A 42,478-nucleotide genomic window follows, 5' to 3' on the forward strand; every position below is an offset into this window, starting at 1 on the left:
TGTCTGCCGGCTTTCCTGCAAAAATGTCCACCGTTTGCCACGAAAGATGTTTCACATGGGCCTTATGCAGCTCAAATAAATAGGATTTAGTAGGAGGCAGAATGTCTTCAATTCCGATCCTGTTTAGATAAGCTTTTATGTCTTCTTTTGTCATAATGTACATGTGGAGTCACCTCTGTTGTTAGTTTCCCCAATTCTCTTTTCGGAACAAATGATCTATTGGGTCTAAGCCTCATTGTAGAAGGGGGGCGTATTGATAACAATGCTATAAATTTTTGATTGTACCGGTACAATCAGCAAGTGGACTGGGTTCAGTGGCATGTAGATTTCCCATAAATCGTTGTCAGAACATAAAAAAACAGACCGTTTCATCAGGTCTGTTTTCCTGTTTAGTTCCAAGCCGACAGATTATAGCAGCGCTCTAAGTTCACGTCGGTATTTGTTTAACTGCACGAATGATGGAATAACACGTTTGGCAGAATGGATGCCGCCTATTCTGATGTTGCGGACCACATGATAGGGAGAGATCAAAAGTGTGTGAAGCAAATGTAAATCATGGGCGCTTAACGGACGATATCGTTGATAGTAGTCGACCGCGCGCAGCATCTTGGTCCCGTTCCAAAGACAATTTCGATGAAGAAGATGGGACAAGTCTTTCATTCTTACGTGCAGGGAGCAATTTTCAAAATCGATTAAATGAATCTTGAGCTGTCTGTCTTTAATCAGATTGGGATAATTGTAATCGCCATGTATAAATGCGGCAGCTTTTTGCTCTGAGTCGATTGCTTCTCGAACTTTGGGCTGCTGTAAATGATTCGACACTTCTTCACAGAGAGCCACAAGATGTGCTGTGCCTTTGTACGGACGGAGGCGTTTTTTGTATCCAGCAATTTCATCACCCAAGCCCTCGTAACGTATTCTGGCTGCCGGAGCTTCGGTGACAGGAAAGCCTACGGCGCTGGAGTGAAATTTGGCTAAGGTGGAAATTCCCTTTTTGAAATCTATTTTTTTTTTGAATTTTGGTCTTCGTCCATCCACCCAATTGGTTAAGGTATACGAAATGCCTTCATGGGTCATATAAGCGGATTGCTGCACTGTCGGATAGACCTTTTGGCTATGGGTAAACCCGCGCTCATCCAAGAAGGACAACACGCGTGTAATAAAACGAATTTCATCTTCCGAAAAGCTGTAGGGCTTTAAGCAATAGGTCATGTGGGCGGTCTCAATCTTGTATATGTCCTTCACTTGACGAGTATGTTGAATTTTGATTCCGTACATCTGCTCGACGTTCGATAAAATCGACATTTTGATCCTCGCTTTCTTTTATGCATGGACCCATTCTTGTAAAATATGAATAATTTGTAAGCGAAGGGGCCACGATTGATCCCAATTGTCCAGGATCTCGCGGTCTCTTGAGCGATTCGGGTGTAGGGAGGCATGCCACGCTTCACGTGGCAGCTTATATAAGGCTGTAACCATTTTTCGTTCAGTTTGGCTTAGTGGTTTGCGTTTTTGGTATCCCTTCAGCAAGGATTGCACAAATTTAGGATTGAATTGGGTCGTATTCATAAGGGCCTTCGCCAGATCTGCATAGACTGAGCCGACCTTAACCCGATCCCAATCAATGATTTTGAGTTCACTATCATCTGAAATCATGACATTGGGGATCGTGATGTCGCTGTGTATCAAAGCGGGGGAACGGTTTTCCTTCTGAAGCAGCTTAACAATGGATGTGTCCTGCAAATCCTTCCATGCCCGCCTAGCTAAACGTTTGCAGTCTTTGCCGTGAGCGTTGTACCAGTTGCCATATTCTTTGTCATGACGGCTGATTTTCGATATTTTTCGTTGAAAAAGACGGTCCTGTTTTTTCCATATCCGCAATTGTTGTAACGTAGGGGATTTCCCCCTTCCAATCTGATGCAAGCCAGTGGACGTGGCATGAAGCGTGGCAAGTGCCCACCCAAGTTTTTCGAAATCTTCAGCATTTTCCAATCCCCGCCCCTTGATCCACTGACTCATATAAAATGGCGTTCCTTGATGTAAAGTCCATAGCTCCCCTGAATGTGTTGGAAGCCACGCGGGCATGTAGCTATACTTCCTCTTTTTCAAAAGCCTGATCATGCTTGCAGCCTGCTCCATCTGTTGGATTGTATTTGAGCGGACCATCCTAGTACGGCTAAAGGGCTTTAATGCATAAGTTCCCTTTTTCGTTTTCACCTGGATTACTGCATTTTTCCGGTATAGTGATGAGACTAAGCTTGATTTTAACGGGAACAGACCGAAACGACTGGTGATTTTGCGAATCTGTGCTTTGGTATATGATTTCGTCATAAGAACCTCACTTGACTTGTGATTAAAGAAAAAGGTAATCCTCTGTTAGTTATCAGTCTATTCATGATGAGGTAATAGGTGCTGTTTTAAAGGGCTATACACGTTCTTCTAGATTCATGTTATATTCATTAACACGATGAAGGGGTGAAATGTCATGATAGCGCTATATATATCGTCTTTTATTCTGTATGCACAATAAACAAGCCTTTGTTTTGGTCAGGACGAACATTGTTTATGGAAGGAAAGTTGCAGTAACATAAGTTAAACCTACTCAACAGATGAAGAAATACATCACATCATGTCTAAGCCATAGGAGGGTCATATGGAAAAAGAAAAAGAAAAACGTCACCCGAAAACGTTTGAGCCTTTTGCATTTATTCTCATGGTGGCTACAAGCGTTCTGGGGGCTATTATTGGCATGCAAATCGTAACCACAGGCTTTATCGCAGGGGAAGCAGGGGATTGAAGATGAATAAGCTTGGGATGATTACGATTGGGCAAGCTCCCCGGACAGATGTGGCTCCTATCGTGGAACGGGCTTTGGAAGGACGTGCAGAACTGGTACAGGCAGGTGCGCTGGACGGTCTTTCTTTTGCTTATATACAAGAGCATTTGTCTCCGTCGCCGGGAGAGTATGTATTGACCTCCCGCCTGACGACTGGCGAGTCGGTGGTTATAGCACGCGAAAAAATCCAGCCGCTGCTTCAGGAGAAAATCACGCGCATGGAAGAACAGGGCATCCGTACGATTTTATTGCTATGTACCGGCGTATTTCCGGGATTGCATACCCGAACTGCCTTTTTAATTGAGCCGGACCATGTGCTTCCTCCTGTGATTAAGGCGATGTCCGGCGGACGACGGGTCGGTCTGATTGGTCCGCTGGAAGAGCAGAAGGACAATCTCAAGCTCAAATTCAGTCCTCACGGAATGAATCCGGGGTTTGCAGCGGCCTCGCCTTACAACGGCAGTGAAGAGGAATTTCGCCAGGCAGCCGGGCATTTCAAGGATCAGGCTGATCTTATCGTGCTGGATTGTATGGGGTATACGGATGTTCACCGGAAACTGGCGGCGCGTTACGCCGGGGTTCCCGTCGTATTGTCCAATGCCCTGATCGGCAAGCTGGTATCAGAAATGGTGTAAGCGTATAAGTTGACTGAAAATAGGAGGTAAGGAATATGAGCCAACAACGTGTTGAAATTAGTAAAAATGTATTGCAAAAATGTTTGGGACTAGCTGCTGGAGAGACGCTTCTGGTCGTAACGGACGATGATAAAAAGGAATTGGGCGAGTCCATTTATGAAGCTGGCAAGGCGCTAGGCGCAGAAGCTGCTATTTTAACGATGAAGGTACGCTCCAAATCAGGGGAGGAGCCTCCGGCACCTGTGGCCGAAGCCATGCTTCGCTCCAATGTTGTTGTATGCGTCACCCGGTATTCGCTGACCCATACCCATGCCCGCAAGCAAGCCGCAGCCGCTGGAGCGCGTCTGGCGACGATGCCTGGCATGACGGACGATATGTTCATGAACGGGGCGATTGCTGCTGATTATCCGAAGGTCAAGGCGCTGACCGAGGAGGTGACCGCATTATTGACAGCTGCCAAGCAGGTGCGGATCGAGAAGGATGGGTACAGCCTGAGCTTTACCATTGAGGGTCGCAACGGCGTGCCCAGCACAGGCATGTATCTGAACCCTGGCGAATCCGGCAACCTTCCTTCCGGTGAAGCGTATATTGCTCCGCTGGAGGGAATGGCGCAAGGGCAGATTGTGGTGGACGGCTCTGTTGCAGGAATCGGTGCCTTGAAGGAGCCGCTGCTGCTGACGGTCGAAAACGGCAGGTTGATAGCCGCAGAAGGGGAAGCAGGGCAGCCCCTGCTGGAAATGCTGGGTGAAGGTGACGGCAGAATGCTGGCAGAATTCGGTATCGGAACAAATGATAAAGCGCGTATTACGGGTGTCGTACTGGAAGATGAGAAGGTGTACGGCACGATTCATGTGGCTTTTGGCAGCAATAATACTTTTGGTGGGACCATCGCTGCGGGTGTACATATTGACAGTGTCGTTCAGCGACCGGATGTGTATCTGGATGACCGCCTGATTATGAAAGCTGGGCAGCTGCTGGAGCGCTAGGTGGATGAGAAACAGCAGGAGCTGTAAAACGGGGAGGAATTCATCATGCTCGGAATGATCAGAGTGCTTACTATGCAAGACGAAGTCGCAATTGGTCTTCACGGCCGGGTCATCGAGCAGCGCTACGGGCTATCTGTCAGCAGTATATGTATCCCTGACCAGCCACAGGGAATCTATGACGATGCAACGAATCGGGAATCGGTGCCTAAAATTGTGGTCGCAGCGCAACAGCTCGTCGAGCAGGGCTGCACGTCTATTGGCATTAGCTGTGCGGCTGATCCGGCGTTGGAGGAAACCCGTAAGGCGGTGAATGTACCTGTGTACGGCGCAGGCTCCTGTGCGGCGCATCTGGCATTGACAGCGGCCAGTCGTATTGGTGTGTTGACTATTTTGGAGGAGACGCCTCCGTTGATCCGCCGCATCCTGGGTGAGTCTTATATCGGCACAGAGCGCCCAGAGGGTGTGCGTACGACGCTGGACCTGAACACTCCGCATGGCAAGGAGGAGGCGATGGCAGCGGCGCTACGGCTTCAGGAGAAGGGAGCAGAGGCCATCGTTCTGGCCTGTACGGGTTTTGTGACGATGAACTTCGCACCGGAGCTGGAGCGCAGGCTGGGCATCCGTGCCATTGATCCGATTGTGGCGCTCGGCGCAGCTGCATCGGTGCACTGGCAGAGGGAGAATGATGAAGTCCAGGCAGGATAAGCCTGACTTATAAAATAATAGGGTATTGAATTAAGCCGCCTTTTCCTGATCGGGCGGTTTATTTGCGTTCCATCCGGTAAAAGGTTTTGTTTTGTAAACTTTTTTGGTACACTATCCTGAAAATTAAGTTAGGCGAGAACTTTGCAAAATCCTATATATATGTGCCGTTACCGCAAAATAAATAGCAAGGTGGTCTGTCCATATGAAAATACCGGGTGTAACCGTTCAGGAGCTTATGACAATGCCCGTATTGAAGGAGGCGAAGGTACTAAGCGGAGAGCAAGGGCTAAATCGGTTTGTCCGTTTTATTGATATTATGGAGGTCCCTGACTTGAAGGGCTGGATCAGGGAAGGCGTATTATTGATGACAACTGCTTATTCCATTCGTCATGAGCCTGAGGTATTGTGTCAAATTATTCAATTATTGCATCAGGGCGGGGCCGCAGCACTTGCGATCAAGCCGACCCGCTTTCTCAAGGAAATTCCCCGCAGTGCGCTGGAGGAAAGCAATGCCTGTGGACTGCCCGTGATTGAGATTCCGGCCGATATTCCATATACGGATATTACACAGCGAGTCATGGATATGGTGTTGAATCAGCAGGCAGAGCTGCTGCGACGCTCGGAAGAAATATATCGGACCTTAACAACGATGGTGCTGGAGAACAGCGGTATACAGGCTGTAAGCGATAATATAGCAGAGCTGCTTAAAGCCCCGGTTGCTTTGATTAATAATGGAGGCCGAGCCATCGTCACTTCACCACAGGAATGGAATTGGATGGAGGCGCAGGATTCCCGTCATTTTCCGATTAATGTCGATAAACGCACGGTTGCCAAGCTGGTCATTGCCCGCAATGAGCTGGATGATATGGAGCAGGTGGGGATTGAGCAGGCACGTCTGGTCATGGCACTGGAATTAATGCGTGAAAAGGCAGTAGAAGATACAGAAAGCCGGCTACGGGGTAACTTTATTGATGAGTTGATGACCCCTCCGGTACCATTGCGACATGAGGTTGAGCGGAGAGGGCGTCAACTGGGATTTAACCCGGCATATGATTGGGAGGTCGCTGTACTGGAAAGTGCTACCGCTCCGCCAGAAGAGATTCTGTCTGGATTGCTGAGTCAGGAATCCATCCGGCGGCGTGTGGTATCTCATATTGAGTTCCGTTCCAATCGGGCGATACTATTTTTACCTACTCTTCATCCGAATGACCACCATGACGGGGCTGGCGCTGATCAGGGACTAACCTGGGCTGAAACGCTAAAGAGCTGGAACAGTGAAAAAGCACTGGGAACGGGCGATTATTATATAGGCATTGGAAGTACCAAAAAGCTGTGGGAGCTGATGCAAAGCTATAATGAGGCACGACGTGCCATCACCGTCTCCCAGCGGCTGTACCCCGATAGACGTGTATGTATATTCGGAGATATCGAAATGCACTATATGCTTGGGGAAGCAATGAACAAAGAGGAATTTGCCGATTTGTTTGAACGTAAGCTGGGCAAACTCCAGCAGTATGATCGGTCTCATGGCAGCGATTTGCTTAAAACGTTATTTTATTATTTGGAAAATAGGGGCAGTCTGATGGATACAGCGAATTATCTTTTTATACATCGTAATTCGGTCAAATACAGATTGGAACGGATTCGTGACATTGCGGATTTTGATCTCAACGATCCACGCGAGCAGTTCATATGCCATACCAGTCTGATTCATTATTATTTGCGAGAACATAAGTAGGCTGAATCGGTTGGTTTATGGGGCAGGGAGGAAAAGACATGGATAAAAAAATATTAATAGCGGACGATGAACCCAGCATTCGCAATGCGTTGGCCTATGCGTTGCAAAGAGAAGGTTTTTTGGTAGAAACCGCTGTTGACGGGGAGGACGCATTGGAAAAAGTCCGTTTGTTTCACCCCGATGTGCTGGTGCTTGATGTGATGATGCCCAAGCTGGGCGGATATGAGGTGTGCCGCCGTTTGGAAAGTCGGAAGGGCATCGGTATTCTGCTGCTGACTGCCAAAAACGATATTGTGGATAAGGTGCTCGGGCTGGAGCTGGGCGCGGACGATTTTATGAGTAAGCCCTTTGATCTGCGAGAGCTGCTCGCCCGCATCAAGGCGCTGGTACGGAGGCTGGAACGGGAAGGAGCGCCCACGCCAGAGGGATCAGAAACGATACTTGGCCCGTTACGAGTGCGCCCGTCCAGCAGAACGGCTGAACTGGAGGAAACAGTGCTGGAGCTGACACCCAAGGAGTTTGATGTGCTGGCGCTTCTGGTGTCACACGCTGGGCGGGTATACACGCGGGACGAGCTGCTGGAGCAGATATGGGGCTACGATTATGCAGGTGGAACACGGACGGTGGACATTCACATCCAGCGCTTGCGCAGGAAGCTTGAGCCACATCAGCCGCTATTGCAGACGGTGTATGGAATAGGCTATAAGGCAGAAAAGATGCTGTGAACGAACGCCCGTTGCTTGACGCTTGCCCATCCCTTCACCACGTCGATTCTTGGTCCAGGCGGACACGAGGCTCATCGTTAACGAGAAAGTCGTACCAGCGGTTGCGAAAACGAACCTGAGGCCCGTCTGCGGGTACGTGCGCCTCCATGCGCAGCGCCTCAGGGATAGGACGCGGATGCTGGCTTTCCACCACAGTTCGATCCTCTTCCAGCACTCTGCTACTATATCTGGAAAAAATCCGGCTCATACCCGGTACAAATTTGGCAAAGTTACGTCCAGCCAGCCCGTAGATGGCGGTCACTTCCTGCTCAATTGGGGTGAAGGTGACGAAATTAATAAACTTGCTGCGTCCCTCCTCAGCGGGAGTCAAAATCCATTGCTGCGGAAAGGTGTATTGCAATAGCCCGCTTCCGTTTTTCACCCGAATATGATCGTGATCTGCTTCGAATTGGATATGGATGTCGGTAGACGATTTTTTACCAATAGTTTTGTTGTGTACAATCGGCAGGTGGGCGACATCCAGCACGCTTTCCACAACTCTTGTCAGATGTGCCTTCCATACAGAATCGTAGGGTGACATCACAAGATTTGGGTCCTCCAGCTCGGGAAAAAGCTCCAGCGGGGGAGGTGTCAAAGTGGATGCACCACTCTCTGTACCCGGCCCGGATGCTGGGCCAATAGCCTGAGGATACACCCACAGCAGCCCGGCTTTTTCAATCGCAGGATAGGCGTAGGTATGAGCAAAATCGGGAATAGCCCGCCCCGGATGAGCAGGGATATCCACGCACTGCCCATTCTCATCGAAGGACCATGCATGATAAGGACATGTGATGTGCCCGTTTTGGCAAAAGCCGAGCGACAAATCGGCTCCCCGATGCGGACAATACGCATGTATGGCATGTACCTGCCGATGTTTATCACGGTACAATACGATATCCTTGCCGAGCAGCCGCTTTTTAAGCGGCTTATCCCGCAGTTCCTTGGACCAGCCGACGGCATACCAGGCGATAGGGAATACCTGCTGGTCACTTTCTCGTACTTCACGAAAGCCAGGTTGGCTGTTCATCTATATCCACACTCCTGTTCTCATTTGCATATATGAACTTACATACATGACCCACGGGTCATTTCTTCTATTATTATAATACACCCCCCTCATCCGAACTGAAACAAGCGTCCTGAAATTGGAAAGGTTTTTTGGCTTCCATCACATATCGTACATCCCCGTGAATATACTTAATAACCAACAAGGCCAAACTGTGCCGTGTATCCACTTGGGGGGTGCCTAACAATGCCGGAACCACGTCAGCCATATTCATTCGTCGTATCCCGCGAAGATTGGTCGCTGCATCGCAAAGGGTACCAGGACCAGCAGCGTCATCAGCAGAAGGTCAAAGATGTGATTAAGCAAAATCTGCCTGATCTGATTACGGAAGAAAATATTATCATGTCAGACGGTAAGCAGATTATTAAAGTGCCGATTCGCAGTCTGGACGAATATCGCTTCATTTATAATTATCAGAAGCAAAAGCATGTAGGCCAAGGGGACGGCGACAGTCAGGTGGGTGATGTCATCGGACGCGATCCTGCTTCCCAGAAGCCCGGTAAAGGCGATAAAGCCGGAGACCAGCCCGGACACGATATCATGGAGACGGAAGTCAGCATGGAAGAACTGGAAGATATGCTGTTCGAGGATATGGAATTACCGCATTTGCAGCAGAAAGACAAGGAACAGATTGAGGTTGAGTCCATCGTATTCAATGATATACGCAAAAAAGGCATGCAGGCCAACATTGACAAGAAGCGAACGATTCTCGAAAATCTGCGCCGTAACGCACGCGAGGGCAACCCGGGCATTCATCATATCAGTCCGGACGATCTCCGTTATAAAACATGGGAGGAAAAAACCATCCCCCAATCCAACGCGGTAATCATTGCGATGATGGATACTTCAGGCTCAATGGGATCTTTTGAAAAATATTGCGCCCGCAGCTTCTTTTTCTGGATGACCCGCTTTTTGCGCCGTCAATATGAAAAGGTGGAGATTGTCTTTCTGGCGCATCATACCGAAGCCAAAGAGGTTACGGAGGAAGAATTTTTCACCCGTGGAGAAAGTGGCGGCACCATCTGCTCTTCGGCCTATCTCAAGGCACTGGAGATTATCGACAAGCGCTATCCTCCTTCCAACTATAATATTTATCCCTTCCATTTCTCGGACGGCGACAATCTGACCTCGGACAACGAGCGGTGCGTAAAGCTAATTGAGGAGCTTATGAAGCGCAGCAACATGTTTGGCTATGGAGAAGTGAATCAATATAACCGCAGCAGCACACTGATGTCGGCCTATAAGAACATCAAAATGGATCAGTTCATGTATTACGTTATCAAGGAAAAGGGCGAGGTATACCAAGCCTTACGCACCTTTTTTCGCAAACGGGAAGGGGGAACGGTGGGATGAGCACCGACCAGAAAGAGCTGGAATACGCCATTGCTGAAATTATGGAGGTTGCCAATGGATTCGGGCTGGACTACTATCCGATGCGGTATGAAATTTGCCCGGCAGATATTGTTTACACGTTTGGAGCCTACGGAATGCCCACTCGGTTTAGCCACTGGAGCTTTGGAAAAACATTTCATAAAATGAAGATGCAGTACGATTTTGGCCTGAGCAAAATCTATGAGCTGGTCATCAACTCCAATCCCTGCTACGCTTTCCTGCTGGAGGGAAATTCTTTGGTTCAGAATAAACTGATTGTCGCCCATGTGCTGGCGCACTGTGATTTTTTCAAGCACAATGCCCGCTTCTCGGCCTCCAACCGCAATATGGTGGAGAGCATGTCCGCTACGGCAGACCGGATTAACGGTTATGAAATGGAATACGGTTCGAAGGCCGTCGAATCCTTTATTGATTCGGTACTGGCGATACAAGAGCATGTTGATCCACAGCTAATCAAACCACAGCATCTGGATAAACAGCGCTATATGGAGCTTAAAGTCCGTGAGCAAAAGGAACCGGGAAAACGGCAGCGCCCGGACGGTCCTTACGATGATCTGTGGTCACTGGACACGGTGAAGACACAGCCGGATTCGACGGAAAGCGGAGGCATCCAGATACGACAGTTCCCGCCTGAACCGGAGAAGGATGTCGTATGGTTTATTCAGGAATTTTCGGAGGTGCTGGAGGACTGGCAGCGGGATATCATGACAATGCTGCGGGACGAAATGCTGTATTTTTGGCCCCAAGTGGAGACCAAAATTATGAATGAAGGCTGGGCCTCCTATTGGCATCAGCGGATTGTCAGGGAATTGGATTTGACCGGAGATGAAACCGTTGAATTCGCACTGCTGAATGCTTCTGTCGTACAGCCTTCCAAGCAAAGCCTGAATCCGTATTATTTGGGGCTTAAAATATTTGAGGATATTGAAAAGCGATGGGATAACCCAACCCGTGAAGAGCAGGAGCGACAAGGACGCAAACCGGGCGAAGGACGCGCTAAAATGTTCGAGGTACGTGAGTTTGACTCAGACACCTCTTTTATACGCAATTACATGACCAAGCAACTGACGGAGGATTTGGATCTGTACGTATTCGAGAAACGGGGACCGGATTGGAAAATCACAGATAAATCGTGGGAAAACATACGGGACCAGCTTGTGTTCTCCCGTGTAAATGGTGGGTCCCCTTATATTGTCGTTGAGGATGGAGATTATCTACACACTGGTGAGTTGAAGCTCAAGCATCAGTTTGAAGGGATTGAGCTGGATTTAAAATATATGGAGCGTACGCTTCCGTATGTGTACCAGCTGTGGGGGCGGACCGTTCATTTGGAAACGATAATTGAAGGCAAGCAGGCTTTATTCTCATACGATGGCAAGAAGCATCATCGCAAGTTTGTATAAGGATGCAGGGGAAAGAATACAATATGAATATCCAAAAAGGTGCAGCCGTAAAACGAGACTGCACCTTTTGTTCTATCCCAGCCATAACAGCCGAACTACAGCCATACTCACAATACCTACAATAACGGTAGCCAGCAGGTTTTTGCTCCATAAGGCAGTCACCAGTGTAGGAAGGATCGCAATAAGCACTTGCCAATTAAAAGTGACGGAGCCTTCCGTTCGGACGAGCAGATGTTCCATGACGAGCGCCGTAAAAATGCAAATAGGGATGTAGGACAGCCATTGGAGCACTGGTTTGGGCAGAGCCAGCTTTTGCAGTACGACGAAGGGAATGATTCTCGGAATGGCTGTAACGACCATGCCGCCGATAATGATGTACATGACGTTGGGATCAATGTTCATTTGTCGGTTAACACTCCAATCGTTGCGGTCATCACAGTAGCTACAATGACGGCGATATGCGATGGCACCCACCAGGACAAAAGGTACATCAGAACAGTCATACACAGCACGAGCAGCAGACGGTGCTTGAGCTTGGAGATCTGGACGCTTTGCAGTTGGGAAATAAGCAGAGCCAGAAACATAGCCGGCAAGGCAAAATCCAGACCAAATGCCTCCGGTCGGGAAATCCAGTTCCCGAGAATGCCTCCTGCCACACAGGAGGCAATCCAGACGAGGTAAGCAGTTATATTGAGCCCATTCATCCAGCGATCACTGATCTGTCCACCTTTGGCAAGTTTATCAGAGGCTACCCCGAAGGATTCGTCCGTCAGAAGAACGCCAATACCTATATTTTTCCATAATGAATATTTTGAGAAATAAGGAGCCAACGATGCGCTTAACAACAGGTGGCGGGCATTCACAATGAATGTCGTTAAAATAATGACAGAGGGGGGACTGGACGCAGCCAGCATGGAACACATAATAAATTGGGAAGCTCCTGCGTACACAAGCGCCGACATCAGGGCAATTTCCATCGTGCTCACACCTGATGAGGCCCCCACAATGCCTGCCGCGAAGCCAATGCACACATAACCGAGCAACGTAGGGATACAATCCTTGACTCCTTGTAAAAAGTGGAATGGATCGCGCTCCGTTTCGCTCAATCCCGAAGCTATAGACATTTCAACCTTCCCTTCATTCTAAATTTCATTATAGTATATAATGGAACCTCAAAATTGATCAATATATTATACAAATTATATGTTATAATACACGATTTCTATAGCTAACGAGTCTACTTTTGTGTCCGCTGTAATTAGCTTTGTCATTGCGGATTGTAATATGAAGTGCAACACCCGCTGGACATAAATAAAAAAGGGCCCAAGGCCTGATTCGTGTAGAATGAAAGTTACCACACAAGGAGAATCAGTCCATGAGCTACTCCATTTTTGACCCGAAGGTTATGTTAGCTGGTTGTTGTGACTGATACGTTTCCTGATATGATAAACAACAAGCAGAATTAGGGGGAATGCAAAAGCATTGGTGATCTCCCAGTTCAACCAGTAGGGAGGAACCTCCTTAACGTAGAAAATAATATTTTTGGCAATCAGGTGTGACAGTCCGTAAATCAGAAACGCTACTGGAAAGATCAAGGGCCGATAGGATTTAAGCTTTAATATCTGAGCTGTCCCCAAGACAAATGCGTGGAAAAAAAGCACTGTTTTGAAATAGGTGCTAATGATCCACGTGGTGGCCATTAACGCCTCAATCCGCTGCAGAAAATTAGCAATGTTGATTCTCTGGGCAAGAATATAGGCCGCGTAAAATTCGTGCTCTGAGAAATATGCCCCGAGCACTGTCAGGGAGAGAAACAAAATGAGGTTAAGTGCAACGGCCCCGATCAATAGGGAGATAAGTATATTGCGGCTTGTATTGCTTTTTTTTTGGACATAGGGAAGCACCATGAAGATCACGCACATTTCTCCAAAGGGAAAAAATACGCCGAACATAATGGTGTGCAGCATGTCAGGAAGCGGTGTGTTCAAAATAGGATAGATACGCTCTATCTGGGCTTCGGGGAACAGGAGAACGATTAGGCAAATCAGAAAAAACGCAAAGAAAGGGAAAAAAATCTGGGCTGCTCTTCCCAGTGTTTCAAGACCCAGCCGCAAGCCATACACCAGCAGAATAATCGCCATGGATCGAATGACCCCTCCGGGTGTTCCCTCGTAAATCTGTGTGCACATGAAATCTTCGATTTCTCTGACATAGATGGAGGTTTCAAGCAGGAAAAAGAATAAATAACTCAATGCTACAGCTCCACCCACCCATTTTCCTAATCCTTGTAATGAAAGTTCGATAATCGTTTTAGTTGGATCAATATTTGATGCAGATACGATCAGCTTTATGCATGCAAGTCCTAGCGGAATACAAATCAAGCCAGCAATCCAAGCGTCTTCGTGGGCTCCCGTTGTCATTATCGTTGGATAAACAAGTGCTGTATCTCCGATAAGTAACAAAAACCCGAGTATCATCATTTGAGTCGTACTGATCCGGTCTTTTTCAAGATTCATGAGACTCCTCCAAATCTGCTGTAAACTGCCCCTTAAGTTTTCTTTTGTCATTTCCTTTAGTATGTGATTTTATAACATAATTATTAATTGACGGTCAAAAAGGAATAGTAAGGGGATAATTATCTACTTCTTCTGTCATACTACTTGTAGTTTGCTCACGGAATGTGGAGGTTGTGACATGAAGGATACAATTACTGGCACATTATCACACCACTTGGAGGACAATTTGGTGCAGTTGGTTCAACTGCTCGGGACAAGCACTGATTTGATCACTAAAAAGCTGGAATTGGATGAGTCTACGCATATCGCTTTGCTTTATATTGATGGTCTTGTTGATACACAGGTTCTGCATAACTCCATATTATTTTCGCTTCAGGAACGTTGTACCCCTGAGCAGATGAGAGATCTTGATGCTAATCAGAAGATTGAGCTTTTGCGAAAACGTATGCTGATTGCGGGGGATCTATCCGTCACGTATGACCTTGGGCAATTTGTTTATGAACTTCTATCCGGTAATATCATGGTGCTGGTTGACGGAACATCCAGCGCCCTGCGGATCGGACTGCCTGGATGGGAGGACCGCAATGTAGGAGAGCCCAGTTCACAATCAGTTGTACGTGGGCCGATGGAAGGATTCACGGAAAATTTGCGGACGAACACGGCATTGCTCCGAAGAAAGATTAAAGACAGCCAATTGTGGCTGGAAACTTTCCAGATCGGTAAGGTGACTCAAACTAGCGTATCCATTATGTATCTCACCTACATCGCAAACCCTGACCTGGTGCAGGAAGTGAAGCGCAGATTGGCCAAAATAGATACGGACAGTATCCTGGAGAGCGGATATATCGAGGAGTTTATTCAAGATACGACTGCTACTCCGTTTCCCACGATTTATAACAGCGACCGGCCGGATACCATCGCAGCGGGAATTCTTGAAGGCAAAGTGGCCATTCTTGTGGATGGAACACCATTCGTGCTGCTAGTACCTTCCTTTTTTGTATCCTTTTTTCAATCCGCCGAAGATTATTATCAGCGGGCCGATATTGCCACCTTGCTGCGGTTTATCCGTTTTCTTTCCTTTTTCATTACGTTGCTTGCCCCTTCTTTTTATGTGGCAGTTACAACTTATCATCAGGAGATGATCCCTACCAATCTGGTTATCAGCCTTGCCGCACAGAGAGAAAATGTTCCTTTTCCCGCATTTGTGGAGGCGATGCTCATGGAATTAACGTATGAGATTCTGCGGGAAGCGGGAGTGAGGATTCCAAAAAATATAGGCCAGGCGATATCCATTGTTGGAACGCTTGTCATAGGCCAGGCGGCGGTTGCAGCGGGTTTTATCTCATCAGCAATGGTTATCATTGTATCCATTACGGCTATATCCAGTTTTGTCATACCAGAGACGGGGATGTCGATCGCTGCAAGAATCATTCGCTTTGTTCTTATCGGACTAGCTGGCTTTATTGGATTATACGGAATACTATTCGGTGTCTTTTTGATCGTGCTGCATTTGGCGAGTCTGCGTTCTTTCGGTATGCCTTATATGAGTCCGATCGGGCCATACCGTTCAAATGATCTGAAGGATTCAATCTTTCGCTTCCCCTGGCCGCTTTTAAAGACAAGGCCAGAAGATAGTATGATTCAAAACCTTGATCGCCAAAGCACAGACAAGCAAAAGGAGTCGGCAGATGAGACCCAACAACCGTAAAACTGTTGCCCGACTACTGCTTGTCCTTTTGGTCCCCATGCTGCTCAGCGGGTGCTGGGAAAGACAGGAGTTAAATGACATGGCCTTTGTGCTGGGAATGGGGCTGGATAAGGCTGAATCTGGCTATAAGGTTACACTGCAGGTGGTTATTCCTTCAGCAATTACCTCGCAGGCGGCAGGAGGGACGGGAGGGGCCGGGGTGCCGGTGATTGTATCTACCTTCACGGTACCCACGATTTATGAAGCCCAGCGCAAATATAATCTCGTGAGTGCAAGAGCCAGCTATTATGGGCATATCCGTATACTGGTAATCGGAGAGGAGCTTGCTCGGGCTGGAATTAAAGAGGTACTTGATATGCTGAAACGGAGCCGCGAGCCGCGTAATGATTTCTACGCCATGGTCGCCAAAGACACCACTGCCGAAGATGTCCTGAAGGTCCTTACCCCGCTAGAGAAATTGCCAGCAAGTAAATTGTATAATTCCCTGGACAAATCCTATAAGACATCGGCCAAAACAGTCGCTGTTACTTTGAACCATTTTATTGAAGATTTACTGTACGAGGGGAAGAATCCGGTGTTGACCGGAGTGAAAATGTCTGGCAGTATCAGTGAGGGCTCTAGGAAGAGCAATGTGGAAGATAGCTCGCCCACAGCTAGATTACGCTACAGTAATATAGCCATATTTCGAAAGGACAAGATGATCGGGTGGTTAAACGATAACGAGACGATTGGCTACAATTATATCACCAATAACGTTGTCAAAACCTCAGGTCCTGTAAAAGGAGACGACGGACGGCCCATCGTCATTGAAGCTCTACAGACAGATACCAAACGTAAAGTCAAGATTATTGACGGCAAACCCCATATTTACATCCATGTAAAGGCCTTGTGTAATGTGGAAGAGGTAATGAGCAAAGATAATCTGGAGGCAGATCGTGTAATTACAGAGCTGGAAAGGAAATCGGAAGAACTAATTATCTTGCGGATGAAAACTGCAGTCGAACAAATTAATGAGTCCTACAATGTGGATATTATGGGCTTTGGACAGTTGATCTACCGTGCCAATCCCCAAGCTTGGGCAAGGCTACAACAGGAAAAAGGAGACAATTACCTAAAATCGCTATCCATCCATTACAAAGCCAGCGTGTCGATTAACCGGATTGGCCTTACAGATAAATCTTTTATTGAAGATATCAAGGAGTGAGCGAAATGGTGTTACTGCTTTTTCTGGCTGTTGCGGCGGCTTGTGTGGTCATCGATGTGCCTTTGCTGACACGAGAATGCAGGCTTCGTGACCTTCTGGTCTGGGGCTTGTTGTGGATCACGGGCATTGGTGCGGTGGTCTGCTCCTTGTACAAGATCAATGTGCCGAGCCCATTGCTTCTGGTCATGATAATTTATAAGCCAGTTAACGACCTGTTTACATCCTTGTTTAATTAGACTGTAAGGGAATCAATTGAATAGAAGCAGCCAAGATAAAGGAGACGGTTATGAACAAACATGGCAACCTATACATTTACTACATGATGCGTGTATAGCAAAACCTAGGGATGCAAAAAATCCATCAGGTAGTGCAGATGGTTTTGTTTCTGGCAGTGTTGTCTACTATAAGAAGACCATTAACGTTACTAAGGAATTAATAGATAAGCGTATATTGCTTGAGTTTGAAGGTGTGTGTGGTACAACGCGTGCGGAAGGGGAGCATCAGGAAGTTAGTGTAAATGAAAATAACCTTTCCCGTAGAAGGGGGTATTAGTCTGTGGTGGTGAACATGGCTTGGAGTTCAGCACGGGCTTGATCGAAGCCGATATGGCAACGAGTAGCGAAGCGTTGGTTGCAGCTCTCAAATGGGGAGACCAGAAACTTCTCCAGATGGGTTTGGGAAAGCTATAGAACGTGAAGAGGTTGTGGTTCTCGCGTTACGACTTGGATTACCTTGGGGTAGGAGGACTTCCACTCCTCGTGCTTTCACGTCCTGTAACAGCTCATTCCAAATGTAGGCCGACTCTGTAGGTGCTACGGTATAGGTCAAGACTTCCTTGGAGCCATCCTGGCGAATGCCCACGGCAATATAGGTGGCATCGACATAGACGCACACGTAACGCGGAGCTAGCGTTCGCTTCGCAAAGCATCCACATGCTCTACCATCCCCTTTGTCATGTTCGACACCGTCTGTGGCGTGTAGTGATGACCGTACATTTTTTCGAGCAGGTCTGAAATCTCAGTCATCGTTACGATCCCTAATCATTTGATTAAAATATTCATCCATTTGAACAGCCGATATATCCCTGCTATTTTGAATCCACCACATATTAAGGGAAGAAATAGCGCTGGCATAAAACTCTGCAATGATTTCAAGAGGGACTGTGAAATTTTTACCTCTTTGATTTAATTCTATGAAATCAAGCATCAGAATTTCCTTAATATGATTTTTTAAAATATTCATTAAAGTATCATCTTTTTTTTGTTTCAAGACAATCATATCTAACATTTTTCGTTTAGAGTTCTTCTCAATAGTTTGAAACGGTTTTTGTATACGTTCTTCTAAGATGTTTTTCCTAAATTCATCTTGAAATTGTAAAAAACCTAAATTTAATAGGTCATATTTGTCCTCGAAATGCTTGTAAAATGTAGTTCGATGTACCATTGCCTTTTCGCATATATCCTTAACGGTAATTGAGTTGAAATCTTTCCTCGGATAACTAAGAAGCTCCTCTAGTGCATTCAAAAGAAACGTATGTGTCCTTCTGACACGGAGATCTTTAATTTCTTCATCATATTTCATCTACACTTCACCCTTTATTGTAGTTTAAATATACAGTAGTAGAAGATTGATTCTTTCATTTATAATGCCGTAAAAGTATACTTCTTTTCAAGCATATGTATATATAAAACCTGAAGGACATCATGATTTCAGCAGATGATATGCAGAGAAGCTTTCGGATGAAATGATTGATATAGAAAATAGCCTTTCTAAAGCAGAGGCAGCTATAAAACTGAAAGCTCATATTACAAAGTTTGAAATTTTACTATTTTGACAATAATGGAGGAACCGACAATGATTAAACAAATGGCAATAGTCACAAGAAGACCTGATATGACGCATGAAGAGTTTATTGATTATGTAAAGCATATTCATGGATATAAAATCACATCCGCCAATCCCTTGGGCATATATGAGTATATACAAAATTATGTATATGATGCTGCATATGGTGCTAAAAGTGATGTGCTAGATGGTGGATATAAAATTGTATATGGAAGAGACTCTGTCACTGAATTGTATTTTGAAGATGCCGAGGCTATGGCCAAAACATTTTCCGATCCGTATGTACACAAAGTAGTGGGTCCTGATGGGCCTAATTTTAGTGATCTCGGGAAATCGTTACCCTTTTTAGTCACCGAAGAGGAGGTGGAGGTGACCAATCCTTCACCTGGTGGCATTAAGATCTTTTATTTTATCAAGAAGAACGATACTTTGAGTAGTGAGGAGTTTAATCGTTTGTGGTTTGAAGCCCATAATGAGATTATGACGAGTCACGAAGGCGTGAGAAGTCAATTGAGAAGATTTATTAACAATGTGCAAGTATCTGCCGGAGAATCGAATTACTTTGGTTCAACAGAAACCATTTCTTATGATGGAGTGGCTACCATGTGGTTCGATACTACAGCGGCGTTTAGAATGTATCAATCTGAACTGGCATTGATTGCTCAAAGAATGGGCGATTTTATCAATCAATCTGCGACATTTTTCTTGTACACAGATCCACTCACCATTTTTAAAAAGGTAGATGGAGAATAATTCGCCCCAACTGTTCGAACGTTTCTTTATTTGGACGGAAGAACATGTGAAGAGATAACTAAAGACATGTGTGTTGTTGTTAAAGGTGTCATTATGGATTGGTGCGTATACGTTGGGGCTAATTTGCCTCAATACGTTCAGTGCAACTCTTCCATAGAGCAGATGATGCGGGAATACTTATCAAGCTACTGAAAAATCGCGCCCTTGAGATGGAAGTGAAATTAAATAAAAAAATAGTCGAGCAAGGAAAAATTTATCCCTGTGCTCGACTATTTTATGGCCTTGCTATTATAGAAGCACATTATGATATTAGCAGGTGCGCCGAATCATTAATTCCGTGGGGAATACTTCTTCGACAGGCGCGATGCGCTGCTCGTCGGACTCAATGGATTCTATCATCAACTTGGAAGCGGCCACGGCCAATTCGTTGATAGGATGCCGGATAGTCGATAAGCTCAGAAGCTCAGAGACGGTCGGCATATCGTCGACGCCCAAAATGGCAAGGTCTTGCGGAAGGGACAGGTCTAAATCTTTGCAGGCCTTTAAGGCCCCGATGGCGGAAGTGTCGCTTAAACAAAATAATGCTTGCGGCAGCTGGCTGGTTTGTGCCAGGTTTATCACGGTTTCGTAACCGAAATTTTCCGTCATATCTCCGGTGATAACGGTCGTTAGTTTTCCGTTTTGCTGCAAGGCTTCGCTGGCACCGTTTAGTCGGTCGTCGAATCCGGGGACGTGACCATGCGGATAAGTCAAAATAATCAGATTGTGATAACCGCGGGACAATAAGTGATTCACCCCGGTCTGACCGCTTTGGTAGTCGTTAACACGCAGTACGTGCGCTCCATAGGATAAATTGTGGCGTCCTACGGTAATGACTGGCACATCGAGATCCATTAGTTTGGGCATGAATTTTTCCGTATCGATAGTCGCTTTGACGATGATCCCGTCAACCATCTGGATATTCATGAAGATTTCTTCAAAGTCCAGCAGGATTATCTTATATCCCAACGTTTTTAACTGCTGCTTGATGACTTTGGCAAAATGCAGGAAATACAAGTCCTCAAAATAACCGTCATAGGTACTGTCGGATAAGACAAGTCCAATCGTGTGCATTCTCCCGGTAATGAGACTTTTGGCAACAGGGTTCACTTGGTAACCTAGCTTTGTTATCGAGAGACCAATTTTTTCTCTCGTCTCCGAGCTCATTTTCCGAAAGTTTCCATTCAGGAAATGAGAAACCGTTGCAGGAGATACGCTTGAATCTTTTGCGACTTGAACTAAAGTAACCCTTTTATTAGCCATTTTTATACCTCTACTAGTTTTTATTGCCGATTTTCCATCTGATTAGCGTGGACGTCTTTCCAGTACACCGGGGAGTTCAGGAAATGCTTGATGCGGTTCGGTCTGGTACCAATAGCATACGGAGCTCACGTCGTCGCTTCTTTCGAATAACGCTTTTCCATCATGCCCGATCTGTTGAACGGTGACCCGTAAATCCTCCTCAAATAAAATAGGGTCAAGTATATGCCAACGATAGAAGCCGCGCATCGGGCAAGCAGCTCCATCGTAAATATGCGACCTGGTGTTATCTTCCACTTGGAAATGAGGGAAACCCATAAAGGGAGTGGAGTAGGTCTGTTCATGCACTGGTTTTCCATTGTCGTATTTCACAAAGCCCCAAGCGCCGCCGAAGTAATCCTCCGCACCTGTTCCGCAGATGGTCGGCCAATCCAGGTCGCCATCGAGATAAAATTTCACTTCCCCTTCGCCGTACCAGTAACGTGATAAAGAAGTCCATGCCATATAGGTGCCGACATATTTGCCTCTTCCTTTAATTCCATCTATAATCGTATAATCCTGCTTGAGCTTGGTAGGATTTTCTCGGCGGAATTGGGCGTGGAAATACTCCGTATCCTCAGGGAGTTCATCAACCAGCACGTAATCAAACTGGTAGAAGAACGCTTCGATCTCCTGGGGATGCTCATTGGTAATGGTTATTTTGGCGGCTTTTTTGAACGGCATCGCAAAGTAACTGTTCATGCCGCCGACTGGGTTCACCACGATCGGCAAGGAATTGACGATCGCTCTGGCACCAAACCCATTGCAGAAGAAATCGCCCAGCGGTACTTCCACGGAGGGGGCCTCTTCATCGTCCCAATACATCCGCAACACCAGATCACGCAACACGAACCAGCCGGTCTCGGTCTGGTCGGTCACGGTCATCCAGATGTGCTGGATGATGCCCGGACCTTCGATATCGACGAGCGTGGCAGTTTCACCTTGGGCCAGCGAGATAAAGGCTTTGCCTTTTCGGGCAATTCCCAAGGAACCTGTGGCTTTTCCGCCTTCTCCTTTCAGGCCTCGTGGGTTTTCCGCTGTGATCGCTCTGCTTTTTCCTCTCATTTTGCCAAAAAGGTGATTCATGGATTGCATAGTTGATCTCTCCTTATCCTTTAACTGCTCCGTCAGAAACGCCGGACATCAAGTATTTGTTTAGAAATAAATATATGATAATGATTGGGATGATGCTGATGCTGATAGCCGCAAATGTCTGCCCCCAATCCGTCGCTCCGAAAGCCCCGATGAACTCCTGAAGCCCCACCGCGATCGTTTTATATTGCTTGTCGTTCGTAAAGGTGTTGGAAAAAATAAAATCATTCCAAATGAGAACGAAATTGATCGATGCGACCGTGATCGTCGTGTTGATGGTAAGCGGAGAAATGATTTTATAGAACACCTGATAAATATTGCACCCGTCCATGACAGCGGCTTCAATCAATTCATTGGGCACGTAGCTGTAAAAGCTGGTGAAGATCAAAATCGACAAAGGCAAGGCAAATCCAACTTGTGGAAGGATTAGCGCAAGATACGAGTTCAGTAGTCCGAAGTCTTTGTACATAATAAATAACGGGATTAAGGTGACTTGAATCGGAATCATGATACCGACCGTAAAGAACAGCAGCAGTTTCGAATTTAATTTGAAATTCATTTTGACGAGGGCAAAGCCCGCCGTTGAGCTTAAAAAGATGATTAGTAGTAGGCAGCTGAACGTAACGATGGCTGTATTTTTGATATACAGCAGCAGATTACTTTCCCTAAACACACTTCCATAGTTGTCGAACGACCATAACGTCGGCAGCGAAAAGGGTTTTGTCGTCAGTTCGATGCTTGATTTGAAGCTGGACAGCATCAGCCAGACGACCGGGTAGATCTGCACGATCAGGATCATGATGACGATAAAATAGAGCAGGAAGGACCAAGCTGTTTTTTTGGATCGCATATTATGCTTCTCCTTTCCTGGAATTGAATATGGCCCGGATAAGAAGAACGGCAAGCAGGCTTTCGATCACGATAAATACGGCGATTGAGCTTCCATATCCGTATTGATTGGTTGAGAACGCTCTTTTGTACATATAAGTCGTGACCAACTCAGTCGTCGAACCCGGTACACCGATGATATAAGGGATATCGAAGCCTCTTAGCGCACCGGTAGTACACATGATAAGGGCCAAACTCAGCACATGCTTGATACTCGGCAATTTGATATATCGAATCAGTTGCCATCCATTAACACCGTCTATGGTTGCAGCCTCCTCGATCTCTTTCGGAATCGCGATCAGGGCCGCATAAAAAATAACCATGTACATGCCTGTAAAGCGCCAGCCTTCGGGAATGGATACTGCGATCAATGCGGTGTGTGGATTGGATAACCAGGCACTTTGCAAGTGGCCCAATCCGATCCAATCCAGGAACATGTTTAGCAAGCCCAGCGGCTGCAGGGAATAGAAGTTACGGAACATCTGCGCGATAGCGACGGTGACCACTACGGCTGGCAAATAATACAACGTTCTGAAAATACTGGCTCCTTTTTTGATGTAAGAGAGCAGTAATGCGAAAAACAAACCGATAAACACTTGCATGAGTACCACGATCACGACATACACCAAGTTATTTTGCACGGAATTCCAGAAGTAGGGGTCTTTAAACATTTTGATATAGTTGCCCAGACCAATGTACCTGGCATCCTTTATTCCATTCCAATCTTGAAAGCCGTAATTCAGCGACTGAATGATTGGGACAAAGACGGTTCCTAAATAAAATAGCAAGGCTGGTGTGATAAAAATTAACCATGCCTTTTTGTCCTTGAGTACATTCATATAGAATCTCCCCATTTGTTTGTATTGACAGATTGAGTGAAAGGTAGCCACCCGGCCCTGAATGACCGGGTGGGTGGCAGTTTGTCTGAATCTAAAGACTACTGGGTGACGTTTTGGGCAATGGTGTCGTCGACTTGCTTGGCGAATTCTTTCGGCGTCGTGGCCCTCATCGTCAATTTGATGATTAAATCGCTCATGACGGAGTTCGTATTGGCATCCAGCAAGGTATCCCAAGGCTTAGCAAATTCTGAACCGTAGTTATCCATATCCTTTTTAATCCGGAGGAACAGTTTGGAGAATTGGGACTCGTCTTTAATCGTAAATTTGAGCGGTGACATCTGCTGTTTAGCTACGTAGACGTCACTATAATTTTTCAAGACATAACTTAGGAAGTCCTTGGTGGTGTTGTCGAATTTGCTGGTTGTGGCAGCAAGGCCGATCCCGCTGTTTCCAAAAAACTCGTTATCCGGCGTTTTGGCGTTATCAATGGTTGGCAGGTAGAAATAGTCGACGTTGCCTTTAAGTTTTTCCGGCAGATTATTGTCTATGAAAGACGGGATTTCCCAGGTACCCATGTTATACATAGCAGCTTCACCGTTGAGGAACATGTTCTTGGCTGTAGTATAATCCGTCGTGGCAAACCCTTCCTGAAAGTATTGGCCAATCTCGTAGGTAAAGTTCGCCGCTTTCATTCCGACCTCGTCGGTCATTTTGGCCTTACCTTGGCTCAGGTTACGGGCAAATTCATTTCCGGTAGCTCGGAAAGGAATCATGGCCGCATAGCGCAGCAAGGGCCAAACATCAACGCCATCAACGGCAATTGGGGTAATCCCCTTGTCCTTAAGCGCCTTACTAACCGTTAGCATATCATCGATGGTTTTGGGAACGGTGAGGTTATTTTCCGCAAATATTTTCTTGTTATACCAAGTCATTTCCAAATGATACTCCAAAGGGAGAAGGTACAGGCTTCCATCAGGTAATTGCTGGTATTTCAGCGCAGGTTCGTAGAACTGATCGTACAATCCTTGTTCATTCAGGAATTTCTTCATATCAACCAGCATTCCAGCATCTGCCAATTGTTGGGCGTACGGATCGGCGTCCATATCAATAAATTCTGGAGCTTCGCCAGAAGCGACGAGCGTTCTCAGCTTAGTTAAATAGGAAGGTCTATCGGACGTCACTTGAATATCCAGCTTGAATCCGGAATGATCTTTCGCATACTGGTCTGCCAGCTCTCGGATCGTTTGGACGATCGCTCCGTCTGCTGGACGGGCCGACAACCATGTAATCGTTTTGCCGTTGGAGGCGTCTGACGAATTTTGCTGTTTGCCCGCGTTAGTTCCGGAAGCCCCCCCGCAACCTGCGAGAGCAGTTGCAATCAATGCAAAAATAGTGAGAAGTGAGACGATCTTCGACACTTTTCTTATTTTCCCCATTTTTAAAACCTCCAATATATATATATATCATTACAAATTGAATATTTGTAATTCTAACCTTTTTCTGCCGTCTTGAGCTTGACATCATTGACTTTAACGGAGCCTTCGTTCGCAAAAAAACCGATGTGACCCGTTTTGAAGTTATAGACCCGTGTTGTCATTGCAATGACAGCGTTGACATACAGGCACAGGATGTCATCTTCCAAAATCAGTTTTATCGTAATCCGGTCGTGCTGGCTAAACGGAAATGGTCTTTCCAGTTCGATCATTTGCGGTTTATCACCAGCAATTTGCCATTGGAAAAAACCGGGTTCGGTTCTTGGCCACATATCGAATGCAACTCGATTGTGGAATGGATCAAATTTGATGAAATATCCTATGTCGAGAGTTTTGTCGGTTCGCAGCGCGATGCCAAAGTCTTTGGTCTTTTTCCAGTCCGTAAACGAAGCTTCAATCAGGACTTGGGAAGGTAATTCATTAAATACGCTGTAAGCCAGTCCATCGGGAGACTCTAGTTCGAATTGGCTTCCAGTGTGGCGACAGTTTTTCTCTGCTTCAGGAATAATGACTACTTCGGTATTAAAATGCTCATAAATCGACTGAGGCATCCTCACGAGCAAATCGCCGTTATCGTTTGGATAAACCTCATGAACGACCAAGGTTCCGGCCCATTCCCAGTCACTGTAATCGCTTGCACCTTGTTTGGAAGGAACCCAGCCAAAAGCGTATCTTTGTTGGCCATCCGAAGCCGTTTTCGCCGCATAAAACCCCCTGCCGTCAAAAGTATCCAGAATAGGGGAGGTATACACGCCTTTAATGCTTTTGCTTTTTTTGTAATGCGTCACAAACTTTTCACTGAACGTCGAGTAGACCAGATAGTGCCAGTCTCCCATTTTGAAATAATCCGGACATTCCATAGTGATGTACTTGTCCGGGTTGTAAAACGGCTCTCGAAAACGCCATTGTACCAGATCATGTGAAGTGAGAAGAGCAATGCAACCCCCTCTCTTTTCGGAAGAGTTCATTTGTCTCGCAGTGACGAGCATCCAGTACTCTTGCTGTTCTTCATTGAAAAACACAAACGGATCGCGCCAATCGAATTGCTCATAAATAACTGCGTCTCCATAAAGCTTGAAATTTTCATCCTTCGTCCAATGGATTCCATCGGTGCCGGTTGCCTTCAAAATGACTTGTAAAGACTTACCATCAATGCAAAATTCGACGTTAGGATTGTGCCCGGTGTAAAAAAGGTGATACATGCCGTTCGGGTCTTTAATCACTGAACCGGTATATGCATTCCGGTCGGGATCGGCTTCGCTTCCGTTGGGCAGAACTACTCCATAGTCTTCAAAATCCAAGCCATTTTTGGTTGTGAGTAGGTTCCACGTCGTATGATTTCCGTAATCTCCGCCAATTCTTTGATCATGGAGATAGTAGAGCTTGTACTCTCCATTGTCATAGAACGGGATCACATCTCCAACCCATCCGTCTTTCGGTTTGTAAAATACTTTTGCCATCCCATCATCTCCATTTAGTAAAACGTTTTACAAAGAAATAATAACATAACTTTTTATAATGTCAACGCTTACATCGTATATAAATAAAGAGTTTATAAAAAATATTTTAAAATATAAATCATAAAGGTAAAACGTTTTTCTAGAAGGTGTAATAAAATGAGAATAGGTGGAATTGAATCAGGAGGCACGAAATTCATAAGCGGGCTAGGTAATGAAACCGTAGTAAAAAAGCGCTTTCAAAAATGAAACGTTTCCAACTTCGTGTTATTATAATTCTCATAAGAGAGATGGGGGGTTAAATGCCAAGTATTAAAGTTGTAGCTGGCGTAGCTGTGGGAACGGTGTCCCGCATTATAAACAACTCGAGTTCTGTAAAAGCAGGTACACGCAAAAAAATGGAGAAATCTTATTCGAGCATGGCGGTATTTATTATTAGAACGAGGATGGGAAAGGAACTTACCGGTGAAATCATATGTACCTTTTACCTATAAAATGATGATCCCCTACTTGCTGCTAGTGTTGCTTACGGACGTGTTGATCGGCTATATTTCGTATTCGATGCTTGTTCAATCGCGGACGGAGATGGCTGAGACGAATATTCGGACCGGTATGGAGCAGACAAGGAACAATATCCTTTACCAGATGGACGAAATCCAGCGCATGTCCGATACGCTGTTCGGCAGCTTGGCGTTCCAGCACGCCATTCAGAAAAGGGGAGATCCGCTGGACATTTACTGGACGATGCTGGACGAGATCATCCCGCAGATGACAGCGCCGCTGCAGTTATCTGGGAACGATATTCGTATTATGCTTTACACACTGAATAGCGATTTGAACATTGTGAGTGGCGATAACCTCGCGGAGCCGATCAAGCAAAACGATTATTATATCCTGCCGTTCGGTGAGATTTCTCAGACCGAGTGGTTTCGTTCGCTTCAAGCCACGGAACGGGACAACATCTGGCTGCAAATCGATACCGACAGTAAAATTGGTAATATATCACATTTTTGCCGTTTGTTATCGTATGCCGATTATAAGACTGAAATCGGCTATGTGCGTATTACCGTGTCACTCGAAGACCTGTTGGGCGATTTCGTGGCCTTTCCGCTCGAAGAAGGGATTACGCTGCGTCTGGTTGACCGTTCCACCGGCATATCGCTTTACCAGCGAGGAATGGCCGAACAAGGCGCCTCGCGCGAAGCATATCTAAGCCTGCTGGAAGAGATCCCGGGTACTGATTTCGTGATCGAGACGCTGGTGCCCAATTCGTACTTGTCGAAGGATGCGGGTAGGCTTCAGCGAATCATTATCACTGTATGCGCCATTAGCTTTGGTGTCATGGCCTTCATTGGCTATATCGTCGCCCGCCTTTCCGGGCGTAGGATGTCGAGGATCGTCAGCCTTGTTCGTTCGTTCCAGGAAGGGGATTTTCTGAAGCGGATACAATTCTCAGGCAATGACGAGTTTGTACAAATCGCCGATGCGTTCAACGTGATGGCCAGTAGTATCCAAAAATTGATTGATAGCGTCTATGTCGAAGGCATCCAAAAGAAACAAGCTGAGCTGGAGGCCTTGCAAGCGCAGATCAACCCTCACTTCCTCTATAACACGCTGTCGACGATCGGAAGCTTGGCGAATCTCGGAGAGACGGACAAGGTGACGGAGATGGTGCAAGGGCTCTCTCGTTTTTACCGTCTCACCCTTAACCAAGGCCGTGTCTGCATTGAACTGGAGAAAGAGCTGGAACAAGTGACGACCTATCTTGCGATCCAACGGGTAAAATATGCGGACGCTTTTACGGTGCATGTCGATGTCGAGCCCGATATTTTGCAGGTGCCGGTCATTAAGCTGATCCTGCAACCCTTTGTGGAGAACATCTTTAAGCACGCTTGGTTCGGAGATTCTATCGCGATTGTGATTAAGGCATGTCGTATTGGTGATCTTATCGAGCTGAAGGTCATTGACAACGGCATTGGTATGAAACCCCATACGTTGGAGCGATTGCTAAACAACTCGAGGCAAGAGGGCGGTTACGGTGTCAAAAACGTCGACGAGCGCATCAAGCTGTTATACGGAGATCCTTCCGGCGTCCAGATCGCAAGCATTTATGGAGGAGGAACGACGGTGCGAATTCTGCTCCCGGCTTGGTATCAGGATGGGCCGGGCGGCGAACCACGGCAGTAACCGTGAATTTGTATCCGTTTTCATTGAAGACCGCCATGTTGTTCTTCGGGGGTAAAAGATATGATACATTTAGGTATAATGCGTAAATGAGTAAAACGACCGGAGGCATGGATATGAGTGTTAACCTGTTGCTAGTTGATGATGAAGTGGTCGATCTCGAATGGCTGCGTCGACGTGTTCTCGAGAGTGGGCTGAATGTCCACGTGGCGGGCACTGCCCATAGCGGTTTTCAGGCATTGAAGCTCATGGAATCTGAACCGATCGACTTGATCTTATCGGATATTCGAATGCCGATCATGACGGGAACCGAATTTGCCCGGAAGGCGAAAACAATCCATCCGAAGGTTAAAATCGTATTTATTAGTGGCCACGAGGATTTCGGCTACGCCAAGGAAGCGATTGAGATCAATGCTTCAGGGTATTTGCTGAAGCCGGTCGAAGACCAAGAACTATTCCGCATGCTGACGGAGCAGGTCACGCAAATCGAGCAAGAACTGGAGCAGGATCGTTCCTTTACGGAAACCCTGTCGCTCGTGAACGAAGAGCTACTCCTGCGGTGGTTCGAGGAACGAACGCCCGCGCCAGCCACATCGCACGTTAGCAGTGTGCTTGCGCATTATTTGGAGAAGGGGGCGTCTGTGGCGCTCGTGGAAATAGATGACTTAGAATGGAAGATGCGAAGCCTTCCGCCGGAAGAGCAACGCGCAGAGACTCGAAAGATCACCCGTACGATCAATACATTTGCAGCGGACGTCAAGCTTGGTACCGTCATCGAGGGGCAGGGAAACCGACTCGCGATTCTTGCGGCCATGCCGGAGTCTCGGTTCAATAGCCTGCTTAAGGAGCTTGTCGAGCATGTGAATCGAAGCACTTCTCGCACGGTTACGATCGGCGTCGGTCGTTATGCTTCCAACGAGACGGAACTCCACGAGTCTTTTCGACAGGCGCTGGCGGCGCTTGGTGCCAAATGGCTGCTCGGCAAAAATCGAATCATTCAAGGAGTGATTGAGGCACATCCTCAAAATACGTCGAGCAAGTTCATGGAAGAGAAGGTCAATCGAATGCTAGAAGCCATCTTGGAATACGATCTGGTCACAATCGACGACTGTTTAATAGAGTTGCTTCAACAGGACATGACACTGACTGGCAAGGAAGGCGTGTACGCGCTTATCATACGTATGACGTCCAAGCTGCATGCCGATCTTCAGCAGCGAAAAGAAAATTTATACGAACTGCTGGAATGGGAATTACGCCAACCTGACGTACTGTTTCAATTCGAGACGGTGCATGACATTCTGTCTTGGCTTCGCAGAGGATTCTTCGAGTTGTCTGAGATGCTGTACATCAAGGGACAAAGGCAGATGCGCAAACTAATTGAAGAAATTATGCAATACGTGGAGAATAACCTGGAGAAGAAAATTACGCTTAAGGAAGTCGCAGCGCATTTAGATTTTACTGCGAACTATTTGGGTCAGTTATTCAAAGAGGAGACGGGCACGCATTTCAGCGATTACTTGATCGGCCTAAAGACGGATCGTGTGTGTGAGCTGCTCAAAGACCCGACGAAGAAAATTTATGAAATCGCTGATCAGATGGGCTATAAGAATATAATTTATTTCAACCGGAATTTCAAGCAAGCAATGGGCATGACGCCGGGTGAATACCGCAAGAAGCACAAAATTTAATAGCTATATGTGTGATTGAGGTCCCGGTCGATTCATACCGAGGGCCTTTTTTTCTATGCCTGACCGATGAACTCACTGACCTTATTTTAAATGTTTATTTAGTTAATTATGCTTCTTTTAAAATCTCTGTTGTTTAATTCCAGCCGGCCTTGTTAATCAATGGGTCAGTGTGGTTTGTTATGGAGGAAAAAGGTACGGTTCGTCAGATCGGTGAAAAAGTATGGTTTTTTGTTGCTTGGCTAAATTTTCAAGGCCTATAACGCTCGCCTATAATGGGGACAAGAGGAGAGAGGAGAGGGAGCATGTGAACCTGCATGGATTTTGGAGCGATGTCAGAAAGTATAAAACCCTGCTACTGATGCTCACGCCAGGTGTACTTTTTATTTTTCTATTCGCCTACGTGCCTATGGCGGGAATCGTATTGGCGTTCAAGCAATTCAACTTTGACGGCGGTGTATTCGGGAGCCCCTGGAACGGTTTCGATAATTTCCGGTTTCTTTTTGAGTCAGGTGACGCCTGGCGCGTAACACGCAACACCGCGCTTTACAATATCGCGTTCATCGTCGTGAACAACGTAGTGCAAATCTTTGCCGCGATCCTGCTGTTTGAGGTGGGGGGGAAGTGGTTTCGAAAGTTGACTCAAACGGTGTTTTTCCTGCCTTACTTCATCTCGTGGGTTGTTGTCGGCGCCATTGCATTCAACTTATTTAGCTACGACTTCGGGTTTATTAACGGGACGTTGAGGATGCTGGGTATGGAGTCGATCGATATTTACAATACCCCCGCGTATTGGCCGTTCATTCTGATCATCGCATCCACATGGAAGGCGTTCGGTTACGGGACGATTATGTATCTGGCTACCATCACGAGCATCGATACCGAGATGTATGAGGCGGCGGAAATGGATGGAGCCAACGTCTTCCAACGAATCCTGAAGATTACCGTGCCGAACCTGTATCCAACAATGATTATCCTGGTGTTGCTGGCGATCGGCAATATTTTTCGTGGTGATTTCGGGATGTTCTACAACATGGTCGGCAACAACGGTCTCTTATTCTCAAATACGGATGTCATTGATACGTTTGTCTTCCGCCTGCTGATGACCTCAAATGAGATTGGCATGTCGGCCGCAGCTGGTTTCTACCAATCGTTGCTTGGCTTCGTGACCATCATGATCGCCAACTACGCGGTTCGTAAATACGATAAAGACCGTGCATTATTCTAAGAGAAGGAGGGAATGCCCATGTCTGCGATAAATACGAGCCAAGCGGTAGGCAGAAGACGCGTGTCTGCCGATCGTGTATTGCTCAATATCATCGGTTACATCTCGCTTACTATTCTGGGTTTGTTCTGCATCTTGCCCTTTATTTTGATCGTGTCCTCCTCGTTGACAGAGGAGAAGAGCATTATTGAGAATGGCTTTCAGTTGTTCCCGACGGCCTTCTCGACCGAGGCGTATAGCATTCTGTTCAAATATCCCTCACAGATGATCCAGGCTTACGTCGTCACGATCGGGGTGACCGCCGTCGGGACGCTGGTCGGGCTGTTTTTGACCGCAATGACGGCCTATGTTCTGGCTAGGAAGGATTTCAAATGGCGAGGAACCTTCTCGTTCTACTTCTTTTTTACGACATTGTTCAACGGTGGGCTTGTCCCCTGGTATTTGCTCGTCGTTGAATACTTGCACCTAAAGGATACTTTTCTGGTATTGATTCTGCCCTTATTGATGAATGTGTTTTACATCATTGTCATGAAGACGTTCATGAGCAATATCCCGGAAGCGATTACAGAATCCGCTAAAATCGACGGAGCGGGCGATTTCAGGATCTTTATGGAGCTGATCATCCCTTTGTCGAAGCCGGCGCTGGCAACCATAGGATTGTTCATCGCGCTTGGTTACTGGAACGATTGGTATAACCCGCTGCTCTTTATTTCGAAAGAGAATTTGATGCCGTTGCAATACTATCTTTATCGCATGCTTGGGAATATGGACGGTATGCGCAAGGCGATGATGGCCTCAGGGGCGGTCGTCAAATTAAGTATCCCGACCGAAAGCTTGAAAATGGCGATGACTATTGTAGCGACAGGACCCATCCTAATCGCGTATCCGTTCATTCAGCGTTTTTTCGTTAAAGGCTTGACTGTCGGTTCAGTGAAAGGATGATCTCAGGGCAACTTGGTAATCCATAGCATGTCTGTTCATATCAATGCCAATAACTGAAATAAGGGGAGTATGGATCATGAAACACAAGAAGGGTAATGCCATGTTGCTTCTTGCCATCGTGCTATTGCTTAGTACGCTACTTAGCGCATGTGGTGGTAACAACGGAAATTCGGGGGACGGGAACGGTACAGACGACGCGAACGACGGCACGGTTAAACTGAAAATGCTGCTGCTGGGCGCCAAGCCAGCGGATTACGACGAAGTGTTCGGTGAGGTGAACAAACTGCTGAAGAAGAAGATCAACACGACAGTTGAAGCCGAATTCCTCGACTGGTCCGATTGGTCGCAGAAATATCCACTCAGGTTCGCAGCGAAAGATGATTTCGACTTGGTGTTCACGGCGAACTGGGCATTTTATTCCAATCAGTCGCTGAATGGTGGCTTCTACGAACTGACCGACGACCTGCTGAAATCCAATGCACCTATGACATGGAAAGCGATGCCGAAGCTCTCTTGGGAGCAGGCGAAGATTAAGGGCAAGCTGTACATGGTGCCGAACAACAACCAAGAAATTATGGACAAAGTTTTGCTGGTTCGTGAGGACTTACGCAAGAAGTACAATCTTGAGCCAGTCACCAGTCCCGAGACGTTTGCCGACTACGCGAAGATGATTGCGAAGAACGAAAAAGGGATGAGCGGCTTCACTGCAGCGGCGGGCGGTGGATATAAATGGAACGAATTGGATAATGTGCTGCTTGAGCAGTATAACGAATGGAAACTCGTAGATCCGAACATCCCGTTCGCTTATAAGCTTGATGATGCAACAGGAAAAGCTTTTAACGTTTATGATACGCCCGAATTCAAAAAGTTGCTCATTTATTATAAAGACTTGGCTGATAACGGTGGTTGGTCCAAGAATGTTGTCAACAGCAAGAACGACGTTTGGCAAGAAATGAAGGCCGGCAAGGCCGCATCGTACAAGCGCAATCTCGGAACTTTGGGCTTCGATTTAGCAGAGGCTCGTCGTGAGCTTCCTGATGTCGACATGGCTATTGCCGATCTCACCCCGAATCAGAAGAAAACGGCTTCCATCTCGACGCAGAATGGCATGGCGATCCATGCGACATCCAAGCATGTAGAGCGTTCCCTAATGGTGATCGACCTATTGCAGAACGACAAGCAAATTCATGATTTGACGATGTACGGCATCGCAGGCAAGCACTACGAGCCGGTCGGCGACGACAAGTTTAAAGCAGGCGCGAGCCAAGCGAATTACACTGGTTTCTCCTACTGGGGGTGGAATTCTGCACTCAATCGGACGGATGCTTCCTATCCTCAGGAAGCGACGAATATGGAAGCTGACTGGAAGAAGAAAGTTTATCACTATCCGCTTGAGACGTTTGTGTTCGACGACCAGAAGGTAAAGAATGAAATAGCTAGCATCGGCAACGTGATGTTACGATACGGCGTCCCGCTAGAGTACGGCCTGATTCCGGATTTGGAGAAGGGTCAAGCCGAGCTAGTCAAGCAACTTAAAGTTGCGGGTATCGACAAAGTACAGGCGGAACTACAAAGCCAGATTGATGCCTTCTTGGCAGGGAAATAACGTAAAGAGGGAGTCACTCCCTCTTTCTTTTTTTAACGAAAGTCGAAAGGGATAGATATCTTGTTTGTGGACGAAAGCGGAGCAGCTTGAGTGGATCAGGTTGCGGGTTTGGAACTACCCAAATCGGCGGATTCTGAAATTTTATGCGGATGATCCAGTTGGCGTGGACGAGATGTGATCTATAAAGGTTTGTGAAAGCGCTTCAATTCAGATATATTGATGCAATTAAAACTAGGAGGTAGTACATTGATCAATAGAATAATTGCTATGATTCTTACGTTTGCTATGATTATATCCATGACAGCTTTTATCTTACCGACAAAAGTAAACGCTTCATCTATCTCTAACTCGTTTGCCAAAGGCGCAGATATCAGCTGGCTGCCACAATTAGAGGCCCTGGGTTATAAATTCTATAATGATAATGGGGAGGAGCAAGATCTTCTTCAGATTTTAAAGGATCACGGAATTGATTCCATAAGAATACGGGCTTTTGTTGATCCTTCTGATGATCCTTCCAATGGTCATTGCAGTACAGAAGAAGTAGTTGCATTAGCATCTCGTGTAAGCGCCTTGGGATTTAGAGTTATGATTGATTTACACTACAGTGATACTTGGGCTGACCCGGGAAAACAGATAATACCTAAAGCATGGGCCAACGATAATTTAGATCAATTAAAAGTACATGTATCGGAATACACTTCTGAGGTGATGAAGGCTCTAAAAGTAGCAGGCGTAACACCAGAGTGGGTACAAATCGGGAATGAAATAAATAATGGAATGATGCATCCGTTGGGGGGGTATAGCAATACGTCCAACCTCGTTCAACTGATTCAAGCCGGATCGAGCGCAGCCAGAGCGGTTTTTCCTGGGATTAAGGTTATCATCCATAGAGCAGACGGAGCAGAAAATGGCGTTGAAAAGTTTTATGACGGTCTGGTTGCAGCCGGTCTTAAAGATAACGATTATGATATCATCGGCTTATCTTATTATCCAGATTCGGTCTTTACTTCCTCAATTCATGAATTAACTGAAAATATGAATAAACTCGCAGAAAAATATGGGAAGGAAGTCATGATTGTTGAAGTCGGAGGGGAAGTTGCCAAGGATGCTGATAGCGTTTATAACATGCTTGTAAATGTTCAAAATAAATTACATGCAATTCCGAACGATTTGGGAACAGGTATATTTTATTGGGCACCTGAGGGGAATTATTTTGGGTATCCTAAATCTGCATGGGACCCGGACGGCACGCCCTCATTGGCATTAGATGCATTTATTGACGGTGCTGTTGAAAATAACCGGTTTCCTGTGCAATCTTTGGCTCTGGATAAGCATACCGAAACGATTGAAGTAGGTGCTGCTAGTAAGCTAAATGCTATTATCAATCCTGCTAATGCAACCTATAAAGGAATTACTTTTACGAGCTCAAATCCTGATATTGTAAAGGCACATTCTTATAATGGGACAATTTCCGGACTTTCTGTTGGGAAAGCGACTATATCGGTGGTTTCATATGATGGGAGTTTTGCTGACTCTTCCGAAGTTACTGTTGTGCCAAGCACAAATTTGATTCAAAATCCCGGCTTTGAGATGGGTTTAAAACCGTGGAAGGTTACTGGGGATACAGACGCAGTTAGTACAGATATTGACGTACACTCCGGCACATTAGCATTACACTATTGGAGACCAACAGCCACAGAATTCAGAGTTTCCCAAACTGTCACAGGGATTAAAAATGGCACCTATCAATTATCTGCTTGGGTCTACGGCGGAGGAGAAGAAGAGATATCCGAGATTTTTGCTGGAGATAAGAGGCAAATATTTACAAATGCTGGTAAATGGTCTAATCCAACAATAGATAATATTGTAGTTACAGATGGAACTTTGACTATTGGCGCCCATCTAAAATTTTCCGGTGGGCAGTGGGGAAACATTGACGACTTCAAACTGATTAAGAAAGCCGAAGCTGTAAAGTAATAGGAGCCTCTTCTTTCCTTTTGACTCACACAAATACTAATTCGAAAGGGATTTCTCACGAGGAAGAGGCACAAGATTTGAATAGCTGTATGTGTGAGCGAACCCCGGTTGAATCATGAACGGGGTTCGCTGTTTTTTTGTTCTGAGGGAAAATACATGGTTCGACAGATCGGTGAAAAAGTATGGGTTATTGTTGCTAGGCTAAATTCTCGAGACCCATTACGCTAGCCTATAATGGATATATAGCGGAGAGAGTAGAGGGAGAGCATGAATGAAACCCTGCTTCTAATGCTCACGCTGACGCCTATCGCGATCGTGTATCAGATGTTTCCGCTGGGTTTTCCGTCGCAAGTATGGATTATAAGGATAGAAGCGTGGACGAGTGGTGAGCGTTAAAGGATGAAAGGGAGTGGAGGATCATGGTTAAGATCAAGACGTATTGGGAGGACTTGGGTGTAAGGCAAATCAATCGCGAGGAATCCAGGGCGTATTTTATTCCATATGGGGATACGCGGCGGGCGATGGAGGGGAAGCGAGGGCAATCTCCCTTTTATCAAACGCTGAACGGCAGCTGGAAATTCCGCTATCATGCCAGTGTACAGGGGGTTGAAAACGGGTTTTATGAGGAAAGGGTGGATGTCGACGGATGGGACGATCTTCTCGTACCTTCCTGCTGGCAAGTGAACGGATACGACCAGCTGCATTATACGAACATCCACTATCCTTTTCCGTATAATCCGCCGTATGTGCCGGACGACAATCCGGCGGGCGTCTATGTCAGGGATTTCAATGTGCCGGTTAGCTGGGAGGAGAAGAAGCCGTTCATCGTGTTCGAGGGAGTGAACGCTTGTTTTTACCTATGGGTCAACGGCCAGTTTGTCGGCTACAGTCAGGGAAGCCGGATGCCGGCGGAATTCGATCTGACAGGCGTCTTGCGAACGGGATCGAACCGGGTTACTGTCATGGTCTTAAAGTGGTGTGATGGTTCGTATATAGAGGATCAGGACGTTTGGCGATTTTCGGGTATTTTCCGGGACGTCTATTTGCTCGCACGCGATTCGCATTACATTCGGGATGTCTACAACAAGCAAGAGTTAGCAACTGATTTCAGCTGGGCCGTGCTGCGCTGCGAAATCGAGACGATTGGCCCTGTTGGCGTAAAAGCGGAACTACTTGACAAGGACGGTAAGCAGGTCGGCTTCCAATCGGCGGCGATCGACGGGAAGGGTATACTAGCGTTCCATGTCGAAGCGCCGGTACTGTGGAATGCGGAATGTCCTTATTTGTACCAGTTACTCGTATACTCCGGACAAGAAGTCCTCCGATTCCGCGTCGGCTTCCGAAAAATCGAAATCAAGGACGGAGTATTTCGAATTAACGGACAGGCCATCAAGCTAAAGGGGGTCAATCGGCATGACTCCCATCCCGAGCTGGGACAGACCATTCCCGTTCCCCACATGGTTCAAGACCTTGTCTTAATGAAGCGGCATAACATCAACACGATTCGTGCTTCACATTATCCCAACGACTCGAAATTTTTGGAGCTTTGTGACGAATACGGATTTTACGTCATCGACGAGGCGGACTTGGAATGCCATGGGGTGCTGCCCGCGACGGGAACCTACCATGCCTTGACGAAGAATCCAGCCTGGCGGGACAGCTTTCTCGAACGCGCGGAACGGATGATCGAACGGGATAAAAACCACCCGTCCGTCATCATTTGGTCGATGGGGAACGAATCTGGTTTCGACGCCAATCATATCGCGATGGCGGAGTGGGCGAAGGTGCGCGATCCATCTCGTCCGATTCACTACGAAGGCGCCGCACCGCGCCATCAAGGCAGCACCGAAACGGGTTGTTTGGACATGGATAGCCATATGTACGAATCGATCAAGTATATTGAGAATTATGCAAAGGACGAAACGGCTACGATGCCGCTCTTCTTATGCGAATATAGCCATGCGATGGGCAATGGCCCCGGGGATTTGAAGGATTACTGGGACGTCATATATAAATACCCGAAGCTGATGGGTGGCTGCGTCTGGGAATGGTGCGATCACGGGATTGTGACGCGAACGGAGGACGGCACACCTTTCTTCGGCTACGGAGGCGACTTCGGGGATCAGCCTAATGACGGAAATTTCTGCATTGACGGACTCGTGTCGCCGGACCGCGTGCCGCATACCGGTCTGCTCGAGCTGAAGCAAGTGATCGCTCCAATTCGAGTGGAGGCCAAGGCGCTTGCGGAAGGAAAGCTCGATGTTACGAACCTCTACGACTTCATCGACTTGTCCCACGTCAGCTTCCATTGGAAGGTCGAGAAGGACGGCCAAGTCGCGGGGCAAGGCCTGCTCGAAGGGCTGTCGACGAAGCCGCACACAACGGAAACGATATCGCTCCCGGTATGCTGGCCTAAGGAAGCGGAAAGCCGTTATTTCCTGACGATCTCATACCGATTGAACCGCGAGACGTCATGGGCCGGCCTGGGACACGAAATTGCGTTCGAGCAATTCGAGCTACCTGTCATCCAGAAAAAAGTAGACGTCGTTGCCGTTGACCGGCCTGAAATCTCGGCGCGGGAAGAGGATGGAAGGCTGACGATCCAAGGCTTCGATTTCGTCCATCACTTCGATTTATGCAAGGGAGCATTCACGGAGATTTCTCGGCACGGCGTGCCGCTTATCCAAGAACCGGTTGCCTTCTCCGTATGGCGTGCGCCGACGGATAACGACCGCTTTGTGAAAGAGAAGTGGCTTGAGGCCGGATTTGATCGGGCGGTCACGAAGGTGTATCGCGTGGATTGGAAGCAGGAGGAAGTCGGTTCGGTTACCATTCAAGTCTCCTTCTCATTGGGCGGCTATAGCGTACCGACCATTCTCTCAGGAAACGCCGAATGGACAGTGTTGGCGACGGGAGAAATCGTGCTGTGCGTAAAAGCGAACGTGAAGGAGGACCTGTTGTATTTGCCTCGCTTCGGCCTTCAGCTCACGATGCCTGCCGGCATGGAGGAAGTTGAATACTTCGGACTCGGCCCGCACGAGAGCTATATGGACAAACGCCGAAGCGTGAAGAAGGGGCATTACCTGACGACAGTCGATGAGATGTTCGTTCCTTACATTAAACCGCAAGAAAACGGCTCACGGTTCGGAACGGAGTGGGTCACGGTATCCAATGCACTAGGCATGGGCCTTCGTTTCGAAGGGGATGAGACCTTCTCGTTCAATGCGGGACATTATGGCATAGACGATCTTGCGGCTGCGGGGCACCTCCATGAGCTTGCCAAGCGCAAGGAAACGTTTATCCATCTCGATTACAAGATGAGTGGGATTGGATCGAACTCTTGTGGTCCGGAGCTGCTCCAGCCATACCGTCTGGATGAAAAGGAAATTGAATTCGGTTTGCGCATCATCCCGGTGTTTAAAGCAGATGAATAGCTATGCCTGCCCAGCAGCACAAATACGATAAGTTCAAACGGATTCATTCAATTCCAAGATTTAGCTGCATTTTTGCAGGTAGATGCCCGATTTTGTCCATAATATACCATAAAACAAGGAGAGATAGACGCTATGAAGAACACACAAGTATTCCCACCCGTCAGCGACAAGCTTCCCGTCATGATGCACGGCGCCGATTACAATCCAGATCAATGGCTTCGTTATCCGGAGGTGCTCGAGGAAGATATCCGTCTGATGAAGCTTTCCGGCTGCAACGTCATGTCGATCGGCATATTCGCATGGGCCGCGCTCGAACCGACGGAAGGTACGTTTACCTTCGATTGGCTGGACCAACTGCTCGAGCGCTTCGAAGCGAACGGTATTTATGCTTGGCTGGCGACGCCTAGCGGCGCACGTCCGGCTTGGATGTCAGAAAAGTATCCGGAGGTTCGGCGGGTCGAAGCGAATCGCGTCCGCAACCTGCACGGCATGCGTCACAATCACTGCTATACATCACCGGTTTACCGCGAGAAGACCTTCATCATCAACCGGAAGCTGGCGGAGCGTTACGGCGACCATCCAGCGGTCGTAGGCTGGCATATTTCCAACGAATTCGGCGGCGATTGTCATTGCGACTATTGCCAAGACGCCTTCCGGGCATGGTTGAAAAATAAATACGGCACGCTTGAGGCGTTAAACCATGCGTGGTGGTCGACGTTCTGGGCGCATACGTACAACGATTGGGGACAGATCGAATCACCTGCTCCGCACGGCGAATGCGCAGTACATGGCCAGAATCTCGACTGGCGCCGCTTTGTGACGGACCAAACGATTGATTTCTGCCGGTACGAAATCGAAGCGATACGGAAAGCAGGGTCAGCGTTGCCAGTCACAACCAACATGCATATGTTCGAGGGTTTGGACTACCGTAAATTCGGAGATTTACTCGACGTCATTTCCTGGGACGCTTACCCGACTTGGCATGAGCATCAAGATGACGCCGAACTGGGAGCATTCGTCGCGTTCTATCACGACCTGTATCGTTCTATCAAGGGGCGGCCGTTCCTGCTGATGGAAAGTACGCCGAGCCTGACCAACTGGCAGCCAGTCAGCAAGCTAAAGCAGCCGGGCATGCACAAACTGTCCTCGTTGCAAGCTGTGGCGCACGGCTCGGATTCCGTCCAATACTTCCAATGGCGCAAAAGCCGCGGCTCCAGCGAGAAATTCCACGGCGCGGTCGTGGATCATGTCGGTCACGAGCATACGCGAGTCTTCCGCGATGTCACGGAGCTTAGCCAGACGCTGGCGGGATTGGTTGAGGTCGTTGGGACTTCGACGCCCGCGCAAGCGGCAATCTTGTTCGATTGGGATAACCGTTGGGCAATCAAGGATGCACAAGGGCCGCGCAACTCGGGTCTCCATTACGAAGAGACTGTGTACGCTCAGCACCGCGCGTTATGGTCTCACGGCGTGCCAACCGACGTCATCGGCTCCGAGGACGACTTTGCGCCGTACAAGCTGATCGTCGCGCCCATGCTATATTTGTGCCGGGAGGAAACCGGGAAGAAGCTAGAACTTTTCGTCGAGAATGGGGGAACGCTGGTCGTAACGTACTGGTCCGGCATCGTCGATGAGCATGATCTTTGCCACCTCGGGGGTTTCCCGGGACCGCTACGCAACACGCTTGGTATTTGGGCGGAGGAGATCGAAGGCTTGTACAACGATGATCGCAACGGCGTTGTATTGGCGGCAGACAATCCGCTCGGGCTGGCTGGAACATTTGAATCGCATGAACTTTGCGAGCTGATCCATACGGAGGGTGCGGAAGTGCTTGGCGTCTACACAGACAGTTTCTATGCAGGCCGTCCCGCGCTGACGGTGAACCGACTGGGCAAAGGCCGGGCCTATTACATGGCGACCCGCCTCAAGGACGATTTCCTGGACGCATTCTATGACCTATTGGCTAAAGAGGCTGGCCTGGAGCGGGTAATCGATACAAAGCTTCCTCATGGTGTTACGGCGCAGGCGCGGACGAACGGAACGGACGACTTCGTGTTTATTCAGAATTTCGGAGGCACGCCGCAGCGCGTCGAATTGGATGGCCGGTCCTACACGGATATGGAAACCGGCGAAGCGGTGGACAATGCCCTTGAGCTTGGTGCAAACGGCATTCGCTTGTTGAAGCGGCAAGCGAAATCCTGGTAATAAGGGGAGGCAACAAGTATGATGCAAATGATCAATGTAAAGAACATCCTGTGAAGTATACATTAAACACTACGTTTGAAACAAATTGAACAAAAATGATGAATGCTACAATGAATTTGTTGCAAACTTTCACATTACCCTTGCCAAGGCGGATCTATATCAGAAAGTTTTGATTTGCTAGAACCATGGTAGGACAAAACCGTATTACATGCATTAAAGACATGGTCAGTGAAGTGATGCTCAAGCATGGGGAGCGGTTCCGATCTATGAGTATACTGCTGAGACTCTTGGTGTTTTGGTGGCAGCTCCTGAGGGAAGTGAGCTCCTTATCCATCCCAGAATCTGTAGACTTAGTCGGGCTTCTGGATGCGTATTGACTGCAAGGGGGCGTGTCGATGTGGAAGGGCATATTGAAAACTCAGGTTATCATTTTTCTGCTAAATGGCCGGAGGATGTCCTGTACACCTTTCAACTGCCAGACGGACAAAGTGAGTCTGGAGGGGGTTACACTACAGTGATTGAAATGTCGACTGTTCTGGCTCTAGTACAGCATCAGTCTTTA

Annotated in this window: 36 protein-coding genes and 1 pseudogene (1 of these 37 only partly in view); 22 read left to right on the top strand and 15 right to left on the bottom strand. The window is 47.2% G+C overall.

What is annotated here, in order from left to right; genetic code table 11:
- The 3 genes from ACIFO6_RS12725 to ACIFO6_RS12735 all read right to left on the bottom strand — a co-directional run.
- Positions 1-163, bottom strand: the 5' end (the start) of a protein-coding gene (locus ACIFO6_RS12725) for an arylamine N-acetyltransferase family protein (RefSeq protein ID WP_430040998.1). 710 nt of this gene lie to the left of the window's left edge; only the first 163 of its 873 coding nucleotides appear in the window; it begins with the start codon at positions 161-163; its stop codon lies off the left edge, out of view.
- A 245-nt stretch (positions 164-408) separates the two neighbouring features.
- Positions 409-1,305 carry a phosphotransferase gene (locus ACIFO6_RS12730; protein ID WP_430040999.1) on the bottom strand — a complete coding sequence of 299 codons (897 nt, stop codon included), beginning with the start codon at positions 1,303-1,305 and terminating at the stop codon, positions 409-411.
- Positions 1,306-1,323: 18 nt separating this feature from the next.
- Complete coding sequence (locus tag ACIFO6_RS12735) at positions 1,324-2,331, bottom strand: phosphotransferase (RefSeq protein ID WP_430041000.1); 1,008 nt, start codon at positions 2,329-2,331, stop codon at positions 1,324-1,326.
- Positions 2,332-2,653: 322 nt separating this feature from the next.
- Between ACIFO6_RS12735 and ACIFO6_RS12740 the strand changes: the two genes are divergently transcribed.
- The 6 genes from ACIFO6_RS12740 to ACIFO6_RS12765 all read left to right on the top strand — a co-directional run bounded on the left by ACIFO6_RS12740 (position 2,654) and on the right by ACIFO6_RS12765 (position 7,625).
- Positions 2,654-2,797: a hypothetical protein gene (locus tag ACIFO6_RS12740; protein ID WP_430041001.1), complete on the top strand. Its 144-nt coding sequence runs from the start codon at positions 2,654-2,656 to the stop codon at positions 2,795-2,797.
- Between the two features lie 2 nt (positions 2,798-2,799).
- Positions 2,800-3,471 carry an AroM family protein gene (locus ACIFO6_RS12745; RefSeq protein WP_430041002.1) on the top strand — a complete coding sequence of 224 codons (672 nt, stop codon included), beginning with the start codon at positions 2,800-2,802 and terminating at the stop codon, positions 3,469-3,471.
- 35 nt (positions 3,472-3,506) lie between these two features.
- Positions 3,507-4,457 carry an aminopeptidase gene (locus tag ACIFO6_RS12750; protein WP_430041003.1) on the top strand — a complete coding sequence of 317 codons (951 nt, stop codon included), beginning with the start codon at positions 3,507-3,509 and terminating at the stop codon, positions 4,455-4,457.
- A gap of 45 nt (positions 4,458-4,502) precedes the next feature.
- On the top strand, positions 4,503-5,162 hold the full coding sequence (locus ACIFO6_RS12755) for an aspartate/glutamate racemase family protein (RefSeq protein WP_430041004.1): 660 nt from the start codon (positions 4,503-4,505) through the stop codon (positions 5,160-5,162).
- A gap of 202 nt (positions 5,163-5,364) precedes the next feature.
- On the top strand, positions 5,365-6,900 hold the full coding sequence (locus ACIFO6_RS12760) for a PucR family transcriptional regulator (RefSeq protein WP_430041005.1): 1,536 nt from the start codon (positions 5,365-5,367) through the stop codon (positions 6,898-6,900).
- A gap of 38 nt (positions 6,901-6,938) precedes the next feature.
- Positions 6,939-7,625, top strand: coding sequence for a response regulator transcription factor (locus tag ACIFO6_RS12765; protein ID WP_430041006.1), 687 nt, complete (start codon positions 6,939-6,941; stop codon positions 7,623-7,625).
- 34 nt (positions 7,626-7,659) lie between these two features.
- Here the strand turns inward: ACIFO6_RS12765 and ACIFO6_RS12770 are convergent, their stop codons facing one another.
- Positions 7,660-8,691, bottom strand: a complete 1,032-nt coding sequence (locus ACIFO6_RS12770) for a Rieske 2Fe-2S domain-containing protein (protein WP_430041007.1) — start codon at positions 8,689-8,691, stop codon at positions 7,660-7,662.
- 225 nt (positions 8,692-8,916) lie between these two features.
- Between ACIFO6_RS12770 and yhbH the strand changes: the two genes are divergently transcribed.
- Together yhbH and ACIFO6_RS12780 are read left to right on the top strand one after the other, a co-directional pair.
- Complete coding sequence (yhbH, locus tag ACIFO6_RS12775) at positions 8,917-10,083, top strand: sporulation protein YhbH (protein ID WP_430041008.1); 1,167 nt, start codon at positions 8,917-8,919, stop codon at positions 10,081-10,083.
- The gene (locus ACIFO6_RS12780; RefSeq protein ID WP_430041009.1) at positions 10,080-11,525 is read left to right on the top strand and encodes a SpoVR family protein; all 1,446 of its coding nucleotides are present in this window, start codon (positions 10,080-10,082) and stop codon (positions 11,523-11,525) included. The genes yhbH and ACIFO6_RS12780 overlap by 4 nt, the downstream gene beginning before the upstream one ends.
- 72 nt (positions 11,526-11,597) lie before the next feature.
- Here the strand turns inward: ACIFO6_RS12780 and ACIFO6_RS12785 are convergent, their stop codons facing one another.
- The 3 genes from ACIFO6_RS12785 to ACIFO6_RS12795 form a co-directional block, all read right to left on the bottom strand.
- Positions 11,598-11,927: an AzlD domain-containing protein gene (locus ACIFO6_RS12785; protein WP_044647499.1), complete on the bottom strand. Its 330-nt coding sequence runs from the start codon at positions 11,925-11,927 to the stop codon at positions 11,598-11,600.
- A complete protein-coding gene (locus ACIFO6_RS12790; protein WP_430041010.1) occupies positions 11,924-12,649 on the bottom strand; it encodes an AzlC family ABC transporter permease in 726 nt (241 codons plus the stop codon). The genes ACIFO6_RS12785 and ACIFO6_RS12790 overlap by 4 nt, the downstream gene beginning before the upstream one ends.
- Before the next feature lie 279 nt (positions 12,650-12,928).
- Positions 12,929-14,041 (bottom strand): GerAB/ArcD/ProY family transporter, encoded by a 1,113-nt coding sequence (locus ACIFO6_RS12795; RefSeq protein WP_430041011.1) that lies wholly within the window; start codon positions 14,039-14,041, stop codon positions 12,929-12,931.
- A gap of 178 nt (positions 14,042-14,219) precedes the next feature.
- On the opposite strand from ACIFO6_RS12795, the gene ACIFO6_RS12800 reads away from it, so the two are divergent.
- From ACIFO6_RS12800 to ACIFO6_RS12815, 4 genes are read left to right on the top strand one after another with little or no spacing between them, the layout of a single operon-like run.
- Positions 14,220-15,749 carry a spore germination protein gene (locus ACIFO6_RS12800; protein ID WP_430041012.1) on the top strand — a complete coding sequence of 510 codons (1,530 nt, stop codon included), beginning with the start codon at positions 14,220-14,222 and terminating at the stop codon, positions 15,747-15,749.
- The gene (locus ACIFO6_RS12805; RefSeq protein WP_430041013.1) at positions 15,730-16,953 is read left to right on the top strand and encodes a Ger(x)C family spore germination protein; all 1,224 of its coding nucleotides are present in this window, start codon (positions 15,730-15,732) and stop codon (positions 16,951-16,953) included. Before ACIFO6_RS12800 ends, ACIFO6_RS12805 begins: the two co-directional genes overlap by 20 nt.
- 5 nt (positions 16,954-16,958) lie before the next feature.
- Positions 16,959-17,189 (top strand): hypothetical protein, encoded by a 231-nt coding sequence (locus tag ACIFO6_RS12810; protein WP_430041014.1) that lies wholly within the window; start codon positions 16,959-16,961, stop codon positions 17,187-17,189.
- Between the two features lie 16 nt (positions 17,190-17,205).
- Positions 17,206-17,505, top strand: a complete 300-nt coding sequence (locus ACIFO6_RS12815; RefSeq protein WP_430041015.1) for a hypothetical protein — start codon at positions 17,206-17,208, stop codon at positions 17,503-17,505.
- 186 nt (positions 17,506-17,691) lie between these two features.
- Here the strand turns inward: ACIFO6_RS12815 and ACIFO6_RS12820 are convergent.
- Positions 17,692-17,984: pseudogene (locus ACIFO6_RS12820) on the bottom strand (transposase); the annotation flags it as partial.
- Complete coding sequence (locus tag ACIFO6_RS12825) at positions 17,971-18,534, bottom strand: TetR/AcrR family transcriptional regulator (protein ID WP_430041016.1); 564 nt, start codon at positions 18,532-18,534, stop codon at positions 17,971-17,973. The pseudogene ACIFO6_RS12820 and the gene ACIFO6_RS12825, both read right to left, overlap by 14 nt.
- Before the next feature lie 273 nt (positions 18,535-18,807).
- On the opposite strand from ACIFO6_RS12825, the gene ACIFO6_RS12830 reads away from it, so the two are divergent.
- Positions 18,808-19,551, top strand: a complete 744-nt coding sequence (locus tag ACIFO6_RS12830; protein WP_430041017.1) for an EthD domain-containing protein — start codon at positions 18,808-18,810, stop codon at positions 19,549-19,551.
- A 309-nt stretch (positions 19,552-19,860) separates the two neighbouring features.
- Here the strand turns inward: ACIFO6_RS12830 and ACIFO6_RS12835 are convergent, their stop codons facing one another.
- The 6 genes from ACIFO6_RS12835 to ACIFO6_RS12860 all read right to left on the bottom strand — a co-directional run bounded on the left by ACIFO6_RS12835 (position 19,861) and on the right by ACIFO6_RS12860 (position 26,661).
- A complete protein-coding gene (locus ACIFO6_RS12835; protein WP_430041018.1) occupies positions 19,861-20,853 on the bottom strand; it encodes a LacI family DNA-binding transcriptional regulator in 993 nt (330 codons plus the stop codon).
- A gap of 42 nt (positions 20,854-20,895) precedes the next feature.
- Positions 20,896-21,984 carry a glycoside hydrolase family 172 protein gene (locus ACIFO6_RS12840; RefSeq protein WP_430041019.1) on the bottom strand — a complete coding sequence of 363 codons (1,089 nt, stop codon included), beginning with the start codon at positions 21,982-21,984 and terminating at the stop codon, positions 20,896-20,898.
- 13 nt (positions 21,985-21,997) lie between these two features.
- Positions 21,998-22,831, bottom strand: a complete 834-nt coding sequence (locus ACIFO6_RS12845) for a carbohydrate ABC transporter permease (protein ID WP_430041020.1) — start codon at positions 22,829-22,831, stop codon at positions 21,998-22,000.
- A gap of 1 nt (position 22,832) precedes the next feature.
- The gene (locus ACIFO6_RS12850) at positions 22,833-23,708 is read right to left on the bottom strand and encodes a carbohydrate ABC transporter permease (protein WP_430041021.1); all 876 of its coding nucleotides are present in this window, start codon (positions 23,706-23,708) and stop codon (positions 22,833-22,835) included.
- 98 nt (positions 23,709-23,806) lie between these two features.
- On the bottom strand, positions 23,807-25,144 hold the full coding sequence (locus tag ACIFO6_RS12855) for an ABC transporter substrate-binding protein (RefSeq protein WP_430041022.1): 1,338 nt from the start codon (positions 25,142-25,144) through the stop codon (positions 23,807-23,809).
- Between the two features lie 53 nt (positions 25,145-25,197).
- Complete coding sequence (locus ACIFO6_RS12860; RefSeq protein WP_430041023.1) at positions 25,198-26,661, bottom strand: GH32 C-terminal domain-containing protein; 1,464 nt, start codon at positions 26,659-26,661, stop codon at positions 25,198-25,200.
- Between the two features lie 299 nt (positions 26,662-26,960).
- On the opposite strand from ACIFO6_RS12860, the gene ACIFO6_RS12865 reads away from it, so the two are divergent.
- The 9 genes from ACIFO6_RS12865 to ACIFO6_RS12905 all read left to right on the top strand — a co-directional run bounded on the left by ACIFO6_RS12865 (position 26,961) and on the right by ACIFO6_RS12905 (position 41,916).
- Positions 26,961-27,152 carry a LacI family DNA-binding transcriptional regulator gene (locus ACIFO6_RS12865; protein ID WP_430041024.1) on the top strand — a complete coding sequence of 64 codons (192 nt, stop codon included), beginning with the start codon at positions 26,961-26,963 and terminating at the stop codon, positions 27,150-27,152.
- Positions 27,124-28,845, top strand: coding sequence for a sensor histidine kinase (locus ACIFO6_RS12870; protein ID WP_430041025.1), 1,722 nt, complete (start codon positions 27,124-27,126; stop codon positions 28,843-28,845). The genes ACIFO6_RS12865 and ACIFO6_RS12870 overlap by 29 nt, the downstream gene beginning before the upstream one ends.
- Positions 28,846-28,931: 86 nt before the next feature.
- Entirely contained in the window at positions 28,932-30,530 is a 1,599-nt protein-coding gene (locus tag ACIFO6_RS12875; RefSeq protein WP_430041026.1) for a response regulator, read from the top strand.
- Between the two features lie 304 nt (positions 30,531-30,834).
- A complete protein-coding gene (locus ACIFO6_RS12880; RefSeq protein WP_430041027.1) occupies positions 30,835-31,755 on the top strand; it encodes an ABC transporter permease in 921 nt (306 codons plus the stop codon).
- A gap of 18 nt (positions 31,756-31,773) precedes the next feature.
- A complete protein-coding gene (locus ACIFO6_RS12885) occupies positions 31,774-32,694 on the top strand; it encodes a carbohydrate ABC transporter permease (RefSeq protein WP_430041028.1) in 921 nt (306 codons plus the stop codon).
- Between the two features lie 76 nt (positions 32,695-32,770).
- Positions 32,771-34,300, top strand: a complete 1,530-nt coding sequence (locus ACIFO6_RS12890; RefSeq protein ID WP_430041029.1) for an ABC transporter substrate-binding protein — start codon at positions 32,771-32,773, stop codon at positions 34,298-34,300.
- A gap of 246 nt (positions 34,301-34,546) precedes the next feature.
- Entirely contained in the window at positions 34,547-36,277 is a 1,731-nt protein-coding gene (locus ACIFO6_RS12895; protein WP_430041030.1) for a glycosyl hydrolase 53 family protein, read from the top strand.
- Positions 36,278-36,696: 419 nt separating this feature from the next.
- On the top strand, positions 36,697-39,711 hold the full coding sequence (locus ACIFO6_RS12900) for a glycoside hydrolase family 2 TIM barrel-domain containing protein (RefSeq protein WP_430041031.1): 3,015 nt from the start codon (positions 36,697-36,699) through the stop codon (positions 39,709-39,711).
- A gap of 132 nt (positions 39,712-39,843) precedes the next feature.
- Positions 39,844-41,916 carry a beta-galactosidase gene (locus tag ACIFO6_RS12905; protein ID WP_430041032.1) on the top strand — a complete coding sequence of 691 codons (2,073 nt, stop codon included), beginning with the start codon at positions 39,844-39,846 and terminating at the stop codon, positions 41,914-41,916.
- The last annotated feature ends 562 nt before the right edge of the window (positions 41,917-42,478 follow it).

It is taken from the genome of Paenibacillus sp. NRS-1781 (genome assembly GCF_050467745.1).
GTDB classification, from domain to species: domain Bacteria; phylum Bacillota; class Bacilli; order Paenibacillales; family Paenibacillaceae; genus Paenibacillus; species Paenibacillus terrae_A.

What these genes read in the sequence shown, in the direction of transcription:
- ACIFO6_RS12740 (WP_430041001.1), top strand. Translation starts at nt 2,654, where the DNA reads ATGGAAAAAGAAAAAGAAAAACGTCACCCGAAAACGTTTGAGCCTTTT.
- ACIFO6_RS12825 (WP_430041016.1), bottom strand. Translation starts at nt 18,534, where the DNA reads ATGAAATATGATGAAGAAATTAAAGATCTCCGTGTCAGAAGGACACAT.
- ACIFO6_RS12840 (WP_430041019.1), bottom strand. Translation starts at nt 21,984, where the DNA reads ATGCAATCCATGAATCACCTTTTTGGCAAAATGAGAGGAAAAAGCAGA.
- ACIFO6_RS12885 (WP_430041028.1), top strand. Translation starts at nt 31,774, where the DNA reads ATGTCTGCGATAAATACGAGCCAAGCGGTAGGCAGAAGACGCGTGTCT.
- ACIFO6_RS12860 (WP_430041023.1), bottom strand. Translation starts at nt 26,661, where the DNA reads ATGGCAAAAGTATTTTACAAACCGAAAGACGGATGGGTTGGAGATGTG.
- ACIFO6_RS12745 (WP_430041002.1), top strand. Translation starts at nt 2,800, where the DNA reads ATGAATAAGCTTGGGATGATTACGATTGGGCAAGCTCCCCGGACAGAT.
- yhbH (WP_430041008.1), top strand. Translation starts at nt 8,917, where the DNA reads ATGCCGGAACCACGTCAGCCATATTCATTCGTCGTATCCCGCGAAGAT.
- ACIFO6_RS12795 (WP_430041011.1), bottom strand. Translation starts at nt 14,041, where the DNA reads ATGAATCTTGAAAAAGACCGGATCAGTACGACTCAAATGATGATACTC.
- ACIFO6_RS12810 (WP_430041014.1), top strand. Translation starts at nt 16,959, where the DNA reads ATGGTGTTACTGCTTTTTCTGGCTGTTGCGGCGGCTTGTGTGGTCATC.
- ACIFO6_RS12890 (WP_430041029.1), top strand. Translation starts at nt 32,771, where the DNA reads ATGAAACACAAGAAGGGTAATGCCATGTTGCTTCTTGCCATCGTGCTA.
- ACIFO6_RS12765 (WP_430041006.1), top strand. Translation starts at nt 6,939, where the DNA reads ATGGATAAAAAAATATTAATAGCGGACGATGAACCCAGCATTCGCAAT.
- ACIFO6_RS12855 (WP_430041022.1), bottom strand. Translation starts at nt 25,144, where the DNA reads ATGGGGAAAATAAGAAAAGTGTCGAAGATCGTCTCACTTCTCACTATT.
- ACIFO6_RS12750 (WP_430041003.1), top strand. Translation starts at nt 3,507, where the DNA reads ATGAGCCAACAACGTGTTGAAATTAGTAAAAATGTATTGCAAAAATGT.
- ACIFO6_RS12785 (WP_044647499.1), bottom strand. Translation starts at nt 11,927, where the DNA reads ATGAACATTGATCCCAACGTCATGTACATCATTATCGGCGGCATGGTC.
- ACIFO6_RS12780 (WP_430041009.1), top strand. Translation starts at nt 10,080, where the DNA reads ATGAGCACCGACCAGAAAGAGCTGGAATACGCCATTGCTGAAATTATG.
- ACIFO6_RS12805 (WP_430041013.1), top strand. Translation starts at nt 15,730, where the DNA reads ATGAGACCCAACAACCGTAAAACTGTTGCCCGACTACTGCTTGTCCTT.
- ACIFO6_RS12770 (WP_430041007.1), bottom strand. Translation starts at nt 8,691, where the DNA reads ATGAACAGCCAACCTGGCTTTCGTGAAGTACGAGAAAGTGACCAGCAG.
- ACIFO6_RS12850 (WP_430041021.1), bottom strand. Translation starts at nt 23,708, where the DNA reads ATGAATGTACTCAAGGACAAAAAGGCATGGTTAATTTTTATCACACCA.
- ACIFO6_RS12905 (WP_430041032.1), top strand. Translation starts at nt 39,844, where the DNA reads ATGAAGAACACACAAGTATTCCCACCCGTCAGCGACAAGCTTCCCGTC.
- ACIFO6_RS12875 (WP_430041026.1), top strand. Translation starts at nt 28,932, where the DNA reads ATGAGTAAAACGACCGGAGGCATGGATATGAGTGTTAACCTGTTGCTA.
- ACIFO6_RS12735 (WP_430041000.1), bottom strand. Translation starts at nt 2,331, where the DNA reads ATGACGAAATCATATACCAAAGCACAGATTCGCAAAATCACCAGTCGT.
- ACIFO6_RS12790 (WP_430041010.1), bottom strand. Translation starts at nt 12,649, where the DNA reads ATGTCTATAGCTTCGGGATTGAGCGAAACGGAGCGCGATCCATTCCAC.
- ACIFO6_RS12845 (WP_430041020.1), bottom strand. Translation starts at nt 22,831, where the DNA reads ATGCGATCCAAAAAAACAGCTTGGTCCTTCCTGCTCTATTTTATCGTC.
- ACIFO6_RS12900 (WP_430041031.1), top strand. Translation starts at nt 36,697, where the DNA reads ATGGTTAAGATCAAGACGTATTGGGAGGACTTGGGTGTAAGGCAAATC.
- ACIFO6_RS12830 (WP_430041017.1), top strand. Translation starts at nt 18,808, where the DNA reads ATGATTAAACAAATGGCAATAGTCACAAGAAGACCTGATATGACGCAT.
- ACIFO6_RS12755 (WP_430041004.1), top strand. Translation starts at nt 4,503, where the DNA reads ATGCTCGGAATGATCAGAGTGCTTACTATGCAAGACGAAGTCGCAATT.
- ACIFO6_RS12800 (WP_430041012.1), top strand. Translation starts at nt 14,220, where the DNA reads ATGAAGGATACAATTACTGGCACATTATCACACCACTTGGAGGACAAT.
- ACIFO6_RS12835 (WP_430041018.1), bottom strand. Translation starts at nt 20,853, where the DNA reads ATGGCTAATAAAAGGGTTACTTTAGTTCAAGTCGCAAAAGATTCAAGC.
- ACIFO6_RS12760 (WP_430041005.1), top strand. Translation starts at nt 5,365, where the DNA reads ATGAAAATACCGGGTGTAACCGTTCAGGAGCTTATGACAATGCCCGTA.
- ACIFO6_RS12730 (WP_430040999.1), bottom strand. Translation starts at nt 1,305, where the DNA reads ATGTCGATTTTATCGAACGTCGAGCAGATGTACGGAATCAAAATTCAA.
- ACIFO6_RS12865 (WP_430041024.1), top strand. Translation starts at nt 26,961, where the DNA reads ATGCCAAGTATTAAAGTTGTAGCTGGCGTAGCTGTGGGAACGGTGTCC.